This window comes from Psychrobacter sp. I-STPA10, from assembly GCF_021012795.1.
Classification (GTDB): Bacteria; Pseudomonadota; Gammaproteobacteria; order Pseudomonadales; family Moraxellaceae; genus Psychrobacter.
The window spans coordinates 1-57,671 of the sequence record NZ_VFYU01000017.1 but is presented as its reverse complement, the minus strand read 5'-3'; the positions used below and the strand labels follow the sequence as shown (position 1 = coordinate 57,671).

Sequence of the window (57,671 nt, the reverse complement as noted above, 5' to 3'; positions counted from 1 at the left end):
ACCAATAACAAGCCGCCACCCACCTCTTGCACATTTTTATCAAGCTTATCCTCTGCATTAGCAAAAATACGATAGGTCAGTATTTTATCCACCAGTTTTTTGGCAGTCTCTAGGCTATCGTCATGCCCCAAACCAATATACGCCAAAATCCCATGTTCAATCTGTCCAATGGTTTTGCCATCAACACAAACGCTTGCCTGTGTTACTCGCTGAATCACTGCCCGCATAACTACCTCATTAAATTGATGATTAAAACATGATAAAATAACCCAATATAACCTGAATTCGGGATAAGCGAGGTATTAAAAAAGAAGTCCAAAATTGTTAAAGTTAGTTTACCAAGACAAACTTAACAAAAAGGACTTCTTACATGGATAACCTAACCGAACTATACTGCCATATTGACGACTTTTATCAACAATTCAAACCAGAATTTGAAAAGCAGCTTATCGAAAATGGCAGAAAGCGATTAAGAGCATGCAAGATAAGTGTACCAGAGATAATGACCATATTGGTACTGTTTCATCAACTACGTTATCGGCAATTTAAAGGCTTTTACTATCATCATATGCTTGGCATGATGAAAGAATACTTTCCTAATCTACCGAGCTATTCTCGCTTTATAGAACTGATACCTCGCAGCATAATGCCGCTATGTGTTTATCTTAAAAGCTTAATGGGACATTGCACTGGTATTAGTTTTATTGATGCTACTAAACTATCAGTCTGTCATAACAAACGAATCAAACGTCATAAAGTTTTTAAAGGTGTAGTACTCTCAGCCTGTGACACAGGTAAAGTTGACCCACAAGACAGTCAAAGCATCAGCGCCTTAGCTAAAGCTTTTATTCAAGCAGGTGCAAGCAACGTCATGATGAGCTTATGGTCAGTTAATGACCAGCAGACAGCACAGATGATGAAGTATTATTATCAAGCATTGTATAGTGACACTAAGATGAGTCAGGCAGAGGCATTAAGACAAGCTAAGCTTAAGATGATTACAGAGGCTCGATCAGGTAGTGATAAGCCTGTGTATTGGGCTGCTTTTGTGTTAAATGGCGCTGGATAGAGTTGTGTGGAGTAGGGGATATGACTATAGTGCTTTTGGACTGTATGAAAGGATCTTATATTTAGTAGCTATACTGAGTAGAAAGTGTCGATTGAAAACAATTAAAAGGATAAAAAATGTATTGTCAATCTTGTGATGAACAGTTACCTAAAACTGTAAAAGTATGCCCAAGTTGTGGTAGTCGAGACTTTTCTAGTAACACAAAGGTAAAGATGCCACCCAAGCAGAATATGGGTAATCCTCAGCCTTTACCAAATGTTAATACATCTGCTAGTGTCGTGAACTCTCATCCTCAGCCCTCTACAGGACAGACAATAGATAATGGAAAATATAAGTCACGGTTACCCATACGTTCAGCGGCGAGTATGAGCTATGCTGGTTTTTGGCGTCGATTTTTTGCTTATATTATGGGGTTATGGGTATTTGATATGAAGGGGCAGCGTCTGACAACCATGCATGCTTTAGGGCGTATAGTGGCAAAACTATTTTTCATACTTTTGTTTTTTGTTATGTTTTTTACCCAAAGAAAACAAACGGTGCATGACTTGATCGCAGGTACCGTTGTTTTATATTCACCAGAGTAATGGCTAAAAAAGTAGCTGACTATAAATATGGAAAAACTGTGAAATCGCACATACAGACCTTCGGTTTGTATTAATTACTATGTATATTAAATAGTAGGTAATAGTCTGTTACTTATACATAGAGGATCTTGGTTTATATAGAGTTATGATCGTTCCTTTATGATTGTAGTAAACGCTATTTTTTACAGTCAAGTTGTTGGTAAATAGGGAGATGAAATATGTATAGTGTTCGCAGTAAGGTAGTGTTAACTCATTCTTATCATAAACTTTGTTTTTTATTAATCCCTATTTTTGTGGTTATTCTAACTCTGACAGGTTGTGATCGCCATCGTGAAGCAAGAGAAGCCATGCAGTTGCAGATTAGTCAGCAGCAGCAGCAGTTAGATAGTTTAAATGAACATAAACAGCAGCTTGCACTTGAGGTGTCTCACTATGAGCTTAAAATCTCAGATCAACAACTGGCATTAATCAATTTACAGCAAGCCCAAGACGAGAAAGAGGCTAATCTATTAGCATATCTTGGTAGGCATAAGCTGGCAACGGCAGCTTTAGTATCTACAGGGAGTGCAGCAGTTATTATGGCAAGCGATGAAGTAAGAAATTTGGTTGATAATACGACTGGTCAAGGTAGCAGTAATGTGGCTGTTGGTGTAGGTATATTGGGTGTTGGTTATTGTTTTATTAACGCATCTGAGTGTGGAGAGGTAGCAGCAATGTATGCTGCATACAACACAGAAACTGAAAATATGGATGCTAGGAAGGTTGGTATTGAGAGTAGTATCATCCAGTTGCAGATGAGTAAAGATGAACTGATATTGCAGATGAATAATCTAGACCCTAGAATTAAAAAATTAGAAATAGATATCTCAGACTCAAAGCAGCAATTGGCAAATTTGCAGGACGACTCTTGGTTTGGAATTTCTATATAAATATGTAGTTTTCATAAAAATAATTATTCAAAGAAAGAAGGGTGTCATGAAGGTAGTACAAAGAAAGTCAATGAAATTAAATAAATTAGCTTTGTTAACAGCCATTTTTTTAGGTTCACATTCATTAGCGTGGGCAGAGGAAAGTGAAAGCTTAGGGACTACTGTTGATAGTGGTAGCGACGAGGCTATTGAAGAATCGACTCTATCAGCAGCCGAAAAATATTTACAGCCATCTGCAGACGATAAGGCAATCCAAGATGCTCAGACGGTTTTGCAGGATGCTGAATTGGCAATAGAAGAAGCAGAAAATGGTGAGGATTTATCAATTGATGACAATCTTAAATATGAGATTGAAGATTATATCACTAGCAAGCAATTTGCTAAGGCATTTGACTTACAGCAACAGCTCATTGAAACAGAGTCAAGCAAAGATAATAATGTTAGCAAAGATAGTTATTATAAGTTAAGAAGTATATATCATAGTATGTCAAAAGAATTGCAAGATAAGTATCGAGATAGTTTTGTAGAAATGATGACCCGAGCCTATGATGCATATCCAAATGATAGAGATTTCTCTAATAGTGTATGTTGGTATAATTTATTAGCTAATAACATGGATATAGCCACTAGTATTTGCAAAGCGGCTTACGAAAATGATTTGTTTAGTTCTGTAGCTACTATTAATTATGCGCATATACAATACTATCAAGGAAACAAGGAGGAATTTAATAGTTTATTATTACAAAGTATGGCCTTGTTAGATAATAAGGATGATTATAAAATCCTAAAAGAAGATTTTAACGTTTTGTCAAATATATACTCTGAAAGTGAAGCTAAGAAAATAAAGAAGGAGATGGATGAGAAGTGGGATAAAACTTGGAAGAATTACATTGTATTAACTGAGGAAGTACTAAAAAATAATTCAGATGAAAAATATGATAAATCTCTAGAAATACTAGAAAAGCAAAAAAAAATAGTTAAGGAAAATATTGATGAAAACTCAATTGCTTTTGTACAGTTATTAGATACGCAGTTATATTATTATGATAAGTTGAATATTTCAAATAATTATTTTTTAAGTACACTTGAAAAATCATACGATATTTTTAGAGAATTAGGATTATTGGATGCAGTTATAGGAAGGTACGCTAAAAGTATTTTAATAAATGAGTATTTAAAAAATAAAGATTATAAAAGTGCTTTAGGATTGCAAATTATAGATAAATCTGATGAATCATCTAAAGTAACTATTGAGAACAAAAAAAGTGTATTGCAGTTAAATAAATTAGCGATAGAAAAGTATCCAGAGCTTATATATCTTATATTAAATAATAAGTCAATGGATGATAAGGAGCGTCAATTTTGGTTTGATGTTATACTAAGTATGAGTACCGAAAGAATATACAGGCTTTATGATATCCTAAATACTGAAAAATATAAACTTCATTTATTAGATCTGAAATATGAATATATAATTGAAAAAGATAGTATGGGCAAAGTAATGGATAGTAAACTAGATGCTAAAGTTTGGGAGGAGATAAAGAAAAAAAATATTAAAGAACTAAGTGGATATAATCAATATAGCTGGATAAAAATTAATGAAAATCTAATAAAAGATTATAAAGGAACGGATAAAGTATTAGAATTGTTAATTGAGAATAATAGACTGATAGATGATGAGGTCTCGTCTTTAATAGAAAACATGAGTGTTGATATATTGAATACTTCCTTGGATGAGGATAATTCGACAGGTGACTATAACAATTTTTCTTTTTTATTAGAAATACTATCAAACAAGATGTATCTAGCTGATATGTATAATAGTATGGATAAACATGAAGAGGCTTTAGGGACAATTGATTCATATATTAAATTTTTAGATATATATAAAAACAGTGAGCAAGAATCAAAAAAAATATTATATATTTATGGTAACTATGTTTATGCCAAAGTATTATTGGCTAATAATGATAAAAAACAAGCTTTACAATATTTTAAAAAATCAATCGATGCTATTAACCAATTAAGAATAAAACCATTTGCACTAAGTATTGAAGAGCAATCTGATGAATTAATCCAAGTAGATCCTTATCAAATTTATTTAGAGTATATGCAGTTATTAGCTAAGTCAACACAGGTAGAAGATTTAGCGACCGTATTTGCGACCAGTGAGCAGTCACGAGCCAGACACTTACTGAACCAGTTGATCAAAGATAATGCCATAGATAATAGTGACATACCTAAAAATAAAGCACAAAAGTTAAAAGATTATAGTCAACAGATTACAGAGTTAGAAGCTAAGCTAGAAACAGCTAAGCCAGATGAGCAGCAGAATTTGCTAGATGAGTTGAAACAAGTAAATACTGAGTATAATCAGCTAGATGATGAGCTAAGGAAAAAGTATCCAAGATATGCGTCTTTGACTCAAATTAATACTCTAAACAAAGAGACTGCAGTACAAATATTACCTAGCCAGAGTGTGTTTTTATCCTATCTATATAATAATACTGGTGAGAGGCAAGCCATCAGTATGGCATTAACCAAGTCTGGCACATTAAATGTTAATATTCCAGATTTTGGCGAAGTCGAACGGCTTGCTGAAAGCTATCGTTGGTTACATGCACTGACTACTTCTCATCAGCTAAATATAAAAAATTCACCGCTACGTTTTTATCGTTATCAAGATCAAAATTATCTGACACAAGTCGCTACTATGCCTCAAGATGCGGTTGAGTTAAATCCAAATCATTATGATGCTTATCGTAAACTAATGCTCAAGCAGATTGGACAAAAGCTGAGCGAAATATTATTAGCACCTTATCAGCAACAAATAGGCAACGATAAGGATAAGAAAAAGCGATTAATCATTGCTCCTGATGGACTACTGGCAACTATCCCTTGGGATAATTTACCTTATAAAGAGGGTAAGCTTGCAGATTTTGTAGAAGTCACATTAATTCAAAGCTTGTCAGTATATAAGCTATTACAAGATAGACAGCACCAATATCAACAGCAAGGCAGCCGAGATAAGTCTGTATTGGTTGTGGGAGATGCCATCTACGATAAAACTGACAAAAATAGAAAGCAATGTGATTCGCAAAGTGTAAACGACAACAAAACTGAAATATTTTTTGCGATGGCTCAGCAGGAAGTATCAACCTATGACGGTAGCATACGTGCTGCTGAGGCTGCTTATCAAGATATGCGCAGAAATAAGCTGAGCAATTTAGCTTGTACACGTCCTGAAGTTCAGTATATTGCAGGACTGATGAAAGGGGATGCTATTTTGGGTGAGCAAGCAAGTGAATATACCATTAGAAATATGTCAAAGAATAATAAATTAGATACGTATCAACGTATTCATTTTGCAGCACATGGCTATTTAAACACAGCATACCCTAGCCAGTCAGCCATCATATTGACACAGACAGGTGATGGTAGAGATGAAGATGGTTATATTACTGCTGGTGAATGGCCAAAAATCAATCTGAAAAGTGACTTATTAGTAATGAGTGCTTGCGAGTCTGCGTTAGGTAAGGTAGTCAAAGGAGAAGGAATACAAGGATTACCCTATGCGCTGTATGTAGCAGGTAATAGAGATACATTACTGACGCTTTGGAAGGTAGATGATGCCGCAACTGCCCTATTTATGCAGATATTCTGGGATAAAATTTCTAAAGGAAAAACCCATTACCAAGCACTTGCTGAAACTAAGGATGAGTTTAGTAGTGGTGCTGTTGGTAATCGCTATACAGAGCCTTATTATTGGGCGGGTTTTGTATTATATGGCATATAGGGTAGGTGATAAGAGTTTATTATCTATATCTGTTAATCTATTATGAATTATATAATTCGCATGAATCCAGTATTTTAATTGATAGTCATGTCAAAAAACAGCATGGTTATTAGTTTTTAATGATAAATAAGCCTTAAAAGACCTCACTCTCAACTTCAGTCACTATACTAATTTTTCTAGACTTAAAGTTATTTAAACATCTTGGTATAAATTTTAACTCCAACCTGAATTCGGGATAAGCGAGGTATAAAAAAAGAAGTCCAAAATTGTTAAAGTTAGTTTACCAAGACAAGCCTAACAAAAGGACTTCTTACATGGACAACCTAACCGAACTATACTGCCATATTGACGACTTTTATCAACAATTCAAACCAGAATTTGAAAAGCAGCTTATCGAAAATGGCAGAAAGCGATTAAGAGCATGCAAAATAAGTGTACCAGAGATAATGACCATATTGGTACTGTTTCATCAACTACGTTATCGGCAATTTAAAGGTTTTTACTATCATCATATGCTTGGCATGATGAAAGAATACTTTCCTAATCTACCGAGCTATTCTCGCTTTATAGAACTGATACCTCGCAGCATAATGCCACTATGTGTTTATCTTAAAAGCTTAATGGGACATTGCACTGGTATTAGTTTTATTGATGCCACTAAACTATCAGTCTGTCATAACAAACGAATCAAACGACATAAAGTTTTTAAAGGCATTGCTGAACGAGGCAAGACAAGTATGGGTTGGTTTTATGGATTCAAGCTGCACGCTGTTATTAATCATCATGGTGAATTACTGGTCATTAGAGTAACACGAGGCAATATAGATGATAGAGTTCCACTTAAACAGGGCATGGCAGATGATTTGTTTGGCAAGCTATTTGGAGATAAAGGCTATGTTAGTCAGGAGCTTAAAGAAACACTCTTGGAAGATGATATAGACTTCATGACTAAGCTACGTAAAAACATGAAAAAGCAGACGCTTGACCCTTTTGATGAAGGTCTACTTAATCAACGTTCTTTGATTGAGACAGTATTTGATGAGTTGAAGAACTTGTGTCAGATTGAGCATTCTCGTCATCGTAGTGTGTCAGATATAGACTTCATGACTAAGCTACGTAAAAACATGAAAAAGCAGACGCTTGACCCTTTTGATGAAGGTCTACTTAATCAACGTTCTTTGATTGAGACGGTATTTGATGAGTTGAAGAACTTGTGTCAGATTGAGCATTCTCGTCATCGTAGTGTGTCTGGTTTTGCTGCCAATTTATTGGCAGGATTGGTTGCTTATTGTTGGTTTCCACTTAAACCATCATTGAAAAATGTATCTGCTTATAGACAAGTAGCAAAAACTTAATTATTTTCAGTTGGTTAGTAATTCCCTTATCCCGAATTCAGGTCAATATATTATTTTATCTCTCTATTTATTAACTTCATATTAATAATGACGCATCCACATCATCAAGATATTAACCATTATGAATAACATTGATAACAAACCCACCAAGAAACGTGGGAATAAAAAAGCACAACTATTTACCACCTCACAGTATATCGTACCACAGCAACTACTTAGTAAAGTAGTGGGTAAGGTGGCTGCCAGCAAAAACCCACTGGTAACAAAAGCGTTTGTGCATACCTTTGCCAAAGTATATGGCATCAAGATGAATGACTATGCTCGTCCAGATTTAGATGATTATGACAGCTTTAATGACTTTTTTACGCGTGAGTTAGCAGACAATGCGCGTCCGATTGACCAAACACCAAATGGTATCGTCTCGCCTGCTGATGGTATGGTGTCACAAATCGGTCGTATCAATCGTGAACAGATATTGCAAGCCAAAGGGCGTGAGTATGACATTGGACATCTACTTGCCTCAATCGAAGAAGGCAGATATTTTCAAAATGGCACGTTTGCCACCGTCTATCTAGCACCAAGCAACTACCACCGAGTGCATATGCCCTTTGATGGCACACTCATCAAAACCCGCTATCTTCCCGGTACATTATTTTCGGTTAATAACACCACTGCCGATAATGTGCTTGATTTATTTGCGCGCAATGAGCGCATGGTATGCTTATTTGATACCGAATTTGGCACTGCCGCTGTGGTCTTAGTTGGTGCAATGATTGTTGCTGGCATCGAAACGGTTGCTACAGGCAAAATGAAACGTAGTACAACTACCATACAAGAACAAACGCATCATATACCACTAAAAAAAGGCGATGAATTAGGAAGGTTTTATTTAGGCTCAACCGCCATTGTGATTTTGCCTGAGGCTGCCAATACACAGTGGCAAGTCGGTTTACAGCATGAATCTGTGATTAAAATGGGTGAGCTGATGGGGACTGCCAGTGTCTCTTCACAAAAAATGGCAGGTGCGAATATTTGAATCTCAGTACAAGAATAGAAAGCTTAATTCGTTATTGTTGGTATGATAAACACCCCACTATATAATGGGATTAATATCATCACAGCTTGCAATAACACAAATCCCATTAATAAAAAAAACCATGTCTTTTTTTTAGCCAGTACTGATAGCAGCAATAGCCCAATATCCAGTATTGGCAATAACCACAGCAGATGAGCAAATCGTTGTAAAATAAAATAACTCTGATGTGGCTTTGCGCCAAAAGAACGGTATAAATCAGAAAAGTATGGCAATACCCCAAGCGGCAAAGCAAGTGTTAATAGCAGCAAAAGCAGGACTTCAATGACACAAATGCTGGTTAATATAATAAGCGTTGATTTTTTCATAAGATTGAACTGGCAACAACTACTAAGTCGGCAGTGAGTATTGAGTGCTTGAATTTAAGATAAGATTATTTTAACCATGATGTTGATGATATGATTTTAATAGTATAGTTTTATTGGCATGGCTTCAATAGCTGAGTTTTAATACCGAAAATGCCCTGAGATAGGATAGGCAAATAAAATATCATTTTCCTGGGTCCCACGCCCAATATTATGAATAATCAGCGGTGTACCATTCATGGTTTTTTTATCAGAAACGATGCCAATGTGAGGTAAGTTACCATTGGGCAGTCGCCAAGTCACAATATCGCCTACTTTAAAGCTACTTTTATCTGTTAATGATAAACTCTGCCCACGATGGGCAAAAAATACCTCAAGATTGGGCACACGCCGATGGTCAATATTGCTATCTGTACCACTTAGCCCCCAAATTTTGGGATAAGCAGACCAGTTATTTTTCATGTCGTGATTGACCAATTGTTGCAAATCAATGTTTTGTAGGCGATAAGCACGAATAACCACATCGGTACAAACCCCTATATGCTGAGGCACGTCACCTCGTGGAAAATCTAGCTGACGATAAGCAGGGTCATAGCCCACCGTCACCCCGATTTGTTTTTTGGCATCATGTGCCAGTTTATTACCAGAACTGACCACACCTGCTTGAGCTACTGTAGCAATAACACTACTCAAAAACACCATCAGTCCGATAGCAATAAACCTATTTTTTAAGCGTTTTAAGCCTATTAAAATAGTGGTTATCATAAGTATGCCTTGCTCATTTACTCATCAATCAGCCAACCCATTTTAGTAGCGTGTTCAATCTGCACATATATCCAATGATGAATAATTGGAAACTCGTTGGCAATAAACGCATGTGCTGCCGCTACTTGCGAGCGGCTAACGCCCAAATCTTGCCACGTTCTGCCTTTTGTGTTGATATTAAGCAAAAATGGCAACAGCCTATCAACCACTTTAATCAGCTTCGCTTCACTGCTTGCTCCTGTTTCTTGCGCTTCCCATATCGCTACTAAATCGCTGATACCATGCCCCGCGTGATTTTGTAAACGCTGCATACCTTGACGCTCAGCAAGATGAGCCTCAGAACGCTGAGGTGCATACAAAAAGGTATCACCTGCATCTATTTCACCCAAATCATGTACCAATGCCATCTTCAATAAGCGTTCATGATTAAGTGGTAACTCAAAATAGGTAGCAATCGCCCAAGCTGCCATTGCTAAATGCCATGAATGCTCAGCAGAGTTCTCAAGCCGACTGCCACCCGTGATATAACTGCGCCGCTCAATGTGTTTAAGCGCATCAAGCTGTAGTAGAAACTGGGTGATGTCTTGCATGGTATCCATACTTTCTACCACATTTTCTGTGGTGCCTTCTACAGCAGTTTCACTAAAGCTTGCTACAGTATTATCAACATCACTATTCATTGAAATTGATGGCATCTATTTCACCAAATTACTGATGGTCTTAAATGCAGGGTCTTTTGAGCTACGACACAACTCAAACAATATCGCCTCAGTAGTGGTAATCACCGCACCTGCTCGGCGCATACGACGTATGGCTTGCCTGCGGTCATACGCATTACGTGAACCTGTAGCATCAGCGATAATAATGGGTTGCATGCCATTATCAAGCAAATCTAAAGCTGTTTGCATCACACAAACATGCGTCTCTACCCCAAATAACAACACGGCATTGCGATTTTGCTGTGCCAGATAGTTCCATGCTTCGTCATCATCGCAAACACTAAAGCTGACCTTTTCAAATTGCTGCCCTTTAGTATTACCTAATACCGCCATAATCTCAGGGACAGTCTCACCCAGTCCCTTTTTATATTGTTCATTGTGCATGATTGGTATATCTAATGCTTGTAGCCCTTGGAGTAAGGTAACTGTCTTTTGGATGATTTCTTGATGGCGATAGATATGCGGAGTGAGTTTTTCTTGTACATCAATCAGCATTGCCTGACAGTTATCACGCATGATGCGGTAGGTTTTATCGGTCGTAATCGTGGACATAGTTCTCTCCTTGTTTATGCGAAAGTTATCATTAAAATTGATTAGCGGTCACATTCATTCCATTGCGATATAATCCATATCTTACTGATAAATGGATAGACTTTTATTAAGACACAGTCTAACAGTTCCGTCAATCACCAGTTAAGTTAATCACAGCGTCCAGTCACCGTTAATTGCCGCTCAAACTGTCCTAAATGCCCATAACTGCCCACTTTACTAATTAACCCCTTGATACAAACCCTATCCATCTGATAATAATGACTATAAATACCACGTTGCTTTGCCAGCTCATCAATAATTGATTCTGGGTCATAGACATGATACTGCTGACCTTGCGGTGTCATTAAGCTAAAAACTTCTACTGTTTTATTCACTGCACCTTTGATTGTCTGTGGCTGTAATGTCTTTACATTATGCTCATCTGCTAATTTGGCTGAAATATTTTTAGCATTGGCAAGCAGTGCTACCCCTGTTCCAATTAGACTAATCAAAGCAACTTTTGCCACTGTTTTTGAGCGATTTTGGGTACGTGTGGACATGCTATTTTCCTTCTTCCACTATTTCTCATTTTATGTTTGTATTGACAGTAACTGTGTTAGTAAGTCTGAATGATTGCTAGTGATTATTAAATATTAAATACAAAAAACGCCTCTAACATTATGCCAGAAGCGTTTTAGTTACAAGTGATAATATGTGCTGTTATGGAAACTAAAAGTAGTCTGCCCTTACCTACTTGTTTTTAACTTTTATCACCAGCAGTTATCATCAATTTATAAACCAACTTCTTTTGACATCTCACCCATCTGCTGATTCACACACGCATCATTGGCGATTTTATGTGCAGCTTGTTCACTTTGACCATTGGCGATGGCAGCACGATATTTTTGTTGATACACAGGATTGTCTGATTGGCAAGGGTTACTGGTGGTGGCACAGCCCGCTAACAACATAAGCATGGCTGATGATAGGGTAATAGTTAAAAATTTCATAGTAAAAATTCCATTAATATTAATAAGTTACATTTTTTACCACCTTATTTATATACCCTTTACATAACCAATGCAATATCCTTTTGGTATAGAACTTACGCATTTTTCTAGATTATTAGCGATTGGTAATCATTACCTTTAATACTCTGAGCTGGCTGTACGTAATTCCAGAGGCTTCGTAAAAATTGCTCGCCGCTTTATAAAGCGAATATCATACTTTTGCATAAGCTTTATGTTATAAAGTTGCTCAATAAGTCTTCATAAAACTGTCATTATTAGGGGAAGGAGCTGGCTTTTAAGTCCTGCCGTCCTGCCCCTATTTTAAAGAAAGGATTGGGGATGGGTTATATTTTAATTGAGTCAATCAAGTTGAGAGTAGGATTCAAACCTTTAGCGTTTTAACTGATATTTAATCAATTTATTCAAAGCATTAACTAATTCCTCTTCACCAAAGGGCTTACACAAAAATCCACGTGCGCCATATTTAAGGGCTTTTAAAGCTGTTGCCTTATCGCTCAATGCGGAGACAACCAAAATACTAACCCCTGTCTCTTTAGCAATAATTTTTTGAATACATTCAAGACCATCCATATGCGGCATGGTCAAATCCATGGTAATTAAGTCAGGTTGATGCAGATCAAATTCTTTTAATGCTTCTACGCCATCGCCAGCAGTGGCAACAATTTCGATATTATCTTCTTTAAAGCTTCGTTCAATACGATTTCGCATGATGTTAGAATCGTCGACAATCATCAATTTATGCATATCTTTTCCTAATTTATTTGGTTTGTATAAGACACTAACTTAAACAAGGGGAATAACAATATTAAATTTGGTACTTTCACCTGTGCGACTCTCACAATTTAAAGTACCACCCAGTGCTGCCACTTGCGATTGGATAATATCCATTCCCATGCCCCTACCTGCATCCTCAGTAATATTTTCAGCAGTTGAGACACCGATTCCAAAGATAAGCTGTGTTACCTCATCTTGAGTTAACGTATGGGCACGCTCACTACTAATGACACCTGACTCAACAGATGAAGCAATGATTTTATCTGTTTGCAAACCCTGCCCATCATCATAACAACTAAATAAAACACAATTTTCAATCTCATCATGCATCAGATTAATTTGTATACTACCAATGGCTGGTTTACCCATTTCTTTTCTAATAGCAGCAGGTTCAATACCATGAACCACACTATTACGTAGCATCTGAATACAAATATCTTTAATTCCCATTTGTAAAGTTGCAGAAAGTTTACTATCCTCCCAATACTGACACTGTAACTGAACTTGTTTATTATAACGCTTGGCAATGTCTTGCACGAACTGAGCAAGCTGTAATGCCACTACTGAGTCAGATGTTACTTTGCTAACAAACATCGCTGTTTCATTTGTTTTACTATCAGAAACAACATCACACATTTCACTTTCTGACTCTAAATTTTCTAGCTGAGTTATTTCTATATTTTCAAGGCTTACATTTGCTGCATGTTCATCTTGAAGTGGCTCTGACTGTATTATTTCAGGTTTAGAAGTATTTAGTGCCTCTACTTCAACTTCACTCTGATTATTTTCAATAATCGCATTCGTAGATTCAAAATTCTTGGAACTAGCTTCTATACTTTGATCAGTTTTTTCATTTATCCCATCTATTTCATCATTATTTACTTCATCATTATTTACTTCATCATTATTTACTTCATCATTATTTACTTCATCATCGTTTACTTCATCATTACTATTAGAATCTATTATATGTATAATTTCCTCTTCTGTTGGATTTTCATCTAAATGATGAATGCTCGTATTTTCTAATGTTGATTTCTTACCATCATATAAATTCAGTTGTGTTGCCAGTTGTGATACAAATTTAGTCAACTCATATAAAGAATCAAAACTCACCGCCATTGCCAAAAAGTCATTACCCACCAAATCTGGTTTATTTATCAAGACTTTAACATGTTCTTCAGTTTCATGTGCCAAATCAACAAAAGGTAATAATCGTAAAAAAGATGCCTCACCTTTTATACTATGCATTTGTCGAAATATTTCTTGTGCCTTTTGCTGCATTTCGTATGTTTTTGCACCGGGTGTTTTTAAAATATTATTCACAATTTCCAAACGAATAAATGTATTGTCCAAAAAGGTCTGGAGCATTTCTTTATTTAATGACAATATATTGCTTAGCATTTCAATCTGACGGCTACTTTGTTGTTGCTCGTCAATCAAGCGTCTTTCTAGCTCTACCGCTTCAGAAACATCACTGACTCTGACCAATACCCTATCGATTTCTTCCTCTTTTACCACTCGATAAAAATCAAAATCTAAATAGCGTATAACTGGCATCCCATTATCATCATTACTTGCCACTTTTATGCGCTTTAAAGGGTTTAAATCCGTAATTAATTCTTCTACTACCCAAGGACTATAAAGTTGATCAATAAAGGTTTTGGTATTCTCTAAATCTTCTGCACTAATACTATCTTCTAATAGCTGAGTAAATTTTTTACCAGCAATATTTTCTTTTTGTAACATTCTTTTTAATTCAGTTGAATACTGGTCAGCAATAACCAAATCTTTATCTACTAAAAATAACCCTTCCTTGATGGTTATTAGAATATCTTGAATTTGTTGATTTGATGTTTGTAAATTTTCTTCAGAAATTAATAGTCTACGAACAAAATAAAAAATAAACCATAAAAAGTATAACGCCGCAAAAATCATATCAATAAACAAAATATATTTAGCAATTTCTGTCCAATATTGGTTATTTTCAAACCTATCTGCATAGATCTTATCAATGGTATCATAAATATTATCTTTATTTTCATAAGCATAATTTGCTAATGCTTGATTACTATTATAGTTGTTTCCATCAATCGTAGAATCAATATTATTTTGATATATTTGCCAAACTTGACGTAGTTCGCTTAATGCTTTCCGACTAGTCTCCGAATCAAGGGCAGAAACATCAATATAACCTTCATCTCCATAATTATATTCATAAGTCCCACCCTTATCCAGTCGCTCAATTAAAGTATTAATTTCTGCCTGCGCCTTTTGTGTCTGCTCAATAATCTGTGGTCGCTCATTGGGTTGTGCCAAACTCAGTTGTTGAATATCCAAAGCTAAGTTATAAAATTGGTCACTCATCTCACCAGCAGCATAAATGATGCCTGAGTTACGCTCTACGTGATAATTAACAATATAGTTACTCAGTAAAATACCTGAGATTAATAGTACAAAAGCCAATAAAGATAAAAACAACACTCTAAATCGAAATAGCTTGCTAAAAAATGACAACATAAAAAACTCACAATATTAAGAATGGTATTATTAAGAATAAAATATAAATATAAAAGAATTACTCACCCTACCATCCATAGTAAAGCGATGATGGTGAATATGTAACATGATAATACTAATAAAAAACTTTCATTATTTAATTATTTTTACTATCTATTTGCGACTAAATGACTTAAAAAAGCCACTAAAAACCATGTCTGCTATTGCTGACTTCCTTCCACACACTCCTCACATGAATCCTACATGGCAATCATGATTCATTCCATATCACTAAATGCCAATTATGACACATATATTACCATTCACTTACAATAATATAAATAAGACTAACACAAGAATTTATCCTTAAACCCTAACAAAGCAGTTAAAAATTAATTATTATTGAATATAATTCAAAATACATTTTTTATCGACAAAATGACTCAACGATAAATATGACATCAAATAGGAAAGATAAGTATGACTTTGGCTCATCATGATAACTGGACACAAAAAATCTTTGCGTGGGCAGATGAGTTTGAGATTCCAGAGAATGAAGTACCAAGAGATAAAGAAAAACTGCTGGCGATAACAGAATTAAATCTTAATCGCTATGATGAGAACAAAGCTCACCTGCCCAAAATTACCTATTTACCTAATGAAATTGGACAACTGACTAATTTAGAAAGGCTTAGTATTGGGAATAATCAACTAACCCAACTGTCTGAAAGTATTGGGCAACTCACTAAATTAACAGAGCTTAATATTCGTTATAATCAGCTCAGCACATTACCTGAAAGTATTTGTCATCTAAAAGAGTTAAGGCAACTTGATTTAACAGGCAATCCACTGACTGAGTTATCAAAACCTGTCAAAGATTTTTTACGTACCATACCTCGTGTTCATGGCTACAATAAATAAGAATCATAACAAATAAAAAAGACAGGTTACCATTAGCAACCTGCCTTTTTAACATCATTCAAAAGTTAACATTAATCAAAAACAGTTAAATAAATCGATGATTAGATACGCTCAATCACGGTTGCAATACCTTGACCCAGACCAATACACATGGTCGCAAGTCCAAACTGCGTACCTTTTTGCTCCATCGCATTGAGCAAAGTAACGGTAATACGAGCACCAGAACAGCCCAGTGGGTGACCAAGTGCGATTGCACCACCATTGACGTTGACGATGTCTTGCTTATCTAACAAGTTAAGCGACTTTAATACCGCCAAACTTTGTGCCGCAAAGGCTTCGTTTAGCTCAATAGTTTGCATGTCATCAAGGCTCATGCCTGCACGTTTTAGCGCTTTTTGGGTAGCAGGAACAGGACCATAACCCATGATGGCTGCATCACAACCTGCTACTGCCATACCACGAATACGTGCACGTGGTTTTAGCCCCAAATCTTGTGCTTTTTGTGCTGACATCACTAACATGGCAGACGCACCATCAGACAATGCCGATGAAGTCGCGGCAGTCACAGTACCACCTTTAGGGTCAAAAGCAGGACGTAATTTTTGCATAGATTCTAAAGTGGCGTCAGGGCGAATCACTTCATCAACGGTACAAAGCTGTAGATGTCCGTTTTCGTCATGACCTTCGATACCAATGATTTCGTTATCAAAGCGACCTTGCTGTGTCGCCTCCCAAGCACGACGATGTGACTCAAGACCAAACGCATCTTGCTGTTCACGAGTAATGCCGTTCATACGACCCAGCATCTCTGCGGTTAAGCCCATCATGTTTGAGGCTTTGGCATAGTGCTTTGAGGCTTCAGGGTTGATGTCGATACCATGCATCATACCGACGTGTCCCATATGCTCAACACCACCGATGATAAAGGTATCGCCTTGACCAGTCATAATTTGTGCTGCGGCAGTATGTAGAGCTTGCATAGATGAGCCGCACAGACGGTTGACTGTTTGCCCGCCCGCAGTTTTTGGAATATCAGCAAGTAAGCCGATGTTACGCCCGATGTTCATACCTTGCTCTAAGGTCTGATTGACACAGCCCCAAATCACATCTTCCACATCATTGGTATCAAAGTCATTACGCTCGACTAAAGCACGCACCAATTCGGCTGACATGCTATCGGCTCGCACGTTGCGAAACATACCATTTTTTGATTTACCCATTGCCGTACGTACGCCATCTACGATGACCACGTCTTTTGGACTTAAAGTTGTCATACTAAACTCCTTTCAATTTTTTTATATTTTGGTGTCATCGTTATACTAAGCGGTTTTTGACGCAGTGGGATAAAACTTCTCACCAGCGGCTGCCATGTCACGGATTTTTTGTGGTGCTTCATAGGCTTTGCCAAGATGAGCGTATTTTTCACACAATGCTAAGTAGTTATCCAAGCCCATTTGGTCGATGTAACGGCAAGGACCACCACGGAACGGTGGGAAACCAACGCCCATAATCATTGCCATATCAGCCTCAGCAGGGGTAGCGACGATGTTATCTTCTAGGCAACGCACGGTTTCGTTACAGAAAGCCAGCATCATACGGTCAATGATGGTTTGGTCATCAAACTCTTGGCTGCCATTATCTGTCACTGCTTTTAGTAGCTCATAGGTGGCATCGTCAGCGACTTTTTGTGGCTTACCACGTTTGTCTTTTTCGTATTTGTAGAAGCCGACGCCATTTTTCTGACCTAAGCGATTGTTTTCAAATAAGTGCTTAATCGCGCCTTTATAGTCAGGTTTCATACGGTCTGGGAAACCTTCTGCCATCACTTCGGCACCATGCACGCCAGTGTCTAAACCAACCACGTCAATCAAGTAAGCAGGACCCATTGGCCAGCCAAATTTTTCCATGACTTTATCAATGTGTACAAAGTCTGCTCCTTCTTTAAGCAGTAAATCAAATGCACCAAAGTAAGGGAACAACACACGGTTTACCAAAAATCCGGGACAGTCATTGACCACAACAGGCACTTTACCCATACGCTGTGCTAGGGCAACGGTAGTAGCAATCGCCTCTTCAGAAGACTTTTCACCACGAATAACTTCGACCAATGGCATACGGTGTACAGGGTTGAAAAAGTGCATACCGACAAAGTTTTCTGGACGCTCTAATACTTCGGCTAGATAAGTGATAGAAATGGTTGAAGTGTTTGAGGCTAGGATACAGTCGTCTTTAACCAAGCCTTCGACTTCTTTTAATACGTCATGTTTCACTTTTGGATTTTCGACCACCGCCTCGATAACGATATCAGTCTCACCAAAGTCACCATAATTTAGGGTTGGGCGGATACGGCTTAGAGTTTCGCCCATTTGTGCTGGGGTCATGCGGTCACGCTCAACCATTTTGCCAAGCAGTTTGCTTGCCTCACCCATACCCAAATCAAGCTGCTCAGCTTTGATGTCTTTCATGATGATGTGCAAGCCTTTGCTGGCGGCTTGATAAGCGATACCACCACCCATGATACCAGCGCCCAATACTGCCGCTTCATTGATGTCGTGAGCTTTGGCACTGTGCTGTTTTGCCAGTTTTTTCACTGCTTGGTCATTTAAGAAGATACCAACTAAGCTTTCTGCTTGTGGTGTCTTGGCGGCTTTGACAAAGTTATTGGCTTCTACTTCGATGGCTTTGTCACGTGGCAAATTCACGTGTTTTTCAATCGCTTCAATGGCTAAGGCAACAGCAGGATATTGTTTTGGATTGGCTTTGGCAAAAATCATGCCCTTAGCACTGTTAAATGCCATCGCTTGCTCAAGTTGGTTTAGCTTAACAGGGTTTAGTTTTTCTTCACGTTTGGCTTGCCAATCAAGCTCACCTGAGATGCACTTTTTGACCAAATCAATGGCAGCATTTTGTAAGTCATCAGCAGAAACCACCGCATCAACCAAGCCAAGTTTTAACGCATCGGCAGGTTTTTGTGGTTTACCAGTAGCGATTAGCTCTAGTGCATTGTCGATACCTAATAAGCGTGGTGTACGCACGCTACCACCAAAGCCGGGGAAAATACCAAGCTGAGTCTCAGGCAGACCAATTTGTGCTTTATCACTCATCACACGGTATTCACATACCAATGTCATCTCACAACCACCGCCTAAGGCAGCCCCATTAATGGCAGCAACTTTGGGGAATGGTAGGTCTTCAAAACGGTTAAATATTTGGTTAATTTCAAGTAGCCAAGATAGGATTTTTTCTTCTGGCTCTTCAAAAATACTTAAAAATTCGGTAATGTCAGCACCAGCGATAAACACGCTTTTGCCAGAAGTAACGACAAGACCTTTGACCTCATCCGCCTGCTCTAAGGCACTGACTGCCTCAGCAAACTGTTTATTGGTTTCAGCATCAAATTTATTGACGCTCTCATTTTCGGCATTAAACTGCATATTGGCAATGCCATCATCTAGCATTGATACCGAAATGCGATTACCTTGATAAATCATTCCTCTCTCCTCGTTTTTTCTGTGGTTGTTTGTGTTGTTATGATATTCATTCAGAACGCTACTTAGTGTAGGGGATTTGCCCCCTCACTGTCACAATGTAACGCCTGACTCACAAGTCATAAACTCTTGCACGACTATGAATTTTTCTTACAATTTTTTATCGTAAAAGTGATGAAAATGAAGTAGCATCTAGCTTTGTGTAATTTAGATTACCCTTACTTTAGACTAAAAAAATGACGAAATATAGTGAAATAAAAAATATTAATAAATTGTCACAAAGCTTTTATTTTCTAAATAAAGACAGTAATACTGATTTATTCAGCAGTTAAGACGTATTCACCTCAGTTATAATATAAAAACTTCATCTTATATAACAAAAGCACTCATACTCATTGAAACAGCTATTTAAAAAATTGAGCAAACAAGCGTTTCATAGAGATTGACACATAATAAATGCACAAAGCCATATATAATATGACAGCGACAATATAATATGTACTCAGCAGAAAATAGACTTTATCAAACATTCACCTTTAGCTTACCGTATCCTATATGTCATCTTTAACTTCCCAAACCACTCAGCCAAGCCACCCTACTCATCATACTGATGATACTCAATTCAGCTTTCAGCAAACGCCAAACTTTAATGTATTTATGCAAAACGTGCTGTCTGTTTTAGAAGATGATATTGCCGCTCTATTTGGCAATGAACAACAAAGCAGTTTATCAAATGTTACGTTTGTCACCTTACCTGAACCACTTAAAGCAGCCTGCCACTATGCCATGACAGGCAGTGGGAAACGGGTGCGCCCTTTATTAGTTGCTTGTGCTTTTAGTAGCGTTAATCCTCAGCAACCATTAAACCATGCTTGCCGCCGTGCCATGCTTGCTGTTGAGCTACTACATGCTTATTCACTTATTCATGATGATCTACCTTGTATGGATGACGATGATTTGCGCCGTGGACGTCCAACTTGTCATATTGCCTTCGATGAAGCAACTGCTCTACTAGCAGGTGATGTATTGCAGACATTAGCGTTTGAGGTGCTAACATCAGATATATTAGGCTTTAAGAGCATAGATGACAGCATTGCCATACAACTACTAAATACTTTTGCTCCTCGTGCTAGACGTATGGTGGCAGGACAAATGCTCGACTTAAATGCTGAGGGGCAGCAAATCAGTCAAGATGAATTAGAAGCCATCCACCGTGATAAAACAGGAGCTTTAATCGAAGCGGCAACCATGATGGGTGGTATCTGTGCTCATGCCAATAGCGAGCAAAGCACAGCACTACAGAGCTTTGCTACTCAAATTGGACTGGCATTTCAGGTACAAGATGATATTTTGGATGTGACTGCCAGCACTAACGACTTGGGCAAGCCTGCGGGCAGTGATGAAAAATTGGATAAATCTACCTATGTGAAATTGATGGGGATTGAGCCTGCCAAAGCCTATGCCAAACAGCTTTTTATTGAGGCAAAAGCTGATTTACTAGCACAATTTACTAATTCTAACTCTAATGACAATATAAGCGAAAATAATGCGTTGATTGAATTGGCAGAATGGCTATGGCAACGCAATAAATAACTAAATTAAGTAAATAAGCAAAAAAAGGCACACAGTATGCAAGACCCCAAACATTCTCGCCACGCCAAGTATACCCCCGATGCAGGGGAACAAGTTGCAGAAAGTTTTGCGGCTGAAGTCAAAGGTAAAGGTGGTGTTAGCCGTATTGTCAAAGCATTCGGCTATTCTCGTGATGGCTTTATGGCAGCCTACAAAAATGAAGCAGCTTTTCGGCAGGTACTATGGCTAAATTTAGGGCTATTTGTGGCACTGTTATTTATGCCGTTTGCTTTAGCGATTAAAATGATACTAGTGTTTGCCTCGTTTGTATCCTTGATTGTTGAGCTATTTAATACGGGGATTGAGGCAAGTATTGACCACACCTCCACCGAGCGTCACCCCTTAGCAAAAATTGGTAAAGATGTCGGTTCTGCCGCCCAGTTTTTGGCATTAACCCTATTATTTATTTTGTGGGTGATGGCATTAGCGTCAGCTTTTTGATGGTTGAGAGTGGAGTTTAAAAGATAAGATTATATCGTTTGATTTAGGTATTAATTAAAATTTTTTTAATTATTTTTTAAATTGGTATTTTACTCTGTCGCCACAACACCCACCATCACCCCCATATTTTTATCATCATGTTGTGATATCTCAGGGGCATAAAGGGCAGAGGCAATACCACCATCTAAGAATAAGGCATTAGGACAATGTAGCTTATCTTTAAACAGGCTGGCAAAATGATAAAAATTAACAGGCTCATCACTATTAACAAACTTAATATACCCATCATCACAAACACCAACACCATTACGGAATTTTTTTGATGTGCTTTCAAGGTTAAATTTAGGGTGAATATGACCGTCAATCACCAGCATCGGGCCGGATTGGGTAGCATACCAAGGTGTGGCTGTACCATCATCTAATAAAGTTTGCATTTGCTGACTTTCAGTAATGTGTACCTTGCCAGATTTATCCCACCACAGTACACCATTGGGTAATAAATGAAAGTTGCCACTGCCTTGTTTGAGATTAAGTGAGCGTATCTCCTTACCTTTGATAACTGTATAACCAATGGGGGCAAACTCAGTATTATACATACCAGCATTGGCAGCAAACTGTAATTTGTCTGTGGCAGGTAAGGTAGAAATTAGGTTAGCAAATTTATATAGTGGGGTGATGTCATGGTTACTATTATCATTATTTGGCTTCCAAAATAACTGTAATGACAGATGTTTATCATGCAGTAGTTTGTCTTGGCTGATTTGGCATAATGAATAAGTAAAAGGGACATTACCTCTATCACAATGGTTGTCATTACTATGATTATGATCATGACTATTGATGCTATCTTTGATACTTGTCACCCAGTCACTAGGATCTGAGTCATTACAGCCTCCAAGCCCACTGCTAAATAGGCAAATGAGCAACATAAATCCAAGCTGATGCGATCTTTTTATAGATGTCCGACTGAGCATCTTAAAAAAATGCTTGGGTGATTGTGTGACTGTAAGTGGTTGAGACAAAGTAACCTCAAAATCAGGGTAGAAAATAATGTAATTTAACTCATTGTAATATATCAATTGTAGTGATGACTATACCATCAATCACTTTATAACAGTAGGATGTGATAAATCAAAGTATTAAAAGTATCAAAAGTATTAATAGCTGACAGCGGTTGTATTTTTACCTTTATCTTTTGAGTGTTTGTTATAGGCAATGAGGGCATCATTATTGGCATCAAAGCTATTAGCATCTGCCATCACCCACATTTGGTTATAGATATCTGCTCGAGCATTGCCTTTAACTAATGCGCCTGCATCCATAAAATAAAAATACTTCGATAGTAGTTTGATTTGCCCATCTTGCATACGTCTGGCGATATGATAGGGTTTTAAATCAGCAGGGTGCTGAAGACCAGTTGCTCCCACAATAGATGCCAGCGACTTTAGGGTATTTTTGTGAAAGCTTGCCACACGATCTGCTTTACTGGGTACATCCAAAGCTTGCTGACGGTAAGGGTCTTGAGTAGCTACGCCAGTAGGACAAGTGTTGGTATGACAAGAACGAGACTGGATACAACCAACGGCAAACATAAATCCACGTGCACTGTTACACCAATCTGCCCCAAGAGAAAGCATGCGAGCGATATCAAAACCTGAGACAATTTTACCACTCACGCCCACTTTTATCTTCTCTCGAATGCCTGCACCCACCAAGGTATTATGTACTAATAAAAACCCATCAATTAATGGCATGCCTACACTGTCCATAAACTCAACTGGTGCTGCGCCTGTGCCACCTTCTGCACCATCAACGACGATAAAGTCAGGATAATTATCCGCCTCTAGCATTGCTTTAACAATTGCCATAAACTGCCATGGTTGTCCGATACATAGTTTAAAGCCCACAGGTTTGCCCCCTGATAGCTCCCGTAACTGTTGCCAAAACGCGACAAGCTCACGAGGAGTTGTAAAGGCACTATGACTGGCAGGAGATACACAGTCTTCTCCCATTGGAATACGCCGAGTATCTGCAATTTCAGGCGTGATTTTTTCGGCGGGTAATACCCCACCTTTGCCGGGTTTTGCCCCTTGTGACAGCTTGATTTCAATCATTTTTACTTGTGGCTCGTTGGCATGCTCAGCAAATAAGTGAGCATCAAATTCCCCTTTTTCATTGCGACAACCAAAATAGCCAGTACCCAGCTCCCAAATAAGGTCTCCACCAAATTTGCGGTGATATGGGCTAATTGCGCCTTCACCTGTATCATGGGTAAAACCGCCTATTTTTGCCCCATGATTTAAAGCCATAATGGCATTGGCAGATAAGCTACCAAAACTCATTGCAGAAATATTGAACACAGACAAAGAGTATGGCTGCTGGCAATGCTCATTACCCACCGTAATCCGAAAATCTGTGTCTTTGACTGGGTGGCTGGTTGCAGATTGTAAAAACCACTCTTTGCCTTTAACATATAAGTTATCTAATGTACCAAATGCATTGGTGTCACTGACATTTTTGGCACGTTGATAGACCAATGCGCGCTGCTGGCGAGAAAACGGCACTTGTTCTTTATCATCTTCTAAGAGATATTGGCGTATCTCAGGGCGATAATCTTCAAATAAATAGCGAATATGACCCGCAATGGGATAGTTTTTTAAGATGGCGTGCTTAGATTGCAGCACATCATAAATGCCTAATGCAACCGCCATGGCAGCAATGACAACCAGCCACCACCATGACAAGATAAGCCCAACAATGATGGCAATAATGGCAATCATCATCACTCCAAAGCGTAGTACCAAACCCACTAAATATTGATGGTTGTTACTTGGTGATTTATTTGGTGTGGGGTTTAAATGAGTACGAGACTTAGGCATGGATATGTCCTTTGGACTTTGGCGAGTGAGTAATGTCTGCTTTGAGTTTTTTAAGTAGACAACGCATGGCTGACGCAATTATAACCAAGATGACAGTTAAAACCTACCTTAGTATTTTTATAGTGGCGAAGAAGCGGCACGAAGTAAGAGGACTGCTGTTGAGTCTTTATTTAATATGTGCTTTTCAGAGCAGAGAAATAGTTTGGTGGGTGCTTATTATTATATGTATGATTCGATACAAGAAAGAGACTATGATGCCATCACTAGGCAGTGGGGAGAGATTGTATCAGCATCAAGGTGTTAAAGCGTATTAAAGGGGTTGGTAATATTATTTATATTTTTTAATGCTATATTTTTAGTTTATATTTTTTCAGTTGTCTCGTTTGTTTTATTAAATGATAAACCACTTTCCTCTATCATTTATCCTAAGAGTCGTTATAATAGGCGATTGAATACATTAATTATTTTTTACCATAAAACAAGGAGTTTTATTATGGCTATCGAACGTACCTTATCTATCATTAAACCTGACGCTGTTGGCGGCAACCATATTGGTGAGATTTATACTCGTTTTGAAAAAAATGGTCTAAAAATCGTAGCTGCAAAAATGCTACATCTAGACGATGAAAAAGCGGGCGGCTTTTATGCAGAGCATAAAGAGCGTCCTTTTTATAATGATCTAAAATCATTCATGACGTCAGGTCCTGTTGTTGTGTCTGTTTTAGAGGGTGAAAATGCCATCGCTAAGCATCGTGAAATCATGGGGGCAACCAACCCTGCTGATGCTGCTGAAGGTACAATTCGTAAAGACTTTGCTAGTAGCATTGATGAAAACGCAGTACATGGCTCAGACTCTGCAGAATCTGCAAAGCGTGAAATTGCTTATTTCTTTAATGATGATGAAGTACTTGAGCGTACACGCTAGGTCATATTTTTATTATCAGCAGTTTAGGGTAATCAGTATTTGATATCATCTATCTAAAATTTACTCGCTGAAATAACTGCTATATATAAATACAAAGACCCTCATATTAAACTGATATGAAGGTCTTTTTTATTATTTTTTATTATTTTGATAGTATGTGTGAGTCATTCTTATTTATCACAAAGCCTATATGAGTCACTTTAACATAAAATGAATTATATGACGCTAATAGGCACTAAATTATGACTTTAGGATTGAATTTGACTATAATGGCAAAATTCAGCCAGTCTTCTCTTATCATATCGGCAAGCTTATTATGACAAAAATCCCACTCGTGAATACTGCAACTGATGCACAATCACCGCACAGTGACGACTCTGTAGTGGCAAAAACCAATTTATTAGGTATGACCCAAAATGAACTGGGTGCATACTTTAAGTCACTGGGCGAAAAGCCTTTTCGGGCATCGCAAGTGATGAAGTGGATTTATCAGCATGGAGTGACTGATTTTGCTGAGATGACCAATTTGTCTAAGGGGTTGCGTGAAAAGCTAAGTAAAAAGGCATGTGTTGTGCCTCCAGCCATCATGCACAAGGAGTTTAGTGAAGATGGTACTCGTAAGTGGGTGTTTAAAGTGGCAGGTGGCTCTTTGGTTGAGACGGTATTGATTCCAGCAGATGACAGCAAAGCCAATGGTCGCAAGACATTATGTATATCTTCTCAGGTGGGCTGTGCTTTGGACTGTAGTTTTTGTAGTACAGGCAAGCAAGGCTTTGAGCGTGATTTGACCGCCGCAGAAATTATTGGGCAACTATGGGTTGCCAATGCGTCATATATGCAAGGTGTTGATAACACTGAGTGGCAAAATCAAGTCACCAATGTGGTGATGATGGGAATGGGTGAGCCACTGCTAAATTATAAACCTGTTATTGCCTCAATGCAGTTGATGCTCTCAGATCATGCCTATGGACTATCTAAACGCCGAGTCACTTTGTCCACTTCGGGTGTTGTGCCGAAGATGTATGATTTGTTTAAAGACATCGATGTGGCGCTTGCCATCTCGCTACATGCACCAAATGATGAGCTACGAAATGAGTTAGTTCCAATTAATAAAAAATATCCACTTGAGCAGTTGATCACAGCAGCGCATGCTTATGTTAATGACAATCCGCGTCATAAAAAACACGTTACCATTGAGTATGTGATGCTGGCAGGCGTCAATGATAGTGATGAACATGCACAGCAATTGGTTCAACTTTTAGATGGGTTGCCAAGCAAAATTAACTTAATTCCATTTAACCCATTTCCGCATGCGCCTTATGACCGATCTAGTAACAACCGTATTCATACATTTAGTAATATATTAAACAATGCAGGATTTGTGTGTACCATTCGTCAAACTCGGGGCGATGATATTGATGCCGCCTGTGGGCAGTTAGTTGGGCAAGTAGCAGACCGTACCCGCCGCTCTGCAAAATGGCAGCAGAAAATACAAGAAAAGCAGACCACCGTAGCGTCATCTTGATGGGCGATGAGAATGAGTAAGCATAATGGATTATGGATATAAACTATAATTCTATAATAGAAATAGATACAAAAATGGATACAAAATTTATAAAGATAAAAAAACTCTATTTATAATAATAGAGTAGGTTTTAAGATACCACTAATATAAAACTACTGATGTAAGACGGTAATTATGACACACTTACTGCCTAAGAAAAATAAATGTGCGCCAATACAATCTGCCATGCAACATGGGAAAACACCATTACTTATGACAAAATTTGTGACAATATCTAACAGTACACAGTCAAACATTTTACAACGGCTGCCAAAGGCAGTGGGTCTAGCGATGATGGGTATCGTTGGCAGCGTTGCATTGAGTGCTTGCCAAAGTGCCCCAAGTGATGCACCAAGTAGCCGTTATACAACCATGACAGAGCCTTCTGGACACAATGTATCTGATCCAGATAAAGTGGCACAAGTACGTACTACGATGGCGGCACAATTTATCCGTCAAAATGACCTTGATTCTGCTCAAAGGCAGCTAGAGAAGGCTTTTGCTGCCAATAGCAGATATGCGCCAGCCTATGATATGATGGGTGTGCTGTTGCAACAAGAGGGCAGTGAGCTCAACTTAGCTAAGGCAGATGGCTTTTTTAAACGTGCCATTGAGATAGATCCACAATTTATGCAAGCTCGTAATAACTATGGGGTATATCTCTCACAGCGTGGGCGCTATAAAGAGGCCATTGCTCAGTTTGAGATAGCAGGTTCGGCTCTAGGTTATGAGGGGCGTATTGGTGCTTTAGAAAATCTTGGGCGTACCGCATTAAAAGTTGGTGATACGCAAACAGCAAACCATGCTTTTATACGAGCATTAGAAGGCAATCGTAACAGTCTGATAGCCCACATTGAATTAATAGACTTATTGATTACTCAAGGTCGCATGGTGCAAGCACAGCAGTTGTATGATGAAGCAGTGATGTTGACAGGGGGTGTGACAAGCAGTCCTCGGTTGTTATTACAAGGTATTAAGTTAGCTGCCGCTCATAATAATTTGCGACAACGTCAACAGTTATCGCAGCAATTATTATCTGCATATCCGCTGAGTGATGAAGCGAAGCTGCTTAAAACTTGGATTCGTAATCCTGAAGCATCATGGAAGTAACGAAGTACAAAGTAATAAATTAATGCAGCAAAATACAGAATATGAGAAAAATAGCAAGAAACATATAAAGAAACATACAATGCAAAAATCAACAAACCAACACCACTCACCAAATCAGCCATCATCTTCAGTTGAGCAGGCTGAAACTTTACTTACAGGAAATAAGATGTCGGAAGCGTTGTCTAATACAGATTCACGTTCATTTGGTGCAACTCTTAAATGGGCACGAGAGCAAAAAAACTGTACGCTGGATGAGGCAGCAGATCACCTGCATATATTAAAGCGCCATTTAGAGGCACTGGAGGCAGAAGATTTTGCTGTATTACCACAGATGACGTTTGCACGAGGTTTTGCCATAAACTATGCAAAATATCTGGGTTTAGATACCAATGCCATTGTCAAAAGCTTTGATGCGGTGTATCCAGAGCATCTTAAAAGTAGTGTCGGAAATATAAAAACACCACTCAAACCACTTGGTACACTACAGCGTGATTCACGACGTCCTAGCTTTCGTATCAATCCATTTTTGATATTGTTTGTTATTGCACTTATTGCATTGGCGGTATTTTTGTTGCGTACAGTCAATAATGCCAGACAAGAAACGGCAGTAGATCCACAAGATGAAATAGCCATTAATAATATATCCAGCTCAGAACAAGCCCAAGGTGCTGCGCTGACAACAGCGACAGATGCTGCTGTAACAGCGACGGGTAGCGCATTAGATATTGCTAATACAGGATCAGCCATTGCAACCACTGAGACGACTGTTGCACAAGCGGATGCCAATTTAGACTTTTGGGTACGTGATAATACTGATATTACAGTAACCGATGCAACAGGGGCAGTATTGCTGTCAGGCGATCAGCCTCGGGGTGGTTACAAAATAAAAGGTCAGCCCCCATTTCAAGTACAAATTAATAATGTGAAAAACGTAACCTTAAATCTAAACCAAGTAAAAGTACCACTTGCAGATTATGCACAAAATGATCAGGCAAATTTTTCATTAGCACCATAATGTGTATGTGAGCTATATAGAAAGATGATTTAGATATTTATCATCTCGTGTCTATTACTCAAAGGTTTAGTATATTCGTCAGTTTGATAAACTTGAGTTACATAAGTTGTAACAGAAGTAACTGTATTTATATTTATTATTACCTAGCTATCTAGCCACTATGCTTACAATGCTGCTTATAATTAATGAGCGTGCAATGATTTGATAAGGACAAAGTATGTCGATACCCTCTCCAATCACCCGTCGTCCCACCAAAAAGATTTATGTGGGTGATGTGGCAATTGGTGGCGATGCACCCATCAGTGTACAGAGTATGACGAATACCAATACTTGTGACGTTGAAGGGACACTGGCACAAATTAAACGCTGCGTTGATGCAGGGGCAGATCTTATGCGGGTATCTACACCGACCATGGATACCGTCGCAGCATTTGCTAAGATTAAGCAACAAAGCAGCGTACCACTGATTGCAGACATTCATTTTGATTACAAGATTGCATTGGCAGTGGCTGAGGTTGGTGCAGATTGTTTGCGTATTAATCCTGGCAATATTGGTAATGAAAAAAAGGTACGTGAAGTGGTTGCCTGTGCCCGACATCATGGTATCCCCATTCGTATTGGAGTCAATGCAGGCTCATTAGAAAAAGACATTCAGCGTAAATATGGTGAGCCAACGGGTGAAGCCATGCTTGAATCTGCACTGCGTCATATTGATATTTTAGAGAAACTCGATTTTGATCAATATAAAATATCAGTGAAAGCCAGTAATGTGTTTTTGACCCTTGATGCGTATCGGCTCATCTCGGCACAAATTGATAACCCTTTGCATTTAGGGGTGACTGAAGCAGGTGTCTATCGTACGGGAACGGTCAAATCTGCCATTGCCTTGGGTGGTTTACTACTTGATGGGATTGGCGATACCATGCGTATTTCTTTGGCGGCAGAGCCAGAAGAGGAGATTAAGATTGGTTTTGATATCTTAAAATCTCTTAATATTCGAGCCAATGGTGTCAATTTTATTGCTTGTCCTAGTTGCTCACGGCAAGAGTTTGATGTGATTCGGGTGATGAATGATCTGGAAGCCAGACTTGAGGATATCCGTGAGCCGATGGATGTTTCAGTGATAGGTTGTAAAGTCAATGGTCCAGGTGAAGCAAAAGAGGCGGATATTGGTGTGGTTGGAGCCAGCCCTAACTCTTTGGTCTATCGTAATGGTGATAAAAGCCATTTAATTGATACCACCAAACTTGCAGATGAAATTGAAAAAATGGTACGAGCAAAAGTCAAAGAGCAAGAGGCAAAGCGAGAAAAAGAGATTATTCGAGTTAAATAACTGATAAGCTGATTATCAACAGATTGGCGTGAGTTAATAGTAGAGATAGTTTTTTATTACCACATTGTTAACTGCTAATAAATAAAGTATGCTTGCTGGTTATGTTTGCTTAGACTGGTTATATTAAAAATATAGCATTTATCAATAGTTTCTATAAACAGTGTTTATAAATAGAGATGAATAGAGAAAAGAAATCATTATGATCAAATCAATCAAAGGGTTTAATGACATTTTGCAAGTAGCAACAGATGTCAGCCGCCCTTGCTCAGAATGGCGTCAGCTTGAAAAAACATTAGTAAATGTACTCGATCGATTTGGCTTTGAGCAAATCCGCTTGCCAATTGTTGAGGAAACTCAACTTTTTGCTCGTGCCATTGGTGATGCAACTGATATCGTTGAAAAAGAAATGTTTAGTTTTACCGATAAGTCTGATCCTCCAACGCCTATTACTTTACGACCTGAAGGGACGGCTGGTGCAGTACGAGCGGTTATTGAACATAATTTATTACGTGGTGATAATCCAAAACTTTGGTATATGGGTCCCATGTTTCGTTATGAACAGCCACAAAAAGGTCGCTATCGCCAGTTTCATCAGTTGGGAGTAGAAAGCTTTGGTAGTGAGCTGCCCGATGCAGATGCTGAGCTGATTGCGATGACTTATATGATGTGGCAGTCTTTGGGCATTGATCATGAGTTAACCTTACAGATTAATAGCTTGGGTGAGCCAGAAGAACGTCGAGCTTATCGCCAAGCCCTCGTTGATTATTTAACCGATAAAAAAGATCAACTCGATGCGGACAGTCAACGTCGCCTAAGCACCAATCCACTGCGTATCTTAGATAGCAAAGATGTCAATACCCAAGCTTTATTAGTTGATGCACCAAAACTAAATGAGTTTTTGGGAGAAGAATCACAGGCACATTTTGCCAAAGTACAGCAGTATTTGACGACACTTGGCATTGAATTTGATATTAATCCCAAACTTGTACGTGGTCTAGATTACTATAATAAAACCGTTTTTGAATGGGTAACAGATAAGTTGGGTGCGCAAGCAACTGTGTGTGCTGGTGGGCGTTATGATGGATTAGTGGGTCAATTAAAAACGTTAAAATCTGATTCAAATAAACCTGCTCAGTCTGCACCAGCCATTGGTTTTGCGATGGGTTTAGAGCGTCTGTTGTTATTAATACAGGCAGTGAATCCATTTGCAGATACAGCTGCTTGTGACGTTTTTGTGGTTGCCCATCCTGATGTTTATGAACAAGGATTAAAATATGCGCAATCATTACGCCAAAATCGTCCTGACTTACGCATCAAAACTGCCAGTGCCACTAGTTTAAAATCACAAATGAAAAAAGCGGATAAATCTGGTGCACAACTGACCGTTATTTTGGCACAAGATGAAATAGATAAGCAGCAAATTAGTATCAAAAACATGCAGACAGGTGAGCAAGCTGTGTATGTAGATACTTGGTTATTTTCGGCTGAAAACTTTGCAGGTTAATGATTTGTAGAATGATCTATTGATATTTGTAGTGATCTTTGCAGTATACATACGAATGATCATGTCGATAGTTTTTTAAGTGAAATTTTATTAGGCAATATTATGGTGAGTAACAGCAACTCAAGCCCTCGTAGTGGCAACGATGACGCACAATCAATAGCAGAATTAAAGCACTATGCTGGCTATATTATTGCTGCGATTGTGTTGGCATTGGCTGGATTTTTTGGCTTTCGATATTGGCAAAGCCATACGGTCAGTCCTGATATAGAAGCGGCACAAGCGTATTCTGCTATCCAACAGATGAACGACAAAGTTGCATTGGCTGAACAAAATCCTGATTTACAGTCATCTGCACTACAAGCTGAGCGCAGCGCACTGGCAACACAGGTAGATAAGTTGGTTACTGCTTATCCTGACTCTGTCTACGCGTGGCAAGCTTTGTTATTAAAAGCACGTCAACAAGCAGATAGTGAAGATTATAAAGGTGCAAGTGAGACACTAAAACGTGCATTGGATATCCCTTTAAAGGATGCCGGTTTAACAGCAATGACTCAGCTACGTTATGCCACTACATTATTGGCAGCTGGTGATGTGGATGCAGCGTTGTCTGCTGCTTCTAAAGAAATGCCTAATGCTTTTGAGCCGAGCAAACAAGAGCTGCTTGGTGATATTTATTTGCAGCAAAATAAAACTCAAGAAGCTGAGCGTGCTTATGAAAATGCTTGGAATTTACTTGTAGGTCGTAAAGAAGATCGAGCAATCTTACGTTTGAAAATGGAAAGTATTGGCATCATGCCGCAAGAAATGCCCAAGAAACCAGCATTAATTGCAAGCGCACCTGTTTCTTTATCAGATGTTACTGTTGAAAATGCTGCTGCTAGTGATGCAAATATTGCCAGTGAAAATGTAACGGATGAATCAAGCACAGAAGCAGAGCAAACGGTTGATGCTGCCAGTGATAACCAAATCAATGATAGCAGTGTAGAGTCTACAGGACAGTAGTAGTTCATATTTATAGTTGATGATATTGTAAAAAGTATGTTCTTTGAAAAACAATCATTGCATACTTTTTGAAGTACTGTCAAAACAGCAATGCTCAATACCTATCTTATTTTGAAGAACTTTTATGATTAAGTGAGTAAATAACATGACAACAACCATTTTTAATACAATGTCATCGCTACGGTATCGCCGTATCACAAAAGGTATTACGGTTGCTTTATTATCCACCGCCTTGGTCGGTGTCGTTAGTTGTACTAAAGGCATTAAACCTGAAGAGCATAAACCAACCCCATTGGTTAAATTAGCCCAATCCGTTGATTTATTGCAACCAGTATTTGTGACAGATGTGGGTAGTAAAGGCAATAGTAAAGACCCACTATCATTACAAGTTGGTTATGATGATGGTCAAGTGATTGCCGCTAGCCGTGATGGCAAAGTATCTGCTTATGATGCTCAAGGCAAACGACTGTGGCAAAGTGATTTAAAAAGTGCAATTATGGGTGGTGTTGCCTTTGATGCTGCTAGTGACACGGTGATAGTGAGCACACGGACAGCAAAAGTTGTGGCATTAAATGCTTCTACAGGTCAGATACGTTGGCAGCAACCAACAACGGGTACTGTTTTAGCGCCTGCTTTGATTCATAATAACCGAGTCATTGTCTCTGGGAATGATGGTCTATTACAAGGATTGTCACTACAAACAGGTAGTCCCGTTTGGCAGTTTGCTACCCAAGCACCAAGTATTAGTGTGCGCGGTAGTGCCTCACCAGTACTTTTAGATAATAGTACAGCGATTATAGCGACAGCAGATGGGCGTTTGCATGCCTTAGATGTCACCACAGGTAAGCCATTATGGTCACGCCGAGTTGGTATTCCTTCTGGTGCGAGTGAAGTGGAGCGCATGACAGATGTGGATGGTGCGCCTGTAATAGATAATAGCCAGCTATTTGCAATCAGCTATAGTGGACAGTTGGTAGGGGTTGATCTTTTAAGCGAGCAAATATTATTTTTACAAGATGCAGGCAGTTTAAAGTCTTTAGCTACTACGGCGAATAGTGTCATTGCGACCACTTTAGATGGTCACGTTAGAGCATTTAATCGCAATACGGGTGCACCTTTGTGGGATAATTCTGAGCTTGCCTATCGACAACTCACCAATCCTGTGGTGATTGGTAATTATGTGGCAGTTGGTGATTTAGAGGGTGTCGTACATTTATTAGATACGTCTACTGGTAAGATAGTTAGCCGTAGCAATACCAAAGGTAAAGGGGCGTTGTCTACGCTACAAACACAAGCAAATACGTTGCTGACTCAAAGTACGACTGGTCAAGTGAGTATTTGGCAATTAAAACGCCAATAGTTTTTGCTGATTTTATCCGATTTGGATATCATAATTTTTAAGTCGTTTTTTTAAAACTTATATATTTATATTTTAGTGAGAGTAATAATCCATGCCAATGAAACCCGTCGTTGCCTTAATTGGACGTCCAAATGTCGGCAAATCGACGATATTTAATCAAATGACAAAAACACGCCAAGCACTGGTTGCTGATTTATCTGGATTGACCAGAGACCGTCAGTATGGAGATGCAAGCCATGAAGGAAAGTCATTTATTGTCGTAGATACAGGTGGCATTGGCGAAGCTGATGATGGTCAAGGTGCGATAGATGACTATATGTCAACCCAATCGCACACTGCCATACATGAGGCAGATATCATCGTTTTTGTTGTTGATGCTCGTGCTGGCATTGTCGGTGCAGATGCAGAAATTGCTAAGCTGTTACACACTCTTGGTAAGCCTGTATATCTAGTAGCAAATAAAATTGATGGGGTGCATGATGCCGCTACAGCTGAGTTTTTTGCCTTAGGGCTAGGAGAGCCATATCCAATGGCTGCCAGTCATGGACGTGGTTTGTCTAATTTACTAGACGATTTAACAGCACCCATGACTGAGCAAGAGATACAAGAGACTCCAGATGGACTAAAATTAGCAGTGATTGGTCGACCAAATGTGGGTAAATCTACCTTGGTAAACCGATTATTGGGTGAAGAGCGTGTTGTGGTCTATGACATGCCAGGAACGACAAGAGACAGTATCTATATACCTTATGAGCGAGATGGTAAACACTATGTCCTCATTGATACGGCGGGTGTACGTCGGCGTGGACGTATTGATGAGAAGGTAGAAAAGTTCTCTGTTATTAAAGCGTTGCAAGCGATAAAAGATGCCAATGTGGCTATCTTAGTGGTAGACGCACAAGAGGGCATTGTCGATCAAGATTTGCACATGCTTGGCTATGCGCTGGATGCGGGTCGTGCCATTGTCATTGCCATTAATAAATGGGATGGGCTCTCTGAAGATAAAAAGCAGATGGTTAAAATTGAAATCGAGCGTCGTTTTGATTTTATTCCTTATGTTAAGGTGCATCTCATTTCTGCTTTACATGGTACGGGTGTGGGTAATCTGTATCCTTCGATTTTGCGGGCTTATCAGTCAGCAATGTTTAAGGTATCAACCAGCCGCTTAACTAGAATTTTAGAAGATGCCATTTCAGCGCATCCACCACCGATGGTATCAGGTCGCCGTATTAAGCTGCGTTATGCTCACCTTGGTGGACATAACCCACCTGTTATCGTTGTTCATGGTAATCAAACTGGATCATTGCCTAATAGTTATCGACGTTATCTTGAAAATGAATTTCGTCAGGTCTTTAAGCTTGAGGGTACGCCTTTAAAAGTTGAATTTAAACTGAATAGTAACCCTTACTCTGGAAAAAAGACAGTACCAACAAAAGCCAAACTGCAACAGCAGCGACAACGTAGACGGGTGCAAAAGTTCAAAAAACAAAAAAAGCGTTAGTCAGCATTCGTCACTGAAATTTGAGTATAGCAAATGTTCTTTATATCCAAGATATTGACGTTGGATGTTGAGCAATACTTGTTAATTTCTAGCTGGTGTGAGGCAGGTTTGGCATACTGCTTTGCTATCTTTTTTTGCTTGTTATCAATGATATTGGTTAGACCCTATTATGAGTCGATTTTGTCCAAAAAATTTAAGTTGGAACATAAAAAAAATAGTTATTATCTCTACAACCGTGCTTTATTTAGTTGCAGTGGGTACTTATATATATCATGAATTAATTGATAATTATCGCCTAAAAAAAATAGAAATAAAAAATTTGTCACAAATATTGGCTGAAAATGCATCGATACCAGATGGTATTTCAGTTGTAGGTCAACAGGTTACTTATTTGCTTGAACAAGATCCTACATTACAGAGTATTTCTTTTTATTCAATTAATCAGTCTTTGAGCTTTTCTGAGGAAAATAAACCTGATTGGCAGGTGGTATTACAAGATGACATTGTCAGTTTTCATCAACCTGTTACCAGTAATATTGACTCCTCAAATAAAGAAGAATTGCCTTTTATTATCCCTAATCAATCTTTGTTAGGTTATATCAATGTTTCTCTTGATCTTGACAGGTTGAGACAGCAGTGGTTTGTACGCCATTCACTCATATTATTAGCATTGTTGCTTTGTTATCTTATCTGGTTAGTATGGGTAATCTGGTGGATTTCCAGACCCATCAATAGTATTAACTCACTGTCAAATTATGCTGATGAGATTAATGATCGCTATAATCCTCTGACCAATCGGGTATTCAAAGATCATACTATCTATGTGCAATTAAATAAGCTGCATCAATCTTTGGAGCTAATGGAACACCTGTATCAACAGGCACAGTCTGAAGTTCATCGTATGAACAACTCAGTACAAGCACCCTCTACAACAGATTTATTGGCTCTGCAACAAAGTAGCTTTCAGAGCATGATCACTCATGAACTAAAAACCTCATTAAATGCGATTTTTGGTGGCTTACAGTTATTAGATAATCAATATACCAGCCAAGAACAAGAAGATGCGATTGGTATTATTAGAAAGGGCAGTACCGATCTTGAGCTGATTTTAAGTCAAATCATACAACTTAATAAGATAGAAAAAGGACAAATGAAGGTTGAGGCGGAAAAGATTGAGCCACTTAAAATCTTAGGTAGCCTCATTCAGAATTATGAAAAATTATCGCAGGATAAGGGTATAGAGGTGATTAGCCGTATTCATCATATGGACACAGCCTTAAAAGGTGATCATCAAAAGATTTATAGTGTTCTCGATGCGCTACTAAATAATGCGGTGAAATTCACAAAAGTGGGTAGTATTACTGTTGAATCATTTTTAGATAAACAAGACAGTTTTATTTATTGGCGTATTGAAATAACAGATACAGGAATTGGCATAGAAGCTAATAATTTAAAAGACATCTTTTTGCCATTTTTTCAGGTTGATCCTTCAATGAGTCGTGAATTTGAAGGCGTTGGCGTTGGGTTAGGCGTGGCACAACGGTTGACAAAATTAATGGATGGCAAGCTAGAGGTTGATAGTGTTTATGGAAAAGGAAGTACCTTTCGTTTGTTGCTACCGTTACAAATTTGGATGCAAAATGAAGACAATCAAATACTATCTGGTAAGCGTATTATTTTCTATACAGTAAAGCCCCCTTCTTATTTTCCTGCGATGATCACCCAGTTTGGGGCGCAAGTCGATGAGTTTAGTGAGATTGATGCACTCATGAATCATATTTTTACCACGTCAGCGTCAGGGTTGATGATTTCATCACAGGTAAAAGTAGTGGATGCAATGATGTTGGCTGAACATATCCGTCAGTTAGAATCAAACCATCGATTATTAATCATCTATTATTATGATGATTTGTCTCAAAAGCAAATGGATGAACTATTAGCATCGGGGGTCGATATTTGTCAAACGACCCAGCTATCGCACAAGGCGCAAGCACAAGCCATTAAAAGTTGGCTTGAGTGAGACATAAAGATAGTTTATAAATAGGGTGTTATGTACTTTTGAGATAAAAGATATAAAATAAAAAAGGGAGCTTGAATATTTTAGTCTCCCTTTTTTATAATATTATTTTATTTAAAATTGTTTAAAATTATATTAAAATAATCCTGTGACCCAGTTTACTAAGTGTTCCCATGCTCGCTTAAAGAATCCAGACTGCTCTACAGAGGTGGTTGCAATTAATGGTACTGAGGCAACCGTTTTGCCATCAACTACTGCCAGTAGCTGTCCCACACTTTGACCTTGAGCAATGGGCGCATCAATCTTGTCATTTAATTGAATGACTGTGCTGAGTTTGTCTTTTTGATCTTTACTGACCAGGACTTTAAGGCTATCTTGGGTGGCGACAGACACGCTGTCTTGTAAGCCAAATGCCACAGGAGCTTGAGCCATGACTTGATTGGCGGGGGCAAGTATGGCGGTATCAAAGTGACCAAACCCCCAGTTGAGTAGCTCACGCGATTGATCAGCCCGTGCTTGCATGCTTTTTGTGCCCATAATCACGGAGATAAGACGCATATCATTGCGCTTACTGGAGGCGACAAGACAGTAGCCTGCGGCATTGGTATGTCCTGTTTTGAGTCCATCAACGGTTGGATCGGTCAGCAGTAGGGCATTACGGTTGCCTTGAGTGATATTATTATAAGTAAATTCTTTTTCAGCATAGATATCATAATACTGCCCACCATTTTTGATAATGGCTCTGGCAAGTTTTGCTAAATCAAGTGCCGATGCTTCATGACCTTCAGCTGGCATACCTGTGGAGTTAACAAAGTGGGTATTTTCCATGCCAAGCTTGGCTGCTTCTTGATTCATCATATCTGCAAAAGCCGATTCACTGCCAGCGATATGCTCTGCCATTGCTTTTGAGGCATCATTGCCAGATTGCACAATAATCCCTCGTAGCATATCAATGACAGAGGCAGATTGATTTACAGGTACATACATACAAGATTGACTGCTACTACCTCGACACCATGCATTTTCACTCATCAACACCGGTTCGTCTTCTTTTAGCTCGCCTGAGATGAGTTTGTCTTCAATAATATAGCTGGTCATCATCTTGGTCAAAGATGCAGGTGGTAAGGGAGTATTAGCATTTTTTTGTGCGAGTATTTCACCTGTATCATAGTCCATAAGCACATAAGCTGCATTATCCATTTGTGGTGGTTCAATGGCAGCATTCGCTACGAAAGGCGCAATCGATAGACTCGCTGCTGTGATAAGGTGTAGCAATTGTTTTTTTCTCATGTTTCTTTCCATAACCACTCATACTGCAATGACCGTCAAAATAAAGAGTATAAAGGCAAGCTGATTTAGCAGTAATCATCATGACTGCTTACCCAAAACAGATATATTAGCAAAATGCCTAAGGTGATGAAATAGGCAATCAAGGTTTTTCCGTGAAACTATTATCAAAGCCATTATTGATACAATTATTGAAACCATTAGTATGGTGATGTGGCGAAATAGTCACGGAAGCTATAAATGAAATGTATGACTTAGTCAAATAAACCAATAATTATATATTAAGAATGATATATAAAAAAACCAATGGCAATTATCGATAAAAGGCATTTTATTTTATAATTTTTATCATATTAAGTTTAAAAATTGGTGTCTGCTAAATCCTGACATAAAGCTTTATTTTCATTTCTTGAGATGCTTGATGTCCATCCACGTATGCTTTGTAGTACCTGCTTGTAATCTTGCTGAGTAGACAAATATTGTATTGCCGATTTTGGATTTTTAATAGTTGGCATTAGTTTTTGCAGCTCAATATTATAAGCTTTATAAAATTTTTGTCTTTGTTGTGTATTGAGCATGGGTGGGCAAATCTCAGAGAGTACATGCATTACTGCAATTTCATACTTAGTGGTACTGATACCTGCTAGGTCTACAGGAATGGTGATCATGTCATTATAGCTAGTGGCAGCATTTACTGTCTGTGTTATCAATCCAATACTACTAATGATTAGCCCAAAACCAAGACGCTTAAGTCGTGAAGCAGATAAACTAGTTTGTATATGTTTGATCATCACGCAAAAAACTCATTAAAAACGTTGTGGTTATAATAATATTTAGGCTGAGCAATGTCACACAAAATTTCCTAAATCTTGTAGAATAAATGTGTCATTCACTTAGATAAGCGTAACATACTACTAAGATATAGGTAGCATAGGGATTTTATTGATTTAGTATGAGGCATTTAATCTAAGTGATTGAGTGAATATAGGTAATCAATACAGTAACTTGGTGCTCAGTTTAGTGACAGATTTATATTTACTCAATAGTTGTATAGATTAACTTTCATGTTACATTTATTTGCTACATTTATCCTCTATTTATTTATATAACTCATTATTGTTACTTTTATTCAAAGTATTGGTTATTTTTTTAATCATTTGTACTATTCTAATATGAATAATTCATTTTTCATTTACTATTGTTAATTTATAAGGATTGCTATGTACATAAAATTATTACAACCAGCCAAAAAGGTTAGGTTGCCCCAATGGCAAAAAGTGGCAGTGTCTTCATCGGTGGTAGCCGCTCTTGTCTGTTTTTCTGGTTGTGCAACTAAGCCAACGTATCATCCTAATAACACTCCAACGATCAGCAAAAATCAGGTGGGTGTGCCTAACTATTATCATGTGCAACAGGGCGATACAGTGAGTGCAATCGCTGCGAGATATGGGCTTAATTATCGTCAAATAGGTGCTTTGAACAATTTAGATCGTCGTTATACCATCTATACAGGACAATGGTTAAAGCTTTGGACTGATACGACAACAAATAATCAACGCTCTTATAATCAGTATGGTCAGCAAAGTGGCTATCAAGCTGCTACCACAGGTGTGCAGTCTAATGAACGTGGTCGCTTTGACAGGACATCGCCTGCCACTAGATCAAATCCATACCCGAGTGCAGCAAGCGTGGTTGAGCCTGTCCCTGCAACGACTTATCGCCTACCATCATCTAATCCAGTCATCAAGCAGTATAATGCTAATCAAGGTATTTTAGGTATGTGGTTTGGCGGTCGAGAGGGGGATACAGTGGTAGCAAGTAATGCAGGCACCGTGCTCTATGCAGGTGATGGTCTACCCGAGTATGGTAATTTGATCATGATTCGTCATGATAAACAGTATGTGACTGCTTATGCGCACAATAGTAAAATTTTGGTCAATGAAGGCGATCAAGTGCAGGCAGGTCAACCCATCGCCATCATGGGGAATACTGGCAACAGCAATCAAGTTGCACTGGAGTTTCAAGTACGTGAAAACGGCAGTCCCATCGATCCAAAAAAAGTGCTTAAACACTAGGTTTGGTTGAGATACTTATTAGTTTAAGATACATTGATAGACAATAGAATCAATATAATCAGGACTTATGTAAAAGTACGATATTAGTCTCATAAAGCGGCGAGCAATTTTTACATGAAAGTAAAAAGTAGCTGTATTTCTTGCAGATATTAGTCTAACGGGGTGAAAGTTCAACAGACCCTAAGCTTTGTGCTTTCAAATCAATCCACCCCCTATCTACCAACACTGTAGTACTGTGGAGGTATGTAGGGAGCGGATCAGTTCTTGGTCCTGTTTACAGAGTGTGGACCTCTGGTTGATGGGTTGATGCCATCATTGTCGATAGTTAACTACATTATTTTGATATAGGCATTGGCTTTTAGTTCTTGTAACCAGTCTTCTTGTGCTTGTGGTGCAAGGCGTTGGAAGATAGCTTCACGTGCTAGGTTACGACGATATTGTTTGCTGACGTCATTTTTACGAGTTTCTTCTACTTTAAGAATATGCCAGCCAAATTGACTTTTGAACGGTTGAGAGATGCTACCCACAGGTGTGGATTTCATTACGGCTTCAAATGCTGGCACTGTATCTCCCTCAGTTATCCATTCTAAATCTCCACCACGTCCTGCTGAACCAGCATCATCAGAGTAGGTGGCAGCAATGGCAGTAAAATCGGCGCCTTGTTGTAGCTGCTGATAGATGTCATTAATTTTTTGTTCAGCCAAAGCGTCATTTTGTTGAGGGTTAGATTTGACTAAAACATGACGTACGTGCCACTGTGGTATGATCAGACGATCATCACTACGTTTATCGACCAATTTAATAACGTCAATTCCTTGTGCAGTCACTTGAGGGGCGGCTACTTCACCTACTTGCAGTTTGGTGATTTTGTTTGCAAGTTCAGTGGGTAGACCTGCCGCAGGATGGTATCCCATGTCACCACCTTGTAGCTCAACGGGATAGTTAATATCCGTATTGCTAGTCACAGCTGCAATGGCTTGATTGGCATCGTCGGTGCTTTGTAGTGCGGTATGTACACGCTGAGCAACTTGCATGGCTTGCTCACGTTGTTGCTCAGTAATACGGCTATAGTCATCTAAATAGGGCACACGGATATGAATGGTACGAAACTCACTTTGTTCTAGTTGTTGCGCTTCTGGAGAGGCAAGGTAGGCATCGATGTCTTGCTCAGTAATACGTACTCGACCAGCGACTTGACGCTGTTGCAGTGCTTTTAGTGATTCATTTTCGATGATTTGTTGGCGCAGTAAGGCATAGCCATTTGGTTGACTGGCATCTAGACGTTGTTGTAATTCACTTAAGCTGCTAAATCCTTGTGATTGAGCAATGGCTTGTAATTGTTGATTGATGGCTTCAGGATTGGGGCGAATACCTGCACGTTGGATTAAGTCGAGTTGTAGCTCACGCAAAATTAAGCCATTGAGTACTTCTTGGTTTAGTTGTTCATTAGGAGGCAGCCTACCACCAGATGCTTGAATGCTTTGTCTGGCTTGTTGTACCGCAGCGGCAAGATCACTTTTTAAAATAGCAGAGTCATTGACAATAGCGATAATACCATCTGTGCTATTAGCAACAGATACATTATTTGTTATTGTGGGCTGTGTGCTTGTATTAGTGGTCACCCCATTTGACTGCGCAGCAATGGCTGGAGTCGATAAACAAAGCGTGGTTAACAGTCCCACACTGATTGCTGTATATAGTTTTTTATACATAAGCTGATGCGAATGGAGCGAGGAATGTAGGTTCATGTTGGTGATGTTTTTAAAGTAAGTCATGGTGATTATCTATGTCCTGTATGTTCTATGTGGCTTTGTATGGATTTGTATGTAAAAGAAGCATGATGTCAATGAATAAATTGAATGAAAAATTTTAACAGATTTTAAGGGTTGTTTTACTGTTTCCAGTAGGCATCAACAGGTTCAAAGCCTGATATTTTCTCTGAGAGTAAGCGAGTTAAACGGCTGTCACTGCTGCTACTACCAAAACCATTAATACGAAATTCAGCCATAATAGCACGAGTAGGGTCACTGTCTAAATTTAGGTTGTTGTAATAGTTGCGTCCATAAATAGCAAAACCATAACAACAATCTTGGTAGTCTATACCAACCAGTGCATCAATCATTTTATTGTTGTGGTTATCATACTGTCCTTGTGCCAATACTCGCCAGTTATTTTTGATTGGAAATATGGTGGAGGCAGTAAAAGCAGATAACGGTTGTTGACGGGTATTATTATCTCCCAGTCGTTTGATGAAACCAACATTGAATAAACTATTTGCTGTGGGCTGATAGCGTAGCTGTGTGGTAACAAAATTAAGTGAGTTATCAGACTTTAATGCCCCATCAAAGTCCAACCACAAATTTTGGTAGGGTTGTGCGCTACTATTCCACACAATACCTGAGTTAGCATTGGTAAATATCGCATCATTTTTTGATAAAGTCACTCTACCATTTTGTAGATAAAACTGTTTGCCAATACTAGCATCAAATCGTGTCACACCCATTGCATCGATGTAACGATAGTTGATTCCTGGTGTCACTGCATTGTAGTCGGGTAGGCGGTCATGACCCAAAAACCAGCTATCAGCAAATAATTGTGAATAATTTAATGAGGCAATACGTGTGTTAAAGTTAGGAACATCATTTTGATCACGATAAGGGGCATATATGTATTTTAATCTAGGGCTAAGTAGCTGATAACCTCCTAGCGAATCATCAAACCAGTGCATGGGTGAGCCTGCTTGATAGAAAATTAGCCCAGCATCAATGCTATATTGTGGTACAAAAACAGATTGGCTTTTATCATCTTTTGCTAAGTTGTTGTCAAGCCTGCTGGTTTCATCATAGGTAGTGTATAAATGTTGCAGACTAACTTTAGGGGTAACATACCCCCATGAGCGTTGTAATGGATAACTGGCACTTAGTTGATTATAGACGCGTAAGCCACTTTTTTCATTCTCTGAGCCATCATCAATGGATTTTTTAAAATAAGCAGAGTCATGTACCCCTGTAATGTTTAGATTTTCGAACCAAGGTAGGCGATAGTTGACAGCTATCTGTGGTAAGCGAGAGTATGGCTTATCTTTATCAAGAACTCTATTGCCGTCTGCATCAATGCTTGCTAAGCTTTGAAAGGTTTCTATTTTAAGTTGTCCTGTTAAATAGTCATTATAGTAGTTTGCTTCGGCACGTCTCGGTAGATTGATGGTATTATCAGATAGACCTAAGTCATCAAAATCATTCAGATAGTTAGGATCAGATACATAGTTATAGATAACATTGGCACTTAAATGTGGCATGGTATCAGATGTCCAATTATGACTATAAAAAAGCCCTTTGCGATCTTTATGGTGATACTGCTTATCATGAGGTAGATAAGATGCCAGTAATTTGCCAGTACCATAATTGTGAGTTAAATAACGCATCTCACCACTTAGCATTGGGTTGCGATTACTAAATAGCTGTGTGGTTACAGTGGCATCATAATTGGGTGCGATATTAATGTAATAGGGAAGGCTAACTTGCACCCCACTTTGAGTATCAATACTGGCTCGTGGTAATAAAAATCCACTGGCACGGCGACTGTCGATAGGAAAGTTAAAGTAAGGCAGATAGAGGATGGGCACATTACCTAGGCGAAAAGTCATATCATAAGCTTCACCACGACCAGTAGACGTATCTAAATCAATTTGCGCTGCTTCTAGCTGCCATTTACGGTCATTAGGCGGGCAGGTGCTAAACATCACTTTATCAAGCTCAATCGTTGTATCGTTGGGTCTATTAAGCTGCTGTGCATAACCATGGGCTTGCATGGGGATGCTGGCAAAAGCAACCTCTTTAGCAGTTGCTTGTCCATTTGCATTGTATGCCAACTCATTTGCCACCCCGATGAGCCCTATACCAGCAGCTAGGGGCTGGCTGGTGGATGAATTTGGTATATCTGTTGTAGATGTGGATGCGTTACTAGCGGTGGCAGCATTGGTAAATAATATATTACCTTTAGCACCACCTATGCCTTGGTTGAGGTTAATAACCAATTGATCTGACTGAATAAATTGTCCTGCTTGAACAACTTGTACATCTCCTACTAGCTCTAAATAAGATAAACTATCGTAATAGGCATAGTCTGCTTGTGCAAACATTGGTAATGCGTTGTTAGATTGCTTGGCATCAGTTGGATTCAAATAGGCTTGTTGCTGAAGTACACGTTGGTAATCTGAAGGTAATACAGGGTTGACCCAAGTACCATAACAACGAGCAGGAGCGTTTTGCTGTAATCGGTAATAAATGCTGGGTGCAATGACAGGTGCGATGCTGGTGGCTACGGTTGGCTTGGTCTGCTGAGTCGTAGTATTTGTATCAGTCAAAGGCGACTGAGATTGTGATAGATTGGACTCTGAGGCATGATTAGGCTTATATTGATAAAATTGTGCTAAGCGTTCTAGACTGCGAGCTGCTTCGTCAGTTTCTAGACTGTCTGTAACCTTATTTGCTAAATACTGTGGTAAGTTTTGAGTCAAGGCGGTGTTATTGATATTGGTAGGAGGTGTCTTATCAGTTATAACAGCCTGTGTATCAGTATTGGTAGCATCAGTAGTTTGTTGTTTTTGGTTATTGGTAGTAGACTCATCAGCAGACAAAACTGCGGGTAGAGGTTCAGGTAACAGTTCGTCTTGCTGCGACTGCTTCAAATGAGAATCAATACTAAGATTTGCTTCGTCTATGTCTGGACGAAGTTTATTGTTGCTGTTTATCTTGGGATTAGACTCTATCGCAATACTGTTAAGAGTATCGTTATTAAGTGTATTGGTCTCATCTATTATGACATCATTGGTGATGAGGACATTTTTTGTGGCATTAAAGAGATGCTGATCTGCTGTTAAGGCATCAGAATCGACAGAAGTTTTTGCATTCTGCTGTACTTGGGCATGCGACTGTGAGGTGATCAATAATGATACTGGTAACCCTGTGGCAGCAATAAGTACCAAACGAATACTGTAATAAAGCGGAGAGTAAAGCAAACGTACCTCTATCTTTGATGAGTCTTAATGTAAAACCAATGTGAATACAAGACAACTATATATTTATGGTTTGCCTAATATCAAACCATCATGGTATTAGCCATGTCCGATATATTACATATACTATCTATACTTATCTTGATTAACAATTATTATCATTAGTATGCTGACATCAGTTAAATATGAGAAATGTGTAGATCCATAAGGTCATATCATAGTCAAAAAAAGGCAAATGGGCTACACTATGGCAGCATTTTACTACAAAACTTATTGTATGGGCTGATTTTAGCACAGTAGATATTTTGTACTTTTATCCCTTGTGGCTGACTTGAAAATAATTATTGCAATCAAGTCTGATATTAAAATCAGCCACTGACTTCTCTTTTGTTTTTTTTAATGGTGAATATTTAGGGTTTTTTATGACTCAACAAAAAAGCGACCAAGCTTTAGCAACAACAGCATTAACAGCGGAAAACAGGCTGCGTATGCAGCAGTTGACAGATTGGCTTAATGACGTATTTTCTGGACAAGAATATCACTTAACTTCCTTACCAGGTGATGCCAGTTTCCGTCGTTATCATCGTATTGCATTGACACAGATGGATGATACAAGTGAAGCAGTGACGCAGTCGGAATCAACCGTACGTTATATTATTATGGATGCACCACCACAAAAAGAGTCCATCACTGAGTTTGTCGCAGTTGATGAGCTACTAGCAGCCGTAGTTAATGTACCGACGATCATTGCTAAAGATATGCAGCAGGGGTTTTTGGTGCTACAAGATTTTGGTACGACAGAATTTGCGCATTTATTACAACAGTTACCCGAAGATGGCCAAAAAGCACAACGGGTCAATGATTACTATCAATGGGCGATGCGAACGCTTATTGAGTTGCAAGGGTTAGATATTAATCAGGCTCGTCAGCAAGCCAACCTGCCTGATTATGATGTGAACAAGCTCAATGATGAGATGGCGTTATTTAGCGATTGGTTTTTGCCTTATTTTGATATCAGTATGAGTACGTCTGCACAGCAAGTATGGCAGCAGTTAACCCAATGGCTGACAAAGCAAATAACCTCGCAGCCACAAGTGGTGGTGCATCGTGATTATCATAGTCGTAACTTAATGCTCGATAGACAAAATGTTGACAAGCTGGGGGTGATTGACTTTCAAGATGCAGTAATAGGGGCTTATAGTTATGATTTGCTGTCATTATTACGTGATGCGTATGTCAATTGGGATGAGCAAACCATTAAAGATTGGGTCAGTGATTTTTGGCAGTATCAACAGTCTTCAGGCTTAAAAACCGCAGCAACGGCTGATGAGTTTTATCAAGATATGAACATAGTAGGGGTGCAGCGTCATTTAAAAATTTTGGGTATTTTTATTCGTCTAGCAAAACGTGATGGCAAGCTAAGATATCTGGCAGATATTGCAAAGGTGATGCAGGATTTACGTTTTGAGCTGGCGTGGCTTAGTCAACAGGGCGATGTAGAGGCTCAGGAGGCGGTGGCAGCATTTACTCAGTGGTTTGAAGCTGAGGTTGTACCTGTGTATGAGCAAAAGCAGCATTTGCTAGGATAGATATCCTCACTTGATAAGCGGTATTATTAAATTGTATTGATTAAGGATTCGACTATGCCTATCTCACAAGCGATGATTTTGGCAGCAGGCAAAGGTACACGTTTGCAGCCCATTACCAATGAAATTCCTAAGCCTTTGGTGAAAGTGGGTGGACAGCCATTAATTGTTTGGCACATTAAAGCGTTAAAAGCGGCTGGCATCACTGATATCACTATCAATACTGCTTGGTTATCAGATAAGTTGATGCAAGCCATTGGTGATGGGGACGATTATGGGGTTAATATCCATTGGTCAGTAGAAGAAGAGCCACTAGAGACAGCAGGGGGAATTTTTTATGCGCTACAGACAAACAAGCTCAAAGATGAACCATTTATTTTAGTCAATGGTGATATATGGACAACGTATGATTTTGCCCAGTTGGTTGATTATGAGATGAGTGCCGACCAGTTAGCTCATTTGTTAATGATTGATAATCCTAGTCATAATGGGCAAGGTGACTTTGCTATTCAAAATGGGCTGGCAAGTGAGCAAGCAATTGCAGATGCTGAAAAATATACTTTTTCAGGTATCAGTGTGATGTCTCCTAAGTTGGTTGCAGAGCAAGTGGTGGGTCAAGCTGCGCCGCTTGCACCGCTACTTAAAAAAGCGATGCCAAAGTTTCAAATCACTGCTGAGCTGATACAAGATAACTGGATAGATGTGGGTACACCTGAGCGTTTACAGCAAATTAATGATTATATTGCTGATAAGGGTGCTGAGGCGCATCAAGGTCGCCCCAATTAATCAATCTATTGCGGAAAAATATCAGAACAAGTTAAGCAGTGTTTTAAGACATCTGCCATCTGATTGTGCTTGCCAAGCTGTCAAAGTCTCTACTTCCAATGCAGTTAATACGCCACAACCATAAGCAAAGGTATCAATACAAATGATGCCCTCTTGCTGCTTGACTTGTCCATTTCGTTGCTCACTATGACCACAAATAATGGTTTTACCAGAAATGTGTCTACCGTCAGCTTTTCTAAGTTTGCGCCAACGCAGACCTTCATCTCCTTGGGTATCCATACTAATATCAGCTTTTGGTGTGGCATGACAAAAGATAAAATCTACCGTTTCATAGTAATTACGCAGAGACTCAAGCCAGCATTTATATTTAAAAGGAATATGTTTTATCTGCTCAAGACTTGGCTGTAAACCAAATGATTGCATTGCCTCAGCCCCACCATAACGCAGCCAAAACTTAGCCGTTTCTGTATCACTCATACTACCAAGCATCATCTCTTCATGATTGCCTTTAATCACAATAACATGACATTGTTTTTCAAGCATCATCACACAGTCCAAAACACCTTTGCTGTCTTCTCCTCTATCCACCATATCACCCAAAAATATCAAGGTATCGTCTTGTGTAGGCTGAATATGGGCTAACAATGTCTTTAATAGGCTCAGGCAACCATGAATATCACCAATAGCAAAGGTGCGCGGCATAAATATTCCTTGTCAATTCTATTTTTACCCAGTTATGAGGTGCAAATAACGATGCTCAAATAACGATATTCAAATAACTATGATACACTATTTTTGATGGGTTATATTGTGGGGTAGGGATTATGACAAATGGAAGATACTGATGATGTTATCATCAACCAACAAAGCAAACAAAGCAAAAAATATATTTCAAAAACCATATATTAAAATTGCTATTGTTGTGATATCAATTGGCTTTATTAATGAATGTAGTTCTGATTTAGATGACATACATGATGTGCAGTTTTCTAATGATTTATGGCCAGAAAGTATTGCCCCGACGCAAGAAAGTTGCCGAGAGTATTATGGCGAAAAAAAAGGTGAAGAAGAAATTTGCACTCGATATTAACCAGCCTTGTTTGTATGAGGTTGGTATAAGTTTAAATAACAAAACCCCCACGCCAATCATGGTTTGGAGGGTTAACTGTGTTTAGGCAAAAAGCCATCATTGAAGATGGTAAATACAGGTTTCTAGAGTTGTAACGGTTTAATATCAGTTTCAGCCTGTTGCATAATCAAGCCTTGTTGTTTTAATTGTTGCCAAAACTCTTGGGGAATAGCAACTTGTAATGAGGCGATATTTTGTTGAACCTGCTCGGCTGAACTGGCACCGACCACAATGGAAGTGACTGCCTCAGGAGCTGTAGCAAACTGCAATGCTGCTGTACGCAAATCGACATTAAAGTCATCAGCAATTTTTTGCAGTTTATTACGTTTGGCAACCAGCTCTGGGGTGACGTTGTTAGGCTGATACGCATAACGGTTTTTACCTGCTAAAAATCCAGACTCTAAAACCCCGCCCAAGACAATTTGCATGTTGCGTTTTTTGGCTTCGGGGAAGAGGCGATTAATTGAATCGGCTTGTTTAATCAGCGAGTATTGCTGTGCTGATAAGCTAATGTCAGGGTCCGATACTTGCATGGCACGAATGATGGGTTCAACCTCATTAACACCGATACCCCAACCTTTGATAATGCCTTCTTCACGCATACGAATTAGCTCAGGAAATGCCCCTTTTTCACATTCCTTAAAGCGTACTTCCCAATCAATATCGCTGTTTCTTGAATCAATATCATGGACAAAAACGTAGTCTAAATGGGACAGCCCCATACGGTTTAGGCTGTCTTCGATAGAGCGTCTGACCCCTGAGGCACTATAATCATAGTGATAATTTTGGTAGGTTTTGCCCTTCCAAAAGGTATCATCAGGATAGCTGTAGGCAGGGTCACCCCAAAATAGCCGACCAATTTTACTAGACAATACATAGTCATCACGATTTTGCGTAAATAAAAATCGACCCAAACGGCGTTCGCTTAAACCATTACCATAGCGAGGCGAGGTGTCATAATAACGTATCCCTAAATCCCATGCTTGCTGTAAAGCGTTATGTATCTGTTCATCAGAATTTTCATTCATGCCACTACCAACGGCAACACAGCCCAAACCAAAAGCATGGGTTAGTTTGCTGTCAGGATTGGGTGCAAAGGCAGGTTTGGGATTGCGTGTTTTATGTTCATTCATAGTATGACCTTAATTAGATTTAGATAGTGCTGATTGGTTTAATGAGTGGCAATACAGCGATATCATATCGTGTTTGTCTTATATTTATCAGCTAACCCCTATTATCTAATTTTTATGCCATAATTAATGTAAGTGTTTGAAATAAAAAGTAATATGAATGTTTTAATGGTTTGGCTAATAACAATCCCAATTATAAACCAAGCGACTAAAGTTTTTGTTTTTCAACTCATTAGGTGTGATAAAGAAATTGGCAATGCCAGAATCTCCCCACATTAAATTAGCTTTATCATCTGTATCTATTTGTAAGAGTAAAATATGATTTGCTAAAGAGGCATTATTGTATCGAAGGTCACATTGGGTAAAAAAAGGATATCCTAATAACTGGTGACCTTGACAGTTGGCAAGGTCACCATAATCAATAACAGTATCGTAAGGGTCTGCTATGTCTAAATTATTATTTTTAGCATACTCTTCAATATAATCCTCTATATCTTTATCAGCAATATCTGGAATAATCTTTGTTTTTAATTTTTCATATTCATAACAATCTATATTACAAGATTGCACCGCTAGCTTAAATGTAATAGCAAGCTCATCTGGCTCATCTATATGGTTAAATGGTAGATAATAATCACCATTATCATTGGCTAACTTCTCAAGGTCAGCTTTTGCTTGCTCCAAAGCCGTTTGATTCACTGGTAGTGTTATATCTTGCCAAAAGCGTACTTGATATTTTTCACTGGGGAATGGATTATCAAAATCTGCGCCATATAAATCATCTTCACCATCAATATAAATCTGCAAAATTCCTGATTCAGGCAAAGGCTGTGGCAGTTGTGATAAATCTACCGCACCAGCTACCTCAGCAAAATTAATTTGTACCAATAAAGCCAATGGCGTGCCATTAGCTTTACTTGGATAAGTTTCATTTTCTGGTAGATAACCAAACCCACCGATTTTACTAGCGGTTAGAGCAAGCTCTTTATCTGCTTTTTGTAAGCTTATAGACACTACGTTTACCTTACTTTGCTCAAGTAGGGCTTGTATGGGGGCAGGTAGGCTTATCAGATTTTCTTGGTTGCTCATAATAACTTCCTTGTTTTGAAGATGAGTAAGGTTGCTAATATATTGTATTTATCTGCCTACTTATCTAATTGCACGTATTTATCAAAGTTTTGGGCATAATCTTCTAAGTTATCGCTCAGCATTTGGCGATATTGTTTGGCATAAAATTCGATAATTTCTTCTTTTTCTTTGCGCAAATCATCACCTTTGACAAAGCCAATAGAGGCAACCGAAGCACTATAACGGGCAGCAGCATAAAGCAGTGATGCACCGACTTGACCAGAGTGTGACTCGGGACTTAGTTGGCTATTTGCCAGCTCAATGATGGCATCGGCACGTTGATAAAAGGCTTGCATTTCTGGAGTGATTTCAACGGTGGTTTGGTCAGTATTTTGGGGATTATTTTGGGTGTCATCTTGAGGGTTTTGGCTGTTTGTATTTTGTTGGCTCATGGCTTTATCCTTTTGCTGAATGATTGATGGGGGTAAATTTAGACATAAAAAAACTGGATAGATTTTATCATATCCAGTTTTGGTAGTGTTCTAAAAAGTATGCTGTCTCCCTTCCCCAAAGTTGGAGGGTACTGTTCCCCCTCATACTGGGAGGGGGCTAGGAGGAGGGGAAAAATAACAGGCTAAATACCTGCATCAGCTCTTAATAACTCGGCTCTATCGGTTTTTTCCCAAGTAAAGGCAGTATCACTACCTTGACGACCAAAGTGCCCATAAGTAGCCGTTTGTTGGTACATAGGCTGCAATAAGTTAAGCATACGAGTGATGCCATAAGGACGCAGGTCAAAATGCTGGCGAATCAGCTCAATGATGGCATCGGTACTGATTTTTCCTGTGCCAAACGTATTGACTGAAATAGAGGTGGGCTGAGCCACACCAATGGCGTAGCTTACTTGTACTTCACAACGGTCGGCAAGCCCTGCTGCGACGATGTTTTTGGCAACATAGCGTCCTGCATAAGCGGCACTGCGGTCAACTTTTGAGGGGTCTTTGCCACTAAATGCACCGCCACCATGACGTGCCATACCGCCATAGGTATCAACGATAATTTTGCGACCTGTTAAACCTGCATCACCAACAGGACCACCGATGACAAACTTACCAGTAGGATTGATGTGATAGCGAGTATCGGCATGTAATAGATGCGCAGGGATAACCTGTTTGATAATCTCTTCCATCACCGCTTCTTGCAAGTCTTTTTGTGAAATACTGGGGTCGTGTTGGGTAGATAAAACCACGGCATCAATGGCGGTTGGTTTATCACCATCATATTTTAGTGTCACTTGGGCTTTGGCATCAGGGCGTAACCAAGGTAGATGTCCTGAGCGGCGCAGCTCAGATTGACGCTCCATCAAGCGATGCGCAAATTCAATTGGAGCAGGCATCAGCACTTCAGTTTCATTGCTGGCATAGCCAAACATTAAACCTTGGTCGCCAGCACCTTGGTCTTCTGGATTACTACGGTCAACCCCTTGGGCAATTTCGGGCGATTGCTTACCAATCATGTTAATTACCGCACAGGTTTCGCCATCAAATCCTAAGTCTGAATGCTGATAGCCAATGCCTTTAACCGTATCACGCACGATACGCTCAATATCAATATTGGCGGTGGTGGAGATTTCTCCTGCCAGCACCACAGCCCCTGTTTTTACTAAGGTTTCACAGGCGACACGGGCATGCAAGTCTTCACGCAAAATGGCATCGAGTAGGGCGTCGGAGATTTGGTCAGCCATTTTGTCAGGATGACCTTCGCTAACAGATTCGGAGGTAAACAGTTGGTAATCACGCATAAGGTAAGTCGCTTAATTGGTTAATTTTAATGGTTATTTTAATACGAGCGGGATATAAGAAAGTCATCAACCATCGTAATATTTTATAAGAAAAACTGCCCTATTTTACTCTGAATTGTCAAAAAACGCTAATGAAAGTCATTCATATCATAATCGGCAAAACTCATCTTGAGTACTGACTTTATGCCAGCGATATTCAATGTCATGGGCAATTTGCCGAGCAACCTCAATGCCATGTCTATCAGCAATAAATCCCAGTGCCATATCCATACCTGCGCTGACCCCCGATGAGGTATAAAATTTGCCATCAACCACCCAGCGAGCTTGAGCAACCCAGTTTACTTGCGATGATTGGCTGATGACCCATTGCCAAGCGCGTTTGTTTGAGGTGGCTTGTATATCATCTAATAGCCCTGCTTTTGCCAACAACGCACTGCCAGTACAGACACTCAGTATCCAATCAGCAGAGGTAGCAAGATGGGTTAGGGCTTGTAAAAACTGTTTATCATTCACCAGTTGTCGTGTGCCTTGACCACCAATAACCAATAAAATATCGGTTGCACATTCTAATTGTTCAATGGTTGTGGTGGTTAAGGTAACGTTATGTTGGTTATGAATGATACCACCTGAGAGTGAGGCAAATTGGATACGATAATGCTCAGGCAAACTACCGAACATCTCAATGACCCCATATAAATCGAGGGTTTCAAAATTATCAAAAACTAAAGCGGTGAGGGTTTGCATAGAGAATTTTATCCATAAAATTAAAGCTAATGTCTAATGCTAACTAAGAACCTGTATTCACAACCCACAAAGGTGGCTTTTTGCCTAAAATAGACGTACTACGGCGTTAAATTTTGGGTTAAATAGAATGACTATTCGCCCCAAAATTTGCCTTGTATTACGCAATTTTAGTCTAAAAATCCCCTGATTTTGGATTATGAATACAGGTTCTAAGACAGATTTTAATAATGAAAGCGACATTGCACAATAATAATGTGTTCTTCTTGGACCTCATAAACTAAGCGGTGTTCTTGGTCAATACGTCTTGACCAGTAACCCGCCAACTCATGCTTTAAAGGCTCTGGCTTACCAATCCCTTCAAATGGTGTGCGTTTGATGGCTGTAATTAAGGTATTAATGCGTTTTAAATTTGCTTTGCTGTGTTTTTGCCAATATAAATAATCTTCCCACGCATCATCTGTCCATGATAGTAGCATTTGTTAGACCTCAGTATTAGTCTTCAAGCTCAATTAATTCTCTAGAGGTTACTTTGGCTGACTTTGCATCACTAATGGAACGTCTTAAGCGCTTGGCGTTATTGGGATTGCTCAATAGATAAGCTGTTTCTTGATAAGCATTAAAATCTTGGAGGCTAATTAATACCATAGGTTCAGCATTTTGCCGAGTAATTATTAATGGATTACGGTCAGCCACCACTTTGTCAAAAGAGTGGGATAAGTTTTTGCGTAATTCGGTGTAGCTAATAACGTCCATCGTACTCCCCATTGATAACGAATTTAGTACTTATTATTGTACATTATTGGTGATATTTACAGTATTTTTTTTCTAAACCTCCACAAACTCTGCCTTATCCTTAAACATACATTCTTCATACACAGGACACGCCCCACATTTTGGTGTGCGAGCTTGGCACGTATAACGCCCATGTAATATCAAATAATGGTGAGCATCAAGGATAAATTCTTTTGGAATACGTTCAAGCAACTTTTTTTCTACCGCCAATACCGTTTTGCCTGTTGCCAACCCTGTGCGATTACTCACCCGAAAAATATGCGTATCCACCGCCATTGTCGGTTGCCCAAAGGCGGTATTGAGTACCACATTGGCGGTTTTACGTCCGACCCCTGCCAATGCCTCAAGCTCTTTGCGAGTTTCGGGTACTTGGCTGTTATGCTTATCAATTAACATCTGACAAGTTTTGATGATATTTTTACCTTTGGCGTTATATAGCCCGATGGTTTTGATATATTCTTTTAAGCCGTCTTCACCCAATGCCAAAATACTCTCTGGGGTATTGGCAACAGGGAATAGTTTGCGAGTGGCAATATTGACACTAACGTCAGTGGCTTGAGCAGAGAGTATTACTGCAATCAACAGCTCAAAAGTGCTGTTATATTCCAGTTCGGTGACAGGCTCGTCAATGGTATCTGCCAGCTTTTGAAAAAAAGGACGTACTTTGGCGTTTGCCATACGTCTTGATGGTGGGGTATCGGCGGTCTTGTGTTTAACGGCTTTACTCATAAGGATTGATTCATACAGTTGAGTTGGCTAATTAAAGAGGGGTAATGGGTAGGGGTAGGAATAGTTTATCTAAAATTATCTGACGGTCTTACTTTTACCTATCCCATTTCCCACATTGGTATGGAAGATTTTTCCACTTGTGCTAGCTGTGCTTGCAGTTGCTCAAGTTCGGCTTGTTTTTTGGGATTGGCTCGCACCGATAGCTGTTTTTGTAGCTTTTTGATTTTGGTGCGTAGTTTGGCTTGCTCGATGGTGTTTTTGGCTTGAGCCTCATCAATATCAATGCTTTGGTTAGTGGCGTTGTTAAGTTTGGCTTGTACCATACTAACCACAGGTTTAGTGTTGGCTTTGTCCTGCATTTGTTTGGCAACTCGATTTAGGTGAGTATGGTAACGACCGCGCAAATGGCTTTGTTCGGCTTGGCGTTGTGCCTCACTTGGTACGCGCTCAATCTCTACTAAGTCAATGCAGTCAACAGGGCAGGGGGGTAGGCACAGCTCACAGCCAGTACATAGGTCAGTAAAAATGGTGTGCATGTGTTTGCCTGTACCGACAATGGCATCGACAGGGCAAGCAGGGATACATTTGGTACAGCCAATACAGTCATCTTCACGAATGATGGCTCGTACTTCGGTGGGACGTTGGGTATCTGGATTGGTCTGCCATTTAGAAGCAACGGCTTCAAGGTAAGAACGTCCTAATATATCGGCGATATGGTCACTAACAGGTTGCCCACCCGGGACGCATTTATTATGTGCTTCATTTTGCATGACAATGGCGGTGGCATAAGGCAGACAGCCATCAGGGTGGTCGCATAGTCCACATTGGGTTTGTGGTAGGCAAGCATCTATTTGGGCGATAAGTTGCTGTTTGTCTAAAGGGGCTTGCGATAATTGTAATTCATCAAACAAAATAGGCAGATTTTGCAGACGAATTAAGCCTAGCGAGTGTTGCTCACGATACTTACTGTCAGCACCTTGTGTATTATTTGCGGTGCTTGTATGTGTAGGTAGGTTTAGGGTTGTGATGGTGTCTGTATCTGTGTTATTGGGCATAACATAACTTTATATGATTTGGGTTCTGGCGTAGCGAGCTTAGAGTAAGGTGCATGGCTAGAAATCGGATATTCTAACAGGATTTAGTAAAAAAATCCGCCTGAATTGATGTGTCAAAATTACCTATAGTCAATTTCACCACAAGGCAACCAAGTGAAGATAGTACAAGTAGTACATCGAGTGAGGTTAACACCGTGTTGAATTTATATTAGTTATAATATATTTACTATTTAATTATATTTACTAAAAACCAAGACTTTCTTTAGAAAGCATTGGGCTACTTGAGTATGTAACTTTTTTGTTATATAGGCTACTTAAGATTTATAAAAA

General features: G+C 39.1%; 49 protein-coding genes and 2 pseudogenes (1 of these 51 running past the window's edge). 24 read left to right on the top strand and 27 right to left on the bottom strand.

Annotated elements, in window-relative coordinates:
* A protein-coding gene (gene dtd, locus FHK89_RS08625) for a D-aminoacyl-tRNA deacylase (protein ID WP_230659076.1) crosses the window boundary here: on the bottom strand, positions 1–227 show its 5' portion. Its footprint begins 214 nt before the window's first position; the window shows 227 of its 441 coding nt (coding positions 1–227); its start codon is at positions 225–227; the stop codon falls past the left edge of the window.
* 143 nt (positions 228–370) lie between these two features.
* Here dtd and FHK89_RS15010 point away from each other — a divergent pair.
* From FHK89_RS15010 to asd, 7 genes and pseudogenes are all read left to right on the top strand, one after another.
* Positions 371–772 (top strand): annotated as a pseudogene (locus FHK89_RS15010) (transposase); the annotation flags it as partial.
* Positions 773–1,069, top strand: a pseudogene (locus FHK89_RS15005) (CHAT domain-containing protein); the annotation flags it as partial.
* Positions 1,070–1,185: 116 nt separating this feature from the next.
* Positions 1,186–1,653, top strand: a complete 468-nt coding sequence (locus FHK89_RS08610) for an RDD family protein (protein ID WP_230659074.1) — start codon at positions 1,186–1,188, stop codon at positions 1,651–1,653.
* A gap of 218 nt (positions 1,654–1,871) precedes the next feature.
* Positions 1,872–2,582, top strand: a complete 711-nt coding sequence (locus FHK89_RS08605) for a hypothetical protein (protein WP_230656373.1) — start codon at positions 1,872–1,874, stop codon at positions 2,580–2,582.
* Between the two features lie 70 nt (positions 2,583–2,652).
* Complete coding sequence (locus FHK89_RS08600; protein ID WP_230656376.1) at positions 2,653–6,378, top strand: CHAT domain-containing protein; 3,726 nt, start codon at positions 2,653–2,655, stop codon at positions 6,376–6,378.
* Between the two features lie 314 nt (positions 6,379–6,692).
* Entirely contained in the window at positions 6,693–7,733 is a 1,041-nt protein-coding gene (locus FHK89_RS08595) for an IS982 family transposase (RefSeq protein ID WP_268992947.1), read from the top strand.
* A gap of 121 nt (positions 7,734–7,854) precedes the next feature.
* Positions 7,855–8,769, top strand: a complete 915-nt coding sequence (gene asd, locus FHK89_RS08585; RefSeq protein WP_230659072.1) for an archaetidylserine decarboxylase — start codon at positions 7,855–7,857, stop codon at positions 8,767–8,769.
* Between the two features lie 23 nt (positions 8,770–8,792).
* Here asd and FHK89_RS08580 read toward each other — a convergent pair whose 3' ends face one another.
* The 8 genes from FHK89_RS08580 to FHK89_RS08545 form a co-directional block, all read right to left on the bottom strand.
* Positions 8,793–9,134, bottom strand: a complete 342-nt coding sequence (locus FHK89_RS08580) for a hypothetical protein (RefSeq protein ID WP_230659070.1) — start codon at positions 9,132–9,134, stop codon at positions 8,793–8,795.
* Between the two features lie 138 nt (positions 9,135–9,272).
* Positions 9,273–9,896, bottom strand: coding sequence for a DUF1287 domain-containing protein (locus FHK89_RS08575; protein WP_230659068.1), 624 nt, complete (start codon positions 9,894–9,896; stop codon positions 9,273–9,275).
* Between the two features lie 17 nt (positions 9,897–9,913).
* Positions 9,914–10,591, bottom strand: a complete 678-nt coding sequence (locus FHK89_RS08570) for an HD domain-containing protein (RefSeq protein ID WP_230659066.1) — start codon at positions 10,589–10,591, stop codon at positions 9,914–9,916.
* Positions 10,592–11,167: an isochorismatase family protein gene (locus tag FHK89_RS08565; RefSeq protein WP_230659064.1), complete on the bottom strand. Its 576-nt coding sequence runs from the start codon at positions 11,165–11,167 to the stop codon at positions 10,592–10,594.
* A 146-nt stretch (positions 11,168–11,313) separates the two neighbouring features.
* Complete coding sequence (locus tag FHK89_RS08560) at positions 11,314–11,706, bottom strand: hypothetical protein (protein WP_230659062.1); 393 nt, start codon at positions 11,704–11,706, stop codon at positions 11,314–11,316.
* 231 nt (positions 11,707–11,937) lie between these two features.
* Positions 11,938–12,156: a YgdI/YgdR family lipoprotein gene (locus FHK89_RS08555; RefSeq protein ID WP_230659060.1), complete on the bottom strand. Its 219-nt coding sequence runs from the start codon at positions 12,154–12,156 to the stop codon at positions 11,938–11,940.
* A 390-nt stretch (positions 12,157–12,546) separates the two neighbouring features.
* On the bottom strand, positions 12,547–12,921 hold the full coding sequence (locus tag FHK89_RS08550) for a response regulator (RefSeq protein ID WP_230659058.1): 375 nt from the start codon (positions 12,919–12,921) through the stop codon (positions 12,547–12,549).
* Positions 12,922–12,960: 39 nt separating this feature from the next.
* Positions 12,961–15,471: an ATP-binding protein gene (locus FHK89_RS08545; RefSeq protein WP_230659056.1), complete on the bottom strand. Its 2,511-nt coding sequence runs from the start codon at positions 15,469–15,471 to the stop codon at positions 12,961–12,963.
* Between the two features lie 459 nt (positions 15,472–15,930).
* On the opposite strand from FHK89_RS08545, the gene FHK89_RS08540 reads away from it, so the two are divergent.
* Positions 15,931–16,371 (top strand): leucine-rich repeat domain-containing protein, encoded by a 441-nt coding sequence (locus FHK89_RS08540; RefSeq protein ID WP_230659054.1) that lies wholly within the window; start codon positions 15,931–15,933, stop codon positions 16,369–16,371.
* Between the two features lie 101 nt (positions 16,372–16,472).
* On the opposite strand, the gene fadA is transcribed toward FHK89_RS08540, so the two are convergent.
* The gene (gene fadA / locus FHK89_RS08535) at positions 16,473–17,645 is read right to left on the bottom strand and encodes an acetyl-CoA C-acyltransferase FadA (protein WP_230659052.1); all 1,173 of its coding nucleotides are present in this window, start codon (positions 17,643–17,645) and stop codon (positions 16,473–16,475) included.
* 45 nt (positions 17,646–17,690) lie between these two features.
* On the bottom strand, positions 17,691–19,862 hold the full coding sequence (fadB, locus tag FHK89_RS08530) for a fatty acid oxidation complex subunit alpha FadB (protein WP_230659050.1): 2,172 nt from the start codon (positions 19,860–19,862) through the stop codon (positions 17,691–17,693).
* A gap of 654 nt (positions 19,863–20,516) precedes the next feature.
* On the opposite strand from fadB, the gene FHK89_RS08525 reads away from it, so the two are divergent.
* Together FHK89_RS08525 and FHK89_RS08520 are read left to right on the top strand one after the other, a co-directional pair.
* Positions 20,517–21,452: a polyprenyl synthetase family protein gene (locus FHK89_RS08525; RefSeq protein WP_442966573.1), complete on the top strand. Its 936-nt coding sequence runs from the start codon at positions 20,517–20,519 to the stop codon at positions 21,450–21,452.
* 36 nt (positions 21,453–21,488) lie between these two features.
* The gene (locus FHK89_RS08520) at positions 21,489–21,932 is read left to right on the top strand and encodes a diacylglycerol kinase (protein ID WP_230659047.1); all 444 of its coding nucleotides are present in this window, start codon (positions 21,489–21,491) and stop codon (positions 21,930–21,932) included.
* 89 nt (positions 21,933–22,021) lie between these two features.
* Here FHK89_RS08520 and FHK89_RS08515 read toward each other — a convergent pair whose 3' ends face one another.
* Together FHK89_RS08515 and FHK89_RS08510 are read right to left on the bottom strand one after the other, a co-directional pair.
* Positions 22,022–22,861, bottom strand: coding sequence for a phosphodiester glycosidase family protein (locus tag FHK89_RS08515; protein ID WP_230656382.1), 840 nt, complete (start codon positions 22,859–22,861; stop codon positions 22,022–22,024).
* A 228-nt stretch (positions 22,862–23,089) separates the two neighbouring features.
* Complete coding sequence (locus tag FHK89_RS08510) at positions 23,090–24,811, bottom strand: FMN-binding glutamate synthase family protein (protein WP_230656385.1); 1,722 nt, start codon at positions 24,809–24,811, stop codon at positions 23,090–23,092.
* A gap of 493 nt (positions 24,812–25,304) precedes the next feature.
* Here FHK89_RS08510 and ndk point away from each other — a divergent pair, with 493 nt between their 5' ends.
* The 10 genes from ndk to FHK89_RS08460 all read left to right on the top strand — a co-directional run bounded on the left by ndk (position 25,305) and on the right by FHK89_RS08460 (position 38,145).
* Positions 25,305–25,736 (top strand): nucleoside-diphosphate kinase, encoded by a 432-nt coding sequence (gene ndk, locus FHK89_RS08505; protein WP_230656387.1) that lies wholly within the window; start codon positions 25,305–25,307, stop codon positions 25,734–25,736.
* 316 nt (positions 25,737–26,052) lie between these two features.
* Entirely contained in the window at positions 26,053–27,261 is a 1,209-nt protein-coding gene (gene rlmN, locus FHK89_RS08500) for a 23S rRNA (adenine(2503)-C(2))-methyltransferase RlmN (protein WP_230656390.1), read from the top strand.
* 174 nt (positions 27,262–27,435) lie between these two features.
* Entirely contained in the window at positions 27,436–28,410 is a 975-nt protein-coding gene (gene pilW / locus FHK89_RS08495; RefSeq protein ID WP_230656393.1) for a type IV pilus biogenesis/stability protein PilW, read from the top strand.
* 79 nt (positions 28,411–28,489) lie between these two features.
* Entirely contained in the window at positions 28,490–29,425 is a 936-nt protein-coding gene (locus FHK89_RS08490) for a helix-turn-helix domain-containing protein (RefSeq protein WP_230656396.1), read from the top strand.
* A 217-nt stretch (positions 29,426–29,642) separates the two neighbouring features.
* Positions 29,643–30,758: a flavodoxin-dependent (E)-4-hydroxy-3-methylbut-2-enyl-diphosphate synthase gene (gene ispG / locus FHK89_RS08485; protein WP_230656399.1), complete on the top strand. Its 1,116-nt coding sequence runs from the start codon at positions 29,643–29,645 to the stop codon at positions 30,756–30,758.
* Positions 30,759–30,957: 199 nt separating this feature from the next.
* Positions 30,958–32,262, top strand: coding sequence for a histidine--tRNA ligase (gene hisS, locus FHK89_RS08480; RefSeq protein WP_230656402.1), 1,305 nt, complete (start codon positions 30,958–30,960; stop codon positions 32,260–32,262).
* A 102-nt stretch (positions 32,263–32,364) separates the two neighbouring features.
* A complete protein-coding gene (locus tag FHK89_RS08475; protein WP_230656405.1) occupies positions 32,365–33,264 on the top strand; it encodes a YfgM family protein in 900 nt (299 codons plus the stop codon).
* 145 nt (positions 33,265–33,409) lie between these two features.
* Positions 33,410–34,624 carry an outer membrane protein assembly factor BamB gene (gene bamB / locus FHK89_RS08470; protein WP_230656408.1) on the top strand — a complete coding sequence of 405 codons (1,215 nt, stop codon included), beginning with the start codon at positions 33,410–33,412 and terminating at the stop codon, positions 34,622–34,624.
* A 91-nt stretch (positions 34,625–34,715) separates the two neighbouring features.
* Positions 34,716–36,125 carry a ribosome biogenesis GTPase Der gene (der, locus tag FHK89_RS08465; RefSeq protein ID WP_230656411.1) on the top strand — a complete coding sequence of 470 codons (1,410 nt, stop codon included), beginning with the start codon at positions 34,716–34,718 and terminating at the stop codon, positions 36,123–36,125.
* A gap of 169 nt (positions 36,126–36,294) precedes the next feature.
* Complete coding sequence (locus tag FHK89_RS08460) at positions 36,295–38,145, top strand: sensor histidine kinase (RefSeq protein ID WP_230656414.1); 1,851 nt, start codon at positions 36,295–36,297, stop codon at positions 38,143–38,145.
* 132 nt (positions 38,146–38,277) lie between these two features.
* Here the strand turns inward: FHK89_RS08460 and FHK89_RS08455 are convergent, their stop codons facing one another.
* Positions 38,278–39,432, bottom strand: a complete 1,155-nt coding sequence (locus tag FHK89_RS08455) for a D-alanyl-D-alanine carboxypeptidase family protein (RefSeq protein ID WP_230656418.1) — start codon at positions 39,430–39,432, stop codon at positions 38,278–38,280.
* A 356-nt stretch (positions 39,433–39,788) separates the two neighbouring features.
* Positions 39,789–40,220, bottom strand: a complete 432-nt coding sequence (locus FHK89_RS08450; RefSeq protein WP_230656656.1) for an MCR_0457 family protein — start codon at positions 40,218–40,220, stop codon at positions 39,789–39,791.
* 429 nt (positions 40,221–40,649) lie between these two features.
* On the opposite strand from FHK89_RS08450, the gene FHK89_RS08445 reads away from it, so the two are divergent.
* Positions 40,650–41,504 (top strand): peptidoglycan DD-metalloendopeptidase family protein, encoded by an 855-nt coding sequence (locus FHK89_RS08445; RefSeq protein ID WP_230656421.1) that lies wholly within the window; start codon positions 40,650–40,652, stop codon positions 41,502–41,504.
* A gap of 329 nt (positions 41,505–41,833) precedes the next feature.
* On the opposite strand, the gene FHK89_RS08440 is transcribed toward FHK89_RS08445, so the two are convergent.
* Together FHK89_RS08440 and FHK89_RS08435 are read right to left on the bottom strand one after the other, a co-directional pair.
* Positions 41,834–43,216, bottom strand: a complete 1,383-nt coding sequence (locus FHK89_RS08440) for a peptidylprolyl isomerase (RefSeq protein WP_230656424.1) — start codon at positions 43,214–43,216, stop codon at positions 41,834–41,836.
* A gap of 179 nt (positions 43,217–43,395) precedes the next feature.
* Entirely contained in the window at positions 43,396–46,524 is a 3,129-nt protein-coding gene (locus FHK89_RS08435; RefSeq protein ID WP_230656426.1) for an LPS-assembly protein LptD, read from the bottom strand.
* 419 nt (positions 46,525–46,943) lie between these two features.
* Here FHK89_RS08435 and FHK89_RS08430 point away from each other — a divergent pair, with 419 nt between their 5' ends.
* A complete protein-coding gene (locus tag FHK89_RS08430; RefSeq protein ID WP_230656429.1) occupies positions 46,944–48,110 on the top strand; it encodes an aminoglycoside phosphotransferase family protein in 1,167 nt (388 codons plus the stop codon).
* 54 nt (positions 48,111–48,164) lie between these two features.
* The gene (gene murU / locus FHK89_RS08425) at positions 48,165–48,893 is read left to right on the top strand and encodes an N-acetylmuramate alpha-1-phosphate uridylyltransferase MurU (RefSeq protein ID WP_230656432.1); all 729 of its coding nucleotides are present in this window, start codon (positions 48,165–48,167) and stop codon (positions 48,891–48,893) included.
* Between the two features lie 21 nt (positions 48,894–48,914).
* Here the strand turns inward: murU and FHK89_RS08420 are convergent, their stop codons facing one another.
* Positions 48,915–49,595 (bottom strand): metallophosphoesterase family protein, encoded by a 681-nt coding sequence (locus FHK89_RS08420; RefSeq protein ID WP_230656436.1) that lies wholly within the window; start codon positions 49,593–49,595, stop codon positions 48,915–48,917.
* Between the two features lie 142 nt (positions 49,596–49,737).
* On the opposite strand from FHK89_RS08420, the gene FHK89_RS08415 reads away from it, so the two are divergent.
* On the top strand, positions 49,738–49,983 hold the full coding sequence (locus FHK89_RS08415; protein ID WP_230656438.1) for a hypothetical protein: 246 nt from the start codon (positions 49,738–49,740) through the stop codon (positions 49,981–49,983).
* Between the two features lie 122 nt (positions 49,984–50,105).
* On the opposite strand, the gene FHK89_RS08410 is transcribed toward FHK89_RS08415, so the two are convergent.
* The 9 genes from FHK89_RS08410 to FHK89_RS08370 form a co-directional block, all read right to left on the bottom strand.
* On the bottom strand, positions 50,106–51,155 hold the full coding sequence (locus tag FHK89_RS08410) for an aldo/keto reductase (RefSeq protein ID WP_230656441.1): 1,050 nt from the start codon (positions 51,153–51,155) through the stop codon (positions 50,106–50,108).
* A 174-nt stretch (positions 51,156–51,329) separates the two neighbouring features.
* On the bottom strand, positions 51,330–52,241 hold the full coding sequence (locus FHK89_RS08405) for a YwqG family protein (protein ID WP_230656444.1): 912 nt from the start codon (positions 52,239–52,241) through the stop codon (positions 51,330–51,332).
* A gap of 56 nt (positions 52,242–52,297) precedes the next feature.
* Positions 52,298–52,576: a DUF3144 domain-containing protein gene (locus FHK89_RS08400; RefSeq protein WP_230656658.1), complete on the bottom strand. Its 279-nt coding sequence runs from the start codon at positions 52,574–52,576 to the stop codon at positions 52,298–52,300.
* 278 nt (positions 52,577–52,854) lie between these two features.
* On the bottom strand, positions 52,855–54,021 hold the full coding sequence (gene metK / locus FHK89_RS08395; protein WP_230656447.1) for a methionine adenosyltransferase: 1,167 nt from the start codon (positions 54,019–54,021) through the stop codon (positions 52,855–52,857).
* Positions 54,022–54,168: 147 nt separating this feature from the next.
* A complete protein-coding gene (locus FHK89_RS08390; protein ID WP_230656450.1) occupies positions 54,169–54,765 on the bottom strand; it encodes a DJ-1/PfpI family protein in 597 nt (198 codons plus the stop codon).
* A gap of 221 nt (positions 54,766–54,986) precedes the next feature.
* Positions 54,987–55,241 carry a Txe/YoeB family addiction module toxin gene (locus tag FHK89_RS08385; RefSeq protein WP_230656453.1) on the bottom strand — a complete coding sequence of 85 codons (255 nt, stop codon included), beginning with the start codon at positions 55,239–55,241 and terminating at the stop codon, positions 54,987–54,989.
* A 16-nt stretch (positions 55,242–55,257) separates the two neighbouring features.
* Complete coding sequence (locus FHK89_RS08380; RefSeq protein WP_230656457.1) at positions 55,258–55,518, bottom strand: type II toxin-antitoxin system Phd/YefM family antitoxin; 261 nt, start codon at positions 55,516–55,518, stop codon at positions 55,258–55,260.
* Positions 55,519–55,590: 72 nt separating this feature from the next.
* On the bottom strand, positions 55,591–56,286 hold the full coding sequence (nth, locus tag FHK89_RS08375; RefSeq protein ID WP_230656458.1) for an endonuclease III: 696 nt from the start codon (positions 56,284–56,286) through the stop codon (positions 55,591–55,593).
* 98 nt (positions 56,287–56,384) lie between these two features.
* Positions 56,385–57,341 carry an RnfABCDGE type electron transport complex subunit B gene (locus FHK89_RS08370; RefSeq protein WP_230656461.1) on the bottom strand — a complete coding sequence of 319 codons (957 nt, stop codon included), beginning with the start codon at positions 57,339–57,341 and terminating at the stop codon, positions 56,385–56,387.
* Positions 57,342–57,671: the final 330 nt, after the last annotated feature.

Coding starts and splice junctions, on each gene's coding strand:
- FHK89_RS08515 (WP_230656382.1), bottom strand. CDS start 22,861: ATGTTGCTCATTTGCCTATTTAGCAGTGGGCTTGGAGGCTGTAATGAC.
- FHK89_RS08490 (WP_230656396.1), top strand. CDS start 28,490: ATGCAAAAATCAACAAACCAACACCACTCACCAAATCAGCCATCATCT.
- FHK89_RS08610 (WP_230659074.1), top strand. CDS start 1,186: ATGTATTGTCAATCTTGTGATGAACAGTTACCTAAAACTGTAAAAGTA.
- FHK89_RS08455 (WP_230656418.1), bottom strand. CDS start 39,432: ATGAGAAAAAAACAATTGCTACACCTTATCACAGCAGCGAGTCTATCG.
- fadB (WP_230659050.1), bottom strand. CDS start 19,862: ATGATTTATCAAGGTAATCGCATTTCGGTATCAATGCTAGATGATGGC.
- FHK89_RS08370 (WP_230656461.1), bottom strand. CDS start 57,341: ATGCCCAATAACACAGATACAGACACCATCACAACCCTAAACCTACCT.
- FHK89_RS08420 (WP_230656436.1), bottom strand. CDS start 49,595: ATGCCGCGCACCTTTGCTATTGGTGATATTCATGGTTGCCTGAGCCTA.
- asd (WP_230659072.1), top strand. CDS start 7,855: ATGAATAACATTGATAACAAACCCACCAAGAAACGTGGGAATAAAAAA.
- FHK89_RS08380 (WP_230656457.1), bottom strand. CDS start 55,518: ATGGACGTTATTAGCTACACCGAATTACGCAAAAACTTATCCCACTCT.
- FHK89_RS08595 (WP_268992947.1), top strand. CDS start 6,693: ATGGACAACCTAACCGAACTATACTGCCATATTGACGACTTTTATCAA.
- FHK89_RS08390 (WP_230656450.1), bottom strand. CDS start 54,765: ATGCAAACCCTCACCGCTTTAGTTTTTGATAATTTTGAAACCCTCGAT.
- hisS (WP_230656402.1), top strand. CDS start 30,958: ATGATCAAATCAATCAAAGGGTTTAATGACATTTTGCAAGTAGCAACA.
- FHK89_RS08565 (WP_230659064.1), bottom strand. CDS start 11,167: ATGTCCACGATTACGACCGATAAAACCTACCGCATCATGCGTGATAAC.
- FHK89_RS08430 (WP_230656429.1), top strand. CDS start 46,944: ATGACTCAACAAAAAAGCGACCAAGCTTTAGCAACAACAGCATTAACA.
- FHK89_RS08405 (WP_230656444.1), bottom strand. CDS start 52,241: ATGAGCAACCAAGAAAATCTGATAAGCCTACCTGCCCCCATACAAGCC.
- ndk (WP_230656387.1), top strand. CDS start 25,305: ATGGCTATCGAACGTACCTTATCTATCATTAAACCTGACGCTGTTGGC.
- metK (WP_230656447.1), bottom strand. CDS start 54,021: ATGCGTGATTACCAACTGTTTACCTCCGAATCTGTTAGCGAAGGTCAT.
- FHK89_RS08560 (WP_230659062.1), bottom strand. CDS start 11,706: ATGTCCACACGTACCCAAAATCGCTCAAAAACAGTGGCAAAAGTTGCT.
- der (WP_230656411.1), top strand. CDS start 34,716: ATGCCAATGAAACCCGTCGTTGCCTTAATTGGACGTCCAAATGTCGGC.
- FHK89_RS08525 (WP_442966573.1), top strand. CDS start 20,517: ATGCAAAACGTGCTGTCTGTTTTAGAAGATGATATTGCCGCTCTATTT.
- ispG (WP_230656399.1), top strand. CDS start 29,643: ATGTCGATACCCTCTCCAATCACCCGTCGTCCCACCAAAAAGATTTAT.
- FHK89_RS08400 (WP_230656658.1), bottom strand. CDS start 52,576: ATGCAAGCCTTTTATCAACGTGCCGATGCCATCATTGAGCTGGCAAAT.
- FHK89_RS08450 (WP_230656656.1), bottom strand. CDS start 40,220: ATGATCAAACATATACAAACTAGTTTATCTGCTTCACGACTTAAGCGT.
- FHK89_RS08555 (WP_230659060.1), bottom strand. CDS start 12,156: ATGAAATTTTTAACTATTACCCTATCATCAGCCATGCTTATGTTGTTA.
- FHK89_RS08570 (WP_230659066.1), bottom strand. CDS start 10,591: ATGCCATCAATTTCAATGAATAGTGATGTTGATAATACTGTAGCAAGC.
- murU (WP_230656432.1), top strand. CDS start 48,165: ATGCCTATCTCACAAGCGATGATTTTGGCAGCAGGCAAAGGTACACGT.
- FHK89_RS08580 (WP_230659070.1), bottom strand. CDS start 9,134: ATGAAAAAATCAACGCTTATTATATTAACCAGCATTTGTGTCATTGAA.
- bamB (WP_230656408.1), top strand. CDS start 33,410: ATGACAACAACCATTTTTAATACAATGTCATCGCTACGGTATCGCCGT.
- FHK89_RS08410 (WP_230656441.1), bottom strand. CDS start 51,155: ATGAATGAACATAAAACACGCAATCCCAAACCTGCCTTTGCACCCAAT.
- nth (WP_230656458.1), bottom strand. CDS start 56,286: ATGAGTAAAGCCGTTAAACACAAGACCGCCGATACCCCACCATCAAGA.
- FHK89_RS08605 (WP_230656373.1), top strand. CDS start 1,872: ATGTATAGTGTTCGCAGTAAGGTAGTGTTAACTCATTCTTATCATAAA.
- fadA (WP_230659052.1), bottom strand. CDS start 17,645: ATGACAACTTTAAGTCCAAAAGACGTGGTCATCGTAGATGGCGTACGT.
- FHK89_RS08440 (WP_230656424.1), bottom strand. CDS start 43,216: ATGTATAAAAAACTATATACAGCAATCAGTGTGGGACTGTTAACCACG.
- FHK89_RS08575 (WP_230659068.1), bottom strand. CDS start 9,896: ATGATAACCACTATTTTAATAGGCTTAAAACGCTTAAAAAATAGGTTT.
- FHK89_RS08550 (WP_230659058.1), bottom strand. CDS start 12,921: ATGCATAAATTGATGATTGTCGACGATTCTAACATCATGCGAAATCGT.
- FHK89_RS08460 (WP_230656414.1), top strand. CDS start 36,295: ATGAGTCGATTTTGTCCAAAAAATTTAAGTTGGAACATAAAAAAAATA.
- FHK89_RS08600 (WP_230656376.1), top strand. CDS start 2,653: ATGAAATTAAATAAATTAGCTTTGTTAACAGCCATTTTTTTAGGTTCA.
- FHK89_RS08520 (WP_230659047.1), top strand. CDS start 21,489: ATGCAAGACCCCAAACATTCTCGCCACGCCAAGTATACCCCCGATGCA.
- FHK89_RS08385 (WP_230656453.1), bottom strand. CDS start 55,241: ATGCTACTATCATGGACAGATGATGCGTGGGAAGATTATTTATATTGG.
- FHK89_RS08445 (WP_230656421.1), top strand. CDS start 40,650: ATGTACATAAAATTATTACAACCAGCCAAAAAGGTTAGGTTGCCCCAA.
- FHK89_RS08545 (WP_230659056.1), bottom strand. CDS start 15,471: ATGTTGTCATTTTTTAGCAAGCTATTTCGATTTAGAGTGTTGTTTTTA.
- FHK89_RS08415 (WP_230656438.1), top strand. CDS start 49,738: ATGATGTTATCATCAACCAACAAAGCAAACAAAGCAAAAAATATATTT.
- FHK89_RS08540 (WP_230659054.1), top strand. CDS start 15,931: ATGACTTTGGCTCATCATGATAACTGGACACAAAAAATCTTTGCGTGG.
- FHK89_RS08510 (WP_230656385.1), bottom strand. CDS start 24,811: ATGCCTAAGTCTCGTACTCATTTAAACCCCACACCAAATAAATCACCA.
- rlmN (WP_230656390.1), top strand. CDS start 26,053: ATGACAAAAATCCCACTCGTGAATACTGCAACTGATGCACAATCACCG.
- pilW (WP_230656393.1), top strand. CDS start 27,436: ATGACACACTTACTGCCTAAGAAAAATAAATGTGCGCCAATACAATCT.
- FHK89_RS08475 (WP_230656405.1), top strand. CDS start 32,365: ATGGTGAGTAACAGCAACTCAAGCCCTCGTAGTGGCAACGATGACGCA.